General features: G+C 67.7%; 35 protein-coding genes and 1 pseudogene. 32 read left to right on the top strand and 4 right to left on the bottom strand.

All coding sequences use genetic code 11. The features are described from left to right. Positions 1-76 precede the first annotated feature (76 nt). Together PHA29_RS00180 and PHA29_RS00175 are read left to right on the top strand one after the other, a co-directional pair. Positions 77-676, top strand: a complete 600-nt coding sequence (locus PHA29_RS00180; RefSeq protein WP_270402982.1) for an FmdE family protein — start codon at positions 77-79, stop codon at positions 674-676. A 264-nt stretch (positions 677-940) separates the two neighbouring features. Beyond that, positions 941-2,482: a lipase family protein gene (locus PHA29_RS00175; protein WP_270847390.1), complete on the top strand. Its 1,542-nt coding sequence runs from the start codon at positions 941-943 to the stop codon at positions 2,480-2,482. Between the two features lie 128 nt (positions 2,483-2,610). Here the strand turns inward: PHA29_RS00175 and rlmD are convergent, their stop codons facing one another. After that, positions 2,611-3,909, bottom strand: coding sequence for a 23S rRNA (uracil(1939)-C(5))-methyltransferase RlmD (rlmD, locus tag PHA29_RS00170; protein ID WP_270402979.1), 1,299 nt, complete (start codon positions 3,907-3,909; stop codon positions 2,611-2,613). A 703-nt stretch (positions 3,910-4,612) separates the two neighbouring features. Here rlmD and PHA29_RS10595 point away from each other — a divergent pair. From PHA29_RS10595 to PHA29_RS00050, 24 genes and pseudogenes are all read left to right on the top strand, one after another. After that, a pseudogene (locus PHA29_RS10595) lies at positions 4,613-5,704 on the top strand (hypothetical protein); the annotation flags it as partial. A 1,179-nt stretch (positions 5,705-6,883) separates the two neighbouring features. Then, complete coding sequence (locus PHA29_RS00160) at positions 6,884-13,072, top strand: Spy0128 family protein (RefSeq protein WP_270847386.1); 6,189 nt, start codon at positions 6,884-6,886, stop codon at positions 13,070-13,072. A gap of 186 nt (positions 13,073-13,258) precedes the next feature. Further along, positions 13,259-13,774: an HTH domain-containing protein gene (locus PHA29_RS00155; protein WP_270847384.1), complete on the top strand. Its 516-nt coding sequence runs from the start codon at positions 13,259-13,261 to the stop codon at positions 13,772-13,774. 371 nt (positions 13,775-14,145) lie between these two features. Next, a complete protein-coding gene (locus PHA29_RS00150; RefSeq protein WP_270847382.1) occupies positions 14,146-16,821 on the top strand; it encodes an ABC transporter ATP-binding protein/permease in 2,676 nt (891 codons plus the stop codon). 583 nt (positions 16,822-17,404) lie between these two features. Continuing rightward, entirely contained in the window at positions 17,405-17,635 is a 231-nt protein-coding gene (acpP, locus tag PHA29_RS00145) for an acyl carrier protein (protein WP_270402973.1), read from the top strand. A gap of 122 nt (positions 17,636-17,757) precedes the next feature. Continuing rightward, positions 17,758-18,246, top strand: a complete 489-nt coding sequence (gene accB, locus PHA29_RS00140) for an acetyl-CoA carboxylase biotin carboxyl carrier protein (protein WP_270402971.1) — start codon at positions 17,758-17,760, stop codon at positions 18,244-18,246. A gap of 17 nt (positions 18,247-18,263) precedes the next feature. Then, positions 18,264-19,640, top strand: coding sequence for an acetyl-CoA carboxylase biotin carboxylase subunit (gene accC / locus PHA29_RS00135; protein WP_270847381.1), 1,377 nt, complete (start codon positions 18,264-18,266; stop codon positions 19,638-19,640). A 3-nt stretch (positions 19,641-19,643) separates the two neighbouring features. Beyond that, positions 19,644-20,510 carry an acetyl-CoA carboxylase, carboxyltransferase subunit beta gene (gene accD / locus PHA29_RS00130; protein ID WP_333491371.1) on the top strand — a complete coding sequence of 289 codons (867 nt, stop codon included), beginning with the start codon at positions 19,644-19,646 and terminating at the stop codon, positions 20,508-20,510. Continuing rightward, positions 20,500-21,447, top strand: a complete 948-nt coding sequence (locus tag PHA29_RS00125; protein WP_270573809.1) for an acetyl-CoA carboxylase carboxyltransferase subunit alpha — start codon at positions 20,500-20,502, stop codon at positions 21,445-21,447. Before accD ends, PHA29_RS00125 begins: the two co-directional genes overlap by 11 nt. Continuing rightward, positions 21,444-22,400 (top strand): beta-ketoacyl-ACP synthase III, encoded by a 957-nt coding sequence (locus tag PHA29_RS00120; protein WP_270402966.1) that lies wholly within the window; start codon positions 21,444-21,446, stop codon positions 22,398-22,400. Before PHA29_RS00125 ends, PHA29_RS00120 begins: the two co-directional genes overlap by 4 nt. A 146-nt stretch (positions 22,401-22,546) precedes the next feature. Beyond that, on the top strand, positions 22,547-23,476 hold the full coding sequence (locus tag PHA29_RS00115) for a DUF561 domain-containing protein (protein WP_270847379.1): 930 nt from the start codon (positions 22,547-22,549) through the stop codon (positions 23,474-23,476). 5 nt (positions 23,477-23,481) lie between these two features. Further along, the gene (gene fabD / locus PHA29_RS00110; RefSeq protein WP_270847378.1) at positions 23,482-24,417 is read left to right on the top strand and encodes an ACP S-malonyltransferase; all 936 of its coding nucleotides are present in this window, start codon (positions 23,482-23,484) and stop codon (positions 24,415-24,417) included. Positions 24,418-24,526: 109 nt separating this feature from the next. Further along, positions 24,527-25,270, top strand: a complete 744-nt coding sequence (gene fabG / locus PHA29_RS00105) for a 3-oxoacyl-[acyl-carrier-protein] reductase (protein WP_270402962.1) — start codon at positions 24,527-24,529, stop codon at positions 25,268-25,270. 240 nt (positions 25,271-25,510) lie between these two features. Continuing rightward, entirely contained in the window at positions 25,511-26,755 is a 1,245-nt protein-coding gene (gene fabF, locus PHA29_RS00100; protein WP_270847377.1) for a beta-ketoacyl-ACP synthase II, read from the top strand. Between the two features lie 9 nt (positions 26,756-26,764). Beyond that, the gene (fabZ, locus tag PHA29_RS00095; RefSeq protein ID WP_270402959.1) at positions 26,765-27,211 is read left to right on the top strand and encodes a 3-hydroxyacyl-ACP dehydratase FabZ; all 447 of its coding nucleotides are present in this window, start codon (positions 26,765-26,767) and stop codon (positions 27,209-27,211) included. A 20-nt stretch (positions 27,212-27,231) separates the two neighbouring features. Continuing rightward, the gene (locus PHA29_RS00090; RefSeq protein WP_270847376.1) at positions 27,232-27,714 is read left to right on the top strand and encodes a MarR family winged helix-turn-helix transcriptional regulator; all 483 of its coding nucleotides are present in this window, start codon (positions 27,232-27,234) and stop codon (positions 27,712-27,714) included. Between the two features lie 959 nt (positions 27,715-28,673). Further along, complete coding sequence (locus tag PHA29_RS00085; RefSeq protein WP_270847374.1) at positions 28,674-30,737, top strand: elongation factor G; 2,064 nt, start codon at positions 28,674-28,676, stop codon at positions 30,735-30,737. 498 nt (positions 30,738-31,235) lie between these two features. Beyond that, on the top strand, positions 31,236-31,724 hold the full coding sequence (locus tag PHA29_RS00080) for a helix-turn-helix domain-containing protein (protein ID WP_270847373.1): 489 nt from the start codon (positions 31,236-31,238) through the stop codon (positions 31,722-31,724). 346 nt (positions 31,725-32,070) lie between these two features. Then, a complete protein-coding gene (locus PHA29_RS00075) occupies positions 32,071-33,255 on the top strand; it encodes an FprA family A-type flavoprotein (protein ID WP_270847372.1) in 1,185 nt (394 codons plus the stop codon). A gap of 291 nt (positions 33,256-33,546) precedes the next feature. Then, the gene (locus PHA29_RS00070; RefSeq protein WP_270847370.1) at positions 33,547-36,420 is read left to right on the top strand and encodes a proton-conducting transporter transmembrane domain-containing protein; all 2,874 of its coding nucleotides are present in this window, start codon (positions 33,547-33,549) and stop codon (positions 36,418-36,420) included. A gap of 12 nt (positions 36,421-36,432) precedes the next feature. Continuing rightward, positions 36,433-36,942 carry an NADH-quinone oxidoreductase subunit B family protein gene (locus PHA29_RS00065; RefSeq protein ID WP_270402949.1) on the top strand — a complete coding sequence of 170 codons (510 nt, stop codon included), beginning with the start codon at positions 36,433-36,435 and terminating at the stop codon, positions 36,940-36,942. Then, complete coding sequence (locus PHA29_RS00060) at positions 36,943-37,623, top strand: NADH-quinone oxidoreductase subunit C (RefSeq protein ID WP_270847368.1); 681 nt, start codon at positions 36,943-36,945, stop codon at positions 37,621-37,623. A gap of 3 nt (positions 37,624-37,626) precedes the next feature. Beyond that, positions 37,627-38,718, top strand: a complete 1,092-nt coding sequence (locus tag PHA29_RS00055; RefSeq protein WP_270847367.1) for a hydrogenase large subunit — start codon at positions 37,627-37,629, stop codon at positions 38,716-38,718. A 10-nt stretch (positions 38,719-38,728) separates the two neighbouring features. Beyond that, on the top strand, positions 38,729-39,298 hold the full coding sequence (locus tag PHA29_RS00050) for a 4Fe-4S binding protein (protein WP_270847365.1): 570 nt from the start codon (positions 38,729-38,731) through the stop codon (positions 39,296-39,298). A 279-nt stretch (positions 39,299-39,577) separates the two neighbouring features. Here the strand turns inward: PHA29_RS00050 and PHA29_RS00045 are convergent, their stop codons facing one another. After that, the gene (locus tag PHA29_RS00045) at positions 39,578-41,596 is read right to left on the bottom strand and encodes an ABC transporter substrate-binding protein/permease (protein ID WP_270847363.1); all 2,019 of its coding nucleotides are present in this window, start codon (positions 41,594-41,596) and stop codon (positions 39,578-39,580) included. Between the two features lie 483 nt (positions 41,597-42,079). On the opposite strand from PHA29_RS00045, the gene PHA29_RS00040 reads away from it, so the two are divergent. Then, positions 42,080-43,591, top strand: a complete 1,512-nt coding sequence (locus PHA29_RS00040; protein WP_270847362.1) for a Mur ligase family protein — start codon at positions 42,080-42,082, stop codon at positions 43,589-43,591. Positions 43,592-43,654: 63 nt separating this feature from the next. Here PHA29_RS00040 and PHA29_RS00035 read toward each other — a convergent pair whose 3' ends face one another. Beyond that, the gene (locus PHA29_RS00035) at positions 43,655-44,446 is read right to left on the bottom strand and encodes a helix-turn-helix transcriptional regulator (protein WP_270847361.1); all 792 of its coding nucleotides are present in this window, start codon (positions 44,444-44,446) and stop codon (positions 43,655-43,657) included. A 224-nt stretch (positions 44,447-44,670) separates the two neighbouring features. On the opposite strand from PHA29_RS00035, the gene PHA29_RS00030 reads away from it, so the two are divergent. The 3 genes from PHA29_RS00030 to PHA29_RS00020 are packed head-to-tail and all read left to right on the top strand — an operon-like array spanning position 44,671 to position 48,037. Beyond that, on the top strand, positions 44,671-45,606 hold the full coding sequence (locus PHA29_RS00030) for an ABC transporter ATP-binding protein (RefSeq protein ID WP_270402940.1): 936 nt from the start codon (positions 44,671-44,673) through the stop codon (positions 45,604-45,606). A gap of 9 nt (positions 45,607-45,615) precedes the next feature. Further along, positions 45,616-46,869, top strand: a complete 1,254-nt coding sequence (locus PHA29_RS00025; RefSeq protein ID WP_270847360.1) for an ABC transporter permease — start codon at positions 45,616-45,618, stop codon at positions 46,867-46,869. Beyond that, positions 46,856-48,037, top strand: a complete 1,182-nt coding sequence (locus PHA29_RS00020) for an ABC transporter permease (protein ID WP_270847359.1) — start codon at positions 46,856-46,858, stop codon at positions 48,035-48,037. The genes PHA29_RS00025 and PHA29_RS00020 overlap by 14 nt, the downstream gene beginning before the upstream one ends. Positions 48,038-48,899: 862 nt before the next feature. On the opposite strand, the gene PHA29_RS00015 is transcribed toward PHA29_RS00020, so the two are convergent. Further along, entirely contained in the window at positions 48,900-52,274 is a 3,375-nt protein-coding gene (locus tag PHA29_RS00015) for a LamG-like jellyroll fold domain-containing protein (RefSeq protein ID WP_270847358.1), read from the bottom strand. Between the two features lie 395 nt (positions 52,275-52,669). On the opposite strand from PHA29_RS00015, the gene PHA29_RS00010 reads away from it, so the two are divergent. Then, on the top strand, positions 52,670-53,875 hold the full coding sequence (locus tag PHA29_RS00010) for a DUF362 domain-containing protein (RefSeq protein WP_270847356.1): 1,206 nt from the start codon (positions 52,670-52,672) through the stop codon (positions 53,873-53,875). 360 nt (positions 53,876-54,235) lie between these two features. Next, on the top strand, positions 54,236-57,671 hold a 3,436-nt coding region (locus PHA29_RS00005), incomplete at its 3' end, for a S8 family serine peptidase (RefSeq protein ID WP_270847355.1).

Below are 57,671 nucleotides of genomic sequence, written 5' to 3'. Positions count from 1 at the left end.
CGCGGCAAGACCGCGACGCAGCCGCCGACGCAAGCGTCCGCCGATCCACTGTCCCGCATCCGAACCGAGGAGACCGATGCTGAAGAGAACGTTCGACGAGGACCTGCAGCGCGCCATCGCGTTCCACGGCCACATGTGCGCCGGCCAGGTCATCGGCTGCCGTATGGCACGCCTCGCCATGGAGTTCTTCCATATCGAGGACCCTGACACCTACCGCGACCTCATCGCCTTCGTCGAGTGCGACCGCTGCCTCGCCGACGCGGTGATCTCGGTCGCCAACTGCCATCTAGGGCGCCGCCGTCTCAAGTGGTACGACTACGGGATCATGGCGGCGAGCTTCTACGACATCGCGAGCGGCCGGGCGATCCGGATCACCCAGCGCCCCGGCGTTCCGAAGGCCCCGCACGACAAGCAGGAGATGCTGGCGTTCTTCGCCGGCTTGTCCGATGACGACCTCTTCTGCGTGAACGAGGTCAAGCTGACCGATTTCATGGAGTACGACCTCCCCGGGCGCCCGCGCAAGACGCAGGTATGCGAGGTGTGCGGCGAGCGGGTGCACGACGGGCGCGGGGTCGAGCGGGACGGCCATGTGTACTGCCGCCGCTGCGCCGGCGAGCCCGTGTACTACAAGCTGGGGCGCGAGCTGACGGCAGGGGAGCGCGCGGCGGGCGCGTAACCGGGGTTTCAGCCGGGTCGCGCACTCGCGCAGAACATGAACCCGGATGCAGGCATGGTCGCCGTCTCCGCGTCGCGCGCGTTCATCCGGAGCATGAACCGGAGGGCGAACGCGATCGCCGGCGGGGCCGTTCGCCGTACGCGCTATCTCGGCTTATGTAAAACCTAAACCTTTGAACACCCCGTATGCACGGCGGGCGGGTATGCTCGAATCAGCATCGGGGAAGCGTCGGTCGGTCGCTTCGGGACGGGGAGGTGGCTGCGCATGCATAAGGTGGTTCGCACCGTCGGGTTCGCGGCGAGCCGCATCTCCGTCGCGGCCGCGGTGGTCGTCATGGTCATCGTGCTGGTCGGCGCGGTGATCCTGTATACCCGCTACCATGAGCGCCGTCTCAACGAGGGGGCGGTTGACGCTCCCGCTGCCCCGTCGGTCGCATGGGGCGAGGAGGCTCCCCCTCGGACCGGGCGTTTCGAGGCATCGCTCTCCTTCACCGACCTTGCCGTGTCCCACGAGCTCGTCCAGGACATCGTCTGGGACGACGGCTGGTTCTTCCAGGATTCCGAGACGTACGACCCCGAGCTGGCGCGCGCCTGCTCCGTCATCGCGGCGCTCGCGTACTCCGAATCGGGGTACTACCAGCAGGGGTCGAGCCAGCCCGCCTACATGGAGCAGGCGCTGGCCGAGCTGGGGTTCACGGACGTCTCGACGGATTCGTACCAGTACCGCAGCGAGGTGGTGGACGAGGCGCTCTCGCTCGTCACGGATGAATCGGATGGAGCGGCCTATGCGGTCGCGACCAAGCGCATAGAGCCGGACTCGGGTTCCGCGCAGGTCGGGGCGGCCGCCGCGGCGGGCTCGGACGGCGCCGGCGCCGAGAGCGCTTCCGGCGATTCTACCGCCTCCCTCTCCGGTGCCGCCTCCTCCTCCGAAGCCGCCGCAGAGGGATCCGTCGCGGAGACTCGTGCGAAGACGATCGTGCTCGTATCGATCAGGGGGAGCTACGGTTCCGAATGGCTGAGCAACCTCGCGGTGCTCGGGGAAGACGGTTCGCGGAGCGCGTCCGATTCCGCGGCATCGGGCGCGTCATCGTCCTCGGTCGACACGGCGCCGTCGGATGACGGCCATCCGGGCTACACCGAGGCCGCGCGCGAGGTCCGCGAGGCGGTCGACGCGCGCATCCGGTCGGCGCACGCGGCGGGCGACGACGTCGAGGTCCTGCTGGTCGGGCACAGCCGCGGGGGAGCCATCGCGAACCTCGTGGCGGCGTCCGCCCTCGACGACCTGGCGGCGGTGCGGGACGGGTCCGCCCCGCAATCCCTGCCGTCCCTGCGCGCAGGCGACCGCGTCCGCGCCTACACCTTCGCCTCGCCGGGAACGACGACGGCCCCGGATGCCGGGGACGCGCGGTACGGAAGCATCTTCAACATCGTGAACCCGGCCGACATCATGGTGAGCCTGCCGCCTTCGAGCTGGGGGTACACGCGGTACGGCAGGGATATTGAGCTGCCGTCGGTGCACGACGCGGACTTCGGGGCGCGATTCGACGCGATGGACGCGGCATTCGAGTCCATGATGGGCATCCCCTGCATCTACAACCCCGACAACGAGCTCTCGATAGACGCCGCATTGGGCGACCTCTCCGGGCAGGTGGGATCCGCTGAGGAGCTCAAGACCCCCGCCGGCGTGATCGCGCTGCTTTCCGCATGCATGGCGCGGATCGACCCCGTCGCGGTGCTGCAGGGGCACTACCCAAGCGTCTATATCGCGTGGATGACCTCGCTGGAGGCCGAGACCGCCTGGGCGTGACCGGGCTCCGGCGCCATATGGGCGACGGGACCCAGCCGATTCCGCCGGCTGCCACCTTGCAGCCGGACGACGACTCACCGGCTCGTCACGAGCGTCCCCGCCGCCGATGCAGCCGTGAAACGGCGGCGCTACCGCTCCAGGACCGCGACCGTCTCGACATGCGAGGTGTGCGGGAACATGTCCACCGGGCACAGCCGCGTCATGCGGTATCCGCGCTGCGCGAGCTGCTCGATGTCGCGCACCTGCGTCTCCGGGTTGCAGCTCACGTAGACGATGCGGCGCGGCGCGAGGGCGCAGGCGGCGCGCAGGAACTGCGGGGTCGACCCCGCGCGCGGCGGGTCGATGCACAGCACGTCCACGCGCTCGCCGCGCTCGGCGGCGCGCTCTATATAGAGCGTCGCGTCCTCGGCGACGAACTGTGCGCGGTTCTCGAGCCCGTTGATCTGGGCGTTGCGCCGTGCGTCGGCGATGCCGGCGGCGTTGCGTTCCACGCCGATCAGGGAGATGCGCCGCCCGGTCTCGGCCGCGTCCTTGGCGGCGCACAGGCCGATGGTCCCGCTGCCGCAGTACGCGTCCATCAGGACGTCGCCGTCGTGCAGGTCCATCCCCTCGATGGCGAGACGGTAGAGGACCTCCGTTTGCTCCGGGTTGGTTTGGTAGAACGCGGTGGGCGAGATCTCGAACGTGCAGCTCAGGAGGTCGTCGCGCATGCGATCGGGACCCTGGAGCACGGTGGTCGAATGACCCAGGATCGCGTTGGTGACGCGGTCGTTGAGGTTCTGGGCGATGACGGTCACGCAGGGGTCGATGTGCTGCAGCTCATCTAGGAAGCTGCGGAAATGCGGGATGTTGCGGCGGGCGGTGACGAGCGTGAGGATAGCCTCGTCGCGGCGCCATCCCATGCGCAGGACGGCGTAGCGCAGGATGCCGCGCCGCGCGTCCTCGTCGTATGCGGGGACGCCGCAGGCCTCGGCGGCGCGCGCGACCTCGTTCAAGATACGCCGCGCACCGGGCGCCTCGACGATGCAGTCGGGGACGTGGACGATCTCGTGGGTGCCGCGCGCGTAGAACCCGCAGCGCACCTGGCCGTGCGGGCCGGGGGCGAACGGCGTGACCGCCTTATGGCGGAACCCGCGCGGCGCGGGCAGGGCGTCCTCGCCGGCGCGGCCACCCATGCCGAAGACGGTCTCCACCTGCATATCCCAGCCGAAGCGGGCGATGAGCGGGGCGAAGAGTTCCTCCATGGCGGCCTGCTTGCGCGCGAGCTGCTTGCGGTAGGGGAGGTTCAGCCATGCGCAGCCGCCGCAGCGGTGCATGACCGGGCACGGACCGTCGGAGGGGCGGTCGCGCCGCGGCGTGCCGGGTCCGGAGAGGCGGGATGCCTTTCGCCCGGAGTTGCGGTGCCTGCTGCGGGGTGAGGGATGCATGGGTCTCCTTGAAGGTTCGGGTGGCATCCAGTATAGCCGGCGCTCGAGGAGGAGGCATGAGGGGCCGTCCTGCCAATCAGCTTGAGCGTCGCCTCGATCTGGCGGTGTCCCCCTGAGGGGCGGCCGCCATCTGGAGACCCGTCGATGCGGCGCAAGTTGGCCGTTTTGACCGTATAGATTGAAAGTTAAGTAATCCGTTCACCTGTCTCCACATAATCACCATAAATATATGCTCATAGGGGGTCCTTCTATCGAGGAAAAGTGTCGGGCGATGAGCGATAGGGGATTCCTGCGGAAATCCGGCGCGCGCATAAGGTGGGTCATTAGATGTGGAATCAGGCCCCCTTGATACAGAAAAATGCAGATAGAAGGCTGAATATAGCGAAAAACCCACCGGGGGTCTTATAGCTAGAATTAACGCGACTCTCGCTGTTCAGAGTTCTACCTCATGTTGAAGGTTGACGTTCGGGATCGGGCGACGACTTCTCGGCTGGCATGAGAGAGAACTCTGGTGGGTGGGGAAACGTAGCTGAAACGTTGCGAGAAGAGGAGAAAAGGTAACGATGCAAGTGCCAAGGAAACGCCCCGACGTGGGCACTTCCCGTAAAAAGCTCACGGGGGGGGGTCGCTCCAAAACGGAGTAACCCCGAAGAAGGCGCGTAAGCTTCGCGCCGGTCTGCTCGCGCTCGTCGTGGCGCTGGCGATGGTCGTCGCGATCCCTGGCTTCGCGCAGGGGATCGTGGACGGCGTGCGCGCCGCGTTCGGCGTGGAGACCCTTGCCGAAGGGGGGCAGTGGGCTTCCGACCCCGATACGCACGACGACTGGTATAGCGGTGAGAACGGCGTTTCATCCGGCGACAATGCCGGAGACTCCACCCGGAACACCGGTCGTATCTGGACGGACAAGTCGGTCTACACGAGTGATGTGCAACTGACCAGCCAGAGTGGGGAGACGACCTTTGAGATTAAGAATGACGAGGGGACTGCCCTTGTCGGTCTCTCTGCGCTTTCCTCCGCGGCCAACATCTCCGGTCAGACGACCATCAACCAGCCGCTTGACATCGTCCTTGTGCTCGACGTTTCCGGTTCGATGGATAATGATCTTAGTTCGGGTTGGGTGTACAGCGCGACATACAACATTAATGAGAACAGCTGGACTACCTATTTCGTTCAGAACGAGGATGGCTCATATTCCGAAGTTGATCGGATTACTACAGGTGGTTGGATTCCCCAGTTCTCTCACTGGGAAGTTGATGGTCGAGAAGTGACCCCCATGACAAGCGCAGATGATACGTCTTCTGGGCATGTCCAGTTTTATACGCGCCGGTGGGAAACCATGTCCAAGATGGACGCGCTGAAGAATGCAGTCAACAGCTTTATTTCGGCAACTGGTGCTGAGAACGCTCAAATTACCAATCCGAACAATCAGCATCGTATTGCACTGGTAAAGTTTGCCGGTGATCAAATGCGTTATAGCATCGGTGATGATACATATAGAGATGGCGGTTACAACTACAATTACACCCAAGTTGTCTCCGACTTCTTGACCGATACCACCGCTCTGACCAATGATGTCGAAGGGCTTCATGCAGCTGGTGCAACTGCGGCTGATTATGGATTCACTCTTGCTGACGGCGTGATGGAGGGTGGACGACACGGCAGCGCTACATATACCGGAGCGCGTGATAACGCGCAGAAGGTCGTCATCTTCTTTACCGATGGCGAGCCGAACCATGACAACGGTTTCAACGGAGGCGTTGCTGCGAGTGCCGTCAATACAGCGTATCGGCTTAAGCAGAACAATGTGAGTGTGTACTCCATCGGCGTTATGACCGGAGCTGACCCGTCCGATACGTCCGGCGATTTCAATAAATATATGAACGCGGTGTCGAGTAAGTATCCCGACGCGCAGGTTAACGACGGATGGAATCGTTTCAGTCTTAGTGATCCAATCGGAGATACGGAGTACTACTATGCTGCCGACAGCTCGGAATCGCTGAATGCTATCTTCGAGGCCATTCGCGACAGCTTCGGTTCCAGTGCAACGTCGCCGATTGAGTCGAATGACAACATCGGCGGGGAGCCCGTTGGCTATCTGACCTTCACCGACACGCTTGGCGACTACACTGAGGTCAAGAATTTCAAGAGCATCGTGTTCGCCGGCGAGGAATTCACTCAGGTTTCCGCTAACACTTCTGATGATGGATCTATCACGACCTACGTGTTCCAGGGGTCTGTTGACAACGGCAATGATGAAGGGGTTGTCTATCCCGGCAGCCACAATCTGAGCGACATCGAGATTACCGTCACCCATGGGACTACCATGCAGCAGGGCGATACGGTAGAGGTGCAGATTCCCTCCACAATGCTCCCCATGCGTCTCTATACCGCTGAGTCCAACACCGTTGACGGCGAGACCACCACGACGACAGACGTGCTCCCGGCATACCCGATTCGTGTGTACTACACTGTCGGTCTCAAGAACGATCTTGTCGATGCTGAAGGAAACCTCGATGCATCGCAGATTGACGGTGGCTATATCGAGTCTCATACCGATGCGGAGACTGGTAACGTCTACTTCTACTCGAATGATTATGACGGGAACAACGTCGGCACTACTACGGCGTCCTTTACCCCGGCGACCACCAACAGCTTCTATTACTTCACCGTGGATACTCCGCTTTATACGAGTAAGAGCACGGACAATCCCGCACGTGATTACCGTCCCGGAAACACCTACTATTATCAGCGTACGTATTATGCCAATGACACGATGCAGACCGAGTGGGTTTCCATCGTAGCGGCTGAGAACCAGCTCGACAGCTACGTCAAGGCGGCTGATGACGGTACCTACTATATCGAGCAGGGTTCTCCTCGTCTGACCCGTGCCACCGAGTTTGAGGCGGCTAAGGATGAGAACACCACGGGGACTGCAACCAATTCCATCAGCCCTGCCTGGAACGGCGACCAGGTTGTGGTGACCCTCGGTAACAACGGCAAGATCGCCTACCCGGTTTCCGGCGACCTGCAGATTGCCAAGAGGGTCGACTGGGGTACTACGGGTGCCGAGCACAACGACAAGGAGTTCACCTACACGGTCGATCTCGGTAACACAAACAACGGCGGTGCCGCGGACATTCAGGGTAACTTCGACTACATCAAGTACAACGCCCAGGGCCAGCCGGTCGATGTGGACGGTAATCCGCAGCAGGTGACCGAAGGCGCCGAGCCCGCTGCTACCGGCCAGATTACCGATGGCGGTACTCTCACGCTTAAGAACAACGAGCGCGTGGTTATCAAGGGTCTGCCCTCTGACACCGCCTTCACGGTGACCGAGAATGCCGAGGCTGGTTACACCGCAGCCAACACGGTTGAAGGTACCGTGAGTGAGAACGGAGCCGTCGCCGCTGGCACTATCGCTTCCAGCGACACGATCGAGGTCGCATACACCAACACCTACAACGTGACCTCGACGAGCCTCGCCGACGGCAGCCTCCACGGCACCAAGGTGCTGACGGGCCGCGACTGGAAGGATGGCGAGAGCTTCACCTTCACGCTGAGCGCCGCCACTCCTCCCGCGCCGATGCCTGATGAACCTTCCGTGACGCTGACCAATACGGACCAGACCAACTACACGGAGAATGAGGAAGTCACGTTCAGCTTCGGCGAGATCAAGTACTCCTCTGTGGGGAAGTACGTGTATCTCATTCGGGAGACCGAGGGGGCCGAGTCCGGTCTTACCTACTCCGGCGCCATCTATCGCGTGACTGTTAATGTGACCGATAACGGTGAAGGCAACCTGGCCGCTTCCATCGAGTCGATGTACCGCACCTTCAACGATGACTCCACTTCTACTGGTCAGGATGAGGCCCTGTGGCCCTCTATTGACGACCGTAATGCCGCCTTCACTAACAACTTCCTGGGCGACGATGTGGCTACTGCCAACATCACCGGCACCAAGTCGTTTACGGACCACACGTCTGGGACCACGCTCGATATCAACGACTTCCAGTTCACTATCGCGGCTGTGACCCAGGGTGCCCCCATGCCCGCGCAGACCAAGGTTGGCAACAACGGTGTGGGTGGCATCACCTTTGGCAACATCCAGTTCGGCATCGATGACATCGGCAAGACCTACGTGTACGAGGTTCGCGAGGTTATCCCCGAGGGTGCCACCGACAACGGTGACGGTACCTCTACGCTGAAAGGCATGACGTATGACAACACGGCCAAGCGCGTGAGCATCGCCGTGACGCAGGACCAGAGCTCCGGTAATGTTGTCGCTACGGTAACCGGGAACGGCTTCAAGTTCACCAACAGCTATCGCGCCTCCTCTGTCACCACTGAGGGCGCGGCCGACGGCCTGCAGATCACCAAGCAGCTCGATGGTGCGGCCGGTGCCGAGGGCCAGTTCGAGTTCACGATGGTTGCCGCCAATAACGAGACGCGTGACGCCATCACGAACGGCTCGGTGACGGGCATCGACGCGGACGGCAACGTGAAGACCTCGCCCGCCATCGCCAAGGACGGGTCTGCGAACATCCTCTTCGACAACCTGACCTTCACGCGCCCGGGTACCTACACCTTCAACGTGACGGAGACCCAGGACGCTCCCAACGGTGCGTGGACGTATGACGGACACACCTATCAGGTTGCTTTCGAAGTGACCGACGAGAACGGCCAGCTGGTCATCGCTGACCCGGTTACCACCTCCGGCTCCGCAACCTTTGTGAACCGCTACGCAGCCTCGATGAACTACGACAACGAGGCCGGTGGCGTCATCTTCAGCAAGACGCTGAACGGTCATGCGCTTGAGGCGAACCAGTTCAACTTCACCGTGACCGCGCCTGATGGTGACACGGCTTCTGCCGACAAACTTGCTGAGGCCACCACGACGCTCGCCAACCGCTACGGTGCTGCAAACGGTGTTGCCGCCCTGTGGCGCGGCATCGCCGGCCTGACCTTCGACCAGGATGACGCCGGTCAGACCTTCAGCTTCGTCGTGAGCGAGGTCAATGGCGGCGCCAAGGGCTACACCTATGACGCGCAGCCGGTGACTGTCGAGATCGCGGTCTCCGATGATGGCGACGGTACGCTGAGCACGGTCACCACGGTGACCAAGGGCGATAGCTCGACTGAGTACAAGAGCGCTGATTTTGACCGCGGTGACGCTGCGACCTATCCCACCGCTGCGTTCGTGAACACGTACACGTACACCCCGGCGACGCTTGTGAAGGATGCCGAGTCCGGCATCGGCGTGCAGAAGACCGTGACGGGCGCTCCCAACAGCGAGGACTTCATCTTCACGGCCGCCTTCAACACAGATGATTCCAAGGGTACTGCGACTGATATCGATGGCTTGGTTGACGGCAAGCTGACCGCCACCATCTCCGAGGACTTCGCTGCCGGCGACACCAAGGCTGCCGATTTCGGTACGGTCACCTTCAAGGAGCCCGGTACCTATGTCTTCGATGTGAGCGAGGACAACACGACGACGGCCTCCGGCTGGACCTACGACGACAACACTCGCCAGATCGTCGTGACGGTCACCGATAACAACGAGGGAGCCCTTGTCGCGAGCGCGGACGGCAACGACCCGCTGTTCACCAACGCGTACGTCCCGAACGGCGTGACCGTCGGTGATGATGAGGCCGATCTGCAGGTGACCAAGGATGTCACCGGTGCTGCCGCGGTCTCCGAGTTCGACTTCACCCTCCAGCTCACGTCTGATAACGCCGGGAACGTCCAGGGTCTCGGTGAGAACAACTCCATCACCAAGTCCACCACCGGCCTGACCGGTAAGGAGGACTCCGAGACCGTCGATTTCGGTGACCTGACCTTCACCGCCGTGGGTGACTACACCTTCACGGTGACCGAGACCACCCAGGCGCCGGAGAACACCAGCTGGACGTACGACAACAGCCCGAAGACCATCACGATCCATGTGACCGATGACGGCAATGACGGGCAGCTTGATGCCGCGTTCGACGAGACGAACGGAAACAACCCGACGATCGTCAACAGCTACAAGGCCACGGGCGACCTGCCCGGCGACGCCGAGGGCGTCAAGGACCTCACGGTTTCCAAGGAAATCGATGGCCGCGCTTGGCAGGAGGGTGATTCCTTCACCTTCAAGCTCGAGCAGAGCGAGAACAATCCGGGCGGCGTGACGCTGCCGGAGAACGCCAGCGGCTTGGTCATCGCGTATGATGAGAACGCTGAGGACCAGAACGCCGCCTACAGCGACTCGTTCGGGAACATCACCTTCACCCTTCCGGGCACGTACACCTTCACCGTGTCCGAGGTGCAGCCCGCTGCTGATACCGATACCGAAGGCGTGACCTACGATACGACGGTCTACACCGTGAACGTCGAGGTCACCGATGCCGGCGAGGGTGTCCTGAACGCTGAGATCACCTCGATCGACGATCAGGATGGCAACTCTTCCGAGGCCCTCAACTTCACCAACACCTATGAGCCCAGCGGTTCCACCGATCTTCCCGATGAGGGGCAGGGCAGCATCCAGCTGAGGAAGGTGCTCCAGGGGAAGGCCTGGGACGGCGATGCGTTCACCTTCGAGATCGCTGCCGCCGATGAGGCCTCTTCGAAGTACATGCCCGCGGAGACCCAGGTCACCGTGGACGCCAAGACCGATACCGATGAGAACGGCAACGATTTCGCGGACTTCGGATTCGGCACGATTACCTATGACCAGATCGGTGTCTACACCTACACGGTGACGGAGGTCACCGGTGACAACGCCGGTATCACCTATGACTCCCATACCGCAGAGGTTACCGTTCAGGTTTCCGACAACCTGCACGGCGGTCTCACCGCTGCCGTCACGAACATCGAGAACGGCGTCTTCACCAACATCTACAACTCCGGTGAGGTCAACTACGACGCGCTCGGCGGCCTGCAGATCCAGAAGAACCTGACGGGTCATGACATCGCTGCCGGCCAGTTCGAGTTCACGGTCGACCCGGAGAACGAGAACGCTCTGGAGAAGCTCGGCGACGCGAAGGTGGTTCAGTCCACCGCCGCACAGCTCGTCGGCAACACCGCGACTGAGACGCTCCCGGTTGTCACCGACATGACCTTCACCAAGGACGACGCCGGTAAGGACTTCGAGTTCACGGTTGCTGAGACCAAGGGCGGTGCCGAGGGCTACAAGAACGACGATCACGTTTACAACGTTGTCATCTCCGTGTCCGACAGCGGATCCGGTACGCTGACCGTGGAGACGCGTGTCGACGGCCTGCTCGTCGCGACCTACACGGCCTCCGCTGCGCAGACCCTCGACGTCCAGCCTGTCACCCTGACCTTCAACAACTCCTATGACGCCGGTTCGACCACGGTCGGCGGCGAGAGCGATGTGCGCTTCGATGCCACCAAGACCCTGACCGGTCGCGACATGGTTGCGGATGAGTTCGACTTCATCGTGACCGATGTCAAGGGCAACGAGGTCGCCACGGGTTCCAACGGCGCGGCTGCCGACGGTCAGGCCGGTACGGTGACGTTCAGCCCGATCGAGTACACCACCCAATCGCTGAACGAGGCTGTCGCGAACGGTATCGCCCAGATCCATCGCAACGATGACGGCACCGTCACCTACGAGTTTGCCTACACCGTCTCCGAGGACACCGCTCAGAACGATAAGGGCGTCACCGCGGTGAACGACAGCTTCCACGTCACCGTCAACGTGGTCGACGACGGCAAGGGCAGCCTGACCGCCACGGTCAATGACGACGCCGCGCTCGCGTTCACCAACACCTACGGTGCGGACGCCAAGGCGGAGGTCGCGCTCAGCGGCAACAAGGTCATCGCTCTTGATGACAACACGCTTGAGGGGCCGAGCCTCGCCGATATCGAGGGCGCGTTCACCTTCACGCTGACCGGGTCCGAGGGCGCTCCGATGCCCGAAGCCGCCAGCGTCAAGAACGATGCCCAGGGCAACGTCAGCTTCGGAACCATCGTGTACACGATGGAGAACGTCTTCGGCGGCGAGCCCACCGATGACACCGAGGGCGTCGATGCTCAGAGCGCTCAGCGCCAGAAGACCTTCACCTACACCGTTGCCGAGTCCGGCGACTATGCCGGCATCACCAACGACACCGGCACCAAGACCGTTACGGTCACCGTGACCGACAACGGCGACGGAACGATCTCTGTCGCCAAGACCTCCGATGAGGGCGCGGTCGCCGGCGACTTCACCTTCACCAACACCTACGGCACCGATCCGGTCCCGTCGACTCCGACCGATCCGACCCACGGTGGCGTCTCGATCAAGAAGTCGCTCACCGGTCGCAACCTCAATGAGGGCGAGTTCACCTTCATGCTGCGTGGTGCCAGCGCTCCCGGTGTCGCCGATCCGAAGGGCATCGTCTTCACCGCGAGCAATGCCGCCGACGGCAGCGTGAACTTCCCGGAGGTCACCTTTACCCAGCCCGGTGAGTACCTGTTCGTGATCACCGAGGTCAACGGCGGCCTGGGCGGTGTCACCTACGATGGCAGCGTGTACAACGCTCTGGCTACGGTCACCGACAACCAGGACGGCACCCTGTCCGTCGCATGGAAGATCACCGATGCCGATGGCAACGAGGTGGAGAGCATCACCTTCGAGAACGGTTACGAGATCGTCAACCCCGGCTCCATCGTCTTCGGCGCCAGCAAGAAGCTTGACGGTCGCGAGCTCGCTGACGGTGAGTTCACCTTCGAGCTCAAGGATGCGGACGGCAACGTCCTGCAGACCGCGACCAACGCCGCCGACGGTTCGGTTGTCTTCGATGACCCGGTGATGTACGCCGAGGCCGGAGAGTACACCTACACAGTGTCCGAGAAGCTGCCTGAGGACGACGACCCGTCGACCGACGGCATCCAGAAGGACAACGTGACCTACGACGAGACGGTGTATACCGCCACGGTCACGGTCACGGATAACGGCGACGGTTCGACGTCGGCCTCCGTCAGCTACGGCAACGACGGCAAGCTCCCGAGCTTCACCAATACCTACGTGAAGCCCGCCGAGCCGGCTCCCGAGGAGCCGAACGACGCCATGCCGAAGACCGGCGACATGTCCAATGTCGCGGTCATCGGCCTCGGCCTGGCCGCCATGGCCCTCGTGGCCGGCGGTGTGGTCCTGCGCCGTCGCACCAACCGCTAACGCGGATGTGACGTAAGCGGCCGGGGCATCGCGGAGCGCGGTGCCCCGGCCGTCTTTCATATCAAGGCATCGGGTCCCCGGGAAGGACGATGCTTCGCGGGCTAGGGGAGCCCGCGCCGGGACAGACGGTCCCAGGCAGTTCGATCGGGGATGCGGAAACGGCCGGAATCTCAGGGGGAGGGATCGATGGCCAGACGTCCGTTTACGGAAGAGGAACGCGCGTACCTGCTGTCGTTGCCAGCGGTCGCGTCGATCGAGGGCGATACGATCAAGTACGCCCGCTCGTTCAGGAACGAGTGCATGCGCCGGTACTACGCAAGGGAGTCTCCCACGGAGATCTTCCGCTCCGCCGGGCTCGACCCGCAGGTGCTGGGTCGCAAGCGCATCGAAGGGGCGATCTCGCGCTGGAGCCAGGCGCGGACGGACGGCGAGGGCGCCCAGGAGCGCGCGGCCGTCACCGCGGCCGAGCAGCGCGACCTGCATCAGCAGATCAGGGCGCTCACCAGCGAGATCGAGGTGCTTCGGGGCGTCGTCGCCCTGAGCGGGGCCCTCGACCGGGGCGGCGTGCGCAAGACGCGGCGCTTCGAGCTGATCGAGGAGCTTCGGCAGAAGGACCCCGACCTGGTCGTGAGCGTCGCCTGCGAGGCGCTCGGCGTCTCTTTGAGCGGGTACTACCGCTGGCGCGCCAGCGCCGTGGCATAAAGAGGGCGGAGCCGTGCGGCCCCGTTTTCGTATGGGGCGCCTGTCCTGGGAGGCTGCGGTCGTGCCCCGGGAAGCGGGGCACCTGCCCCGGGAGAGCACAAAACAGGCCGTATCAGCCAATCTAGGCGTTCCCGGGGCAGGCGGGTGCCTTCCCGGGGCGCGCAGGCGACGCGCCGCCGCGGCTCCGCCACAGCCCCGCCCTTCGACAAACACCCCGCCCGGACAAGGAAATATGACTTGCGCACGCTCGAGCGGGTAGGATAAACCCATTCGAATCGACCGCGCCGGCGGCCGGCGACCGACCCCTCGCATCGACGGGGCGCAGCCGCCCACCCGCCCGATGCGCACCCATGCGGCTAGAAGAGGTTCACGTGCTCGAACTCAAAGGCATCACCAAGGACTACCCCGCCGGCGACTCCGTCGTCCGCGCCCTCAAGGGCATCTCCGTGACCTTCCGCGACCAGGAGTTCGTGAGCATCCTCGGCCAGTCCGGCTGCGGCAAGACCACGCTGCTCAACATCATCGGCGGACTGGACCAGTACACCCGCGGGGACCTGGTCATCAACGGGCGCTCGACCAAGAGCTACCTTGACCGCGACTGGGACACCTACCGCAACCACTCGGTCGGATTCGTCTTCCAAAGCTACAACCTCATCCCGCACCAGAGCGTCATCGCCAACGTCGAGATGGCCCTGCTGCTCTCGGGCGTCTCCAAGTCCGAGCGCCGCCAGCGCGCCGAGCGCGCGCTCACCCAGGTCGGCCTGGCCGAGCACATGCACAAGCGCCCCAACCAGCTCTCCGGCGGCCAGATGCAGCGCGTCGCCATCGCCCGCGCCATCGTCAACGACCCGGAGATCATCCTCGCCGACGAGCCGACCGGCGCGCTCGACACGGACACCTCCGTCGAGGTCATGGAGATCTTGAAGCAGCTCTCACGCGACCGGCTGGTCATCATGGTCACCCACAACCCCCAGCTCGCCGAGGAGTACTCCGACCGCATCGTCCGCATCAAGGACGGCCTGCTCACCGACGACACGCGCCCGGTCGACCCGGACCGCGAGCGCCTCACCGAGCAGCAGATCCAGGACCACGCCGTGGCCGACGCGCGCAAGGGCAAGCGCGGGATGAGCTACGCGAGCGCCATCGCCCTGTCGTTCACCAACCTCATGACCAAGAAAGGCCGCACCTTCCTCACCGCGTTCGCCGGGTCCATCGGCATCATCGGCATCGCGCTGATCCTCTCGCTCTCCGACGGCACGCAGAACTACATCGCCCAGACGGAAGAGGACACGATGGGCAGCTACCCGCTGACCATCCGGCAGACCTCGATCGACCTGGCGAGCATGATGACCTCGATGATGGGTACGGCGAGCGAGAGCGCGCAGGAGAACACCTCGGGCGAGGTGGAGTCCAAGGACCTCGTGACGGATATGGTGACGAGCCTCTCGGCCGGCGCCAACGAGAACGACATGGTGGCCGTCAAGGAGTGGCTGGACTCCAACCCCGGGGACATCGACAGCTACGTCACCTCCATCCAGTATACCTACGACACCCCGCTGAACGTCTACAAGTCCGACACCACGGACGGGGCGGTGCAGGTGAACCCCGCGACGGTCCTCGATGCGCTGGGCATCTCGACCTCCGGCGCCACGCAGTCCGAGATGATGAGCTCCATGTCCGCGACGGGCGGCTCGAGCTACGACGTCTGGACCGCGCTGCTGCCCAACCGGGAGCTGTGGGAGCGCGATTACGACGTCGTCGCCGGCCGGCTGCCCGAGGAGTGGAACGAGGTCGTGATCTACGTCGACCGCAACGACCGTATCTCGGATTACACCCTCTACGCGCTGGGGCTCCTCGACCAAAGCGAGCTGCGCGGCATGATGAGCAAGGTCATCGCCGGCAAGGAGGTGGAGAGCGCGGAGCAGACCTCGTACACCTACGACGACCTGATGAGCCTCACCTTCAAGCTGCTGCCCGAGAGCTCCAAGTACGCCGAGCAGGCGGACGGGACCTGGGCCGACATGTCCGAGGACGACGCGTTCATGACCGACGCGGTGAACGCCGCCGAGGAGGTCGAGGTCGTCGGGATCGTGCGGCCGTCCGAGGAGAACGACTCGGGGAGCAACTGGGGCGCGGTGCTCTACACCCCCGAGCTCATGGAGCATCTCGTGGGCGAGGTGAACGCGAGCGCCGCGGTGGCCGCGCAGGAGGCGGATCCCGGCACGGACATCTTCACCGGCCTCCCGTTCTCCGACACGGCGACGCCCGACCTCACCATGGAGGACATCGAGGCGATGATCGGACAGATGTCGTCCGCCCAGGCGAGCCAGATCCAGGGGTACATCGACGGCATGCGCGAGGAGGGCATGAGCGACGAGGACATCGCCGCCGCGTTCTCCGAGCAGATGGCCGAGCAGACAGATAACGCCACCTACGACGGCAACCTCGAGACCCTCGGCGTGGCGAGCATGGACGACCCGTACGCGATCAACATCTACCCCGTGGACTTCGAGGCCAAGGAGTACATCGACGGGCTGATCGAGGAGTACAACGACGACGTGGTGGCGTCGGGCGAGGGGACCGAGATCCAGTACACGGACATCGTCGGCACGCTCATGTCGAGCGTGACCGACATCGTGAACGCGCTGACCTACATCCTCATCGCGTTCGTGGGCATCTCGCTGGTCGTGAGCTCGATCATGATCGGCATCATCACCTACATCTCGGTGCTCGAGCGGACCAAGGAGATCGGCATCCTGCGCGCGATCGGCGCGAGCAAGCGCGACGTGAGCCGCATCTTCACGGCGGAGACCTTCATCATCGGCCTGGTGTCCGGCGTCTTGGGCATCGTGGTGACGGTGCTGCTGGATATTCCGGTCAACATGATCATCGAGCAGGTGGCGGGCGTCGAGAACCTCGCCGCGGTGCCGCCGGTGGCCGGCGCGGTGCTCGTGCTGATCTCGGTCGCGCTGTCGCTCGTGGCGGGTCTTGCGCCGAGCCGCATGGCGGCCAAGAAGGACCCGGTCACCGCCCTGCGCACCGAGTAGGGCGCCGGCGGGCTGCGGGCGGGCTGTGGCGCCGCGGATGGGCTGCGGGCGGACCGCGGGTTGCGGGCGTGCTGTGGCGGAATCTCAGTCGCGCTGCGGGTGGACTGCGGCGATATCGCGTTCTAGTTGAGGCGGTGAGCTGTGGAGCCGCGGATGGGCTGCGCCGCCGTTGCGAGCAATTCAGTGAAACAATGGCGTGCATGCACACAGATGTCTCGCTGAAGCGGATCGTCAGTGAAACAAAGGCGTGCATGCACGCGAATGTTTCGCTGCGAGCGATCCGGTGAAACAAAGGTGACCATGCACGCGAATGTTTCGCTGAGGACGCCTGCCAGCGAGACAAAGGTGACCATGCACGCCATTGTTTCACCCTGCGTCGTCCACCCGGTACCCCTTCGACCGCCCTGCCCCGCGCGGCAGGGGTGGGTCACAATGTGCAGTTCCTGCGTAGAGATGTTGCGTCGTTAACATCTCAAAATATTTAACTAAAATGCTTTAGCTAGTTTCAGAAAGCAAGAGGCGCGCGAGGGGCGCGTTTCGGATTCGGGCGGCGGCGATGCGGTCCGCTCGGGAAGGAGCTGTCATGGATTTCGAGAAGATGCGCGAGGTCATCTCCGAGACCGTCGGTTGCGACCTTGAGAAGGTCACCCGCGAGGCCAAGCTCGAGGAGGACCTGGGCGCCGACTCCCTGGCCGCCATGGAGCTGGTCATGGCCCTCGAGGAGGCCTTCGACTGCGAGATCGACGACGCCGAGCTCGATCAGTTCAAGACCGTGGGCGACCTGGCCGACTACCTGGAGAGCAAGGCTGAGTAGAGCCGCATGAGCATCGGGCAGGGCGTCGCGTCCTGCCCGCTTCCGTTGTAGGTGAATACGGGGCCGGCCCAGCTCGACCGGGCCGGCCCCGTATCGCGTCTCGGCAAAGGAGGTTCATGGTCATGGCCATGAAGAATCAGGACATCATCGACCTCATGGGTCGCTTCGACGCGAGCGGCATCGCCCGCCTGCGCCTCACCATCGGCGACACCACGCTCGAGCTCGAGAAGCCCGGCGCGGCCCCCGCCGGCCCGGTCGCCCCCGCTGCGCCCGTCGCCCCCGCTGCCCCGGCCGCCCCTGCAGCCCAGCCCGCCGCGGCCCCCGCTCCCGCTGCGGCGGCCGAGCCCGCCCCCGAGGCCGCGCAGCCCGATGCCCCGTGCATCACCGCCCCGCTCGTGGGCACCTTCTACGTCGCCCCCTCGCCTGACAAGGACCCCTACGTCCAGCCCGGCGACCGCGTCAAGAAGGGCGACACCGTCTGTCTGCTCGAGGCCATGAAGATGATGAGCGAGGTCACCGCCCCCTGCGACTGCGTGATCGAGCAGGTCCTCGCGACCGACGGCGAGCTCGTCTCCTTCGGCGCCCCGCTGATCAGCTACCGCGAGGCCTAAAGGGAAGCGTGGGCACCATGTTCAAGCGTATCCTCATTGCCAACCGCGGCGAGATCGCCGTGCGCGTGTTCCGCGCCTGCCGCGAGCTGGATATCGAGCCGGTGGTGGTCTACTCCGAGGCCGACCGCGAGGCGCTGCACGTGCAGCTCGCCGAGCACGCCTACTGCATCGGTCCGGCGCCGTCGGCCAAGAGTTACCTCGATGTGAACGCGATCCTCACCGTGGCCAAGGCGGCGCACTGCGACGCCATCCACCCCGGCTACGGCTTCCTGTCCGAGAACGCGGACTTCGCCCAGCGCTGCGCCGACGAGGGCATCGCCTTCATCGGGCCCTCCGCCCAGGTGATCTCCACCATGGGCAACAAGGCCGCCGCGCGCGAGCTCATGAAGTCCGCCGGCGTCCCGGTGGTCCCGGGATCCGACGGCTCGGTGGCCGACGTCGCCGAGGCGCACCGCATCGCCGACGAGATCGGCTACCCGGTCCTCATCAAGGCGGCCGCCGGCGGCGGCGGGCGCGGCATGCGCAAGGTCTTCGACCCCGCGCAGTTCGACGACCTCTTCGAGGAGGCCCGCGCCGAGGCCCGCGCCTGCTTCAACGACGACGAGATGTACCTCGAGAAGCTCGTCCTGAACCCGCACCACATCGAGTTCCAGATCATGGCGGACTCCCAGGGCAACGTGGTCCAGCTGGGCGAGCGCGACTGCTCCATCCAGCGCCGCGGCCAGAAGATGATCGAGGAGACCCCGGCCCGCGTGCTCACGCCCGAGCTGCGCGAGCGCATGGGGGCCGCCGCGGTCGCCGCCGCGCGCGCCGCGGGCTACCAGAACGCCGGCACCATCGAGTTCGTGCTCGACCCCTCCGGCGAGTTCTACTTCATCGAGATGAACACCCGCATCCAGGTCGAGCACCCCATCACCGAGTGCGTGACCGGCATCGACCTGGTGCGCGAGCAGATCCGCGTGGCGAGCGGCCTCACGCTCTCCTTCACCCAGGACGACATCAACCTGCGCGGCCACGCCATCGAGTGCCGCATCAACGCCGAGGACCCCGCGCACGGCTTCATGCCCTCGCCCGGCCTCGTCGACTTCGTCCACCTGCCCGGCGGCTACGGCGTGCGCGTCGACACCGGGCTGTACGCCGGCTGCGAGCTGCCGCCCTACTACGACTCGCTGGCAGCCAAGCTCATCGTGTGGGCGCCCACGCGCCTCGAGGCCATCCGCCGCATGCGCCGCTGCCTCGAGGAGTTCGTGATCGACGGGCCGTCCACCAATATCGACGTGCTGCATCAGATCATGTTCCACCCGCAGTTCATCCGCGCCGCGTACGACACCTCGTTCATCGACGGGAACCTGGATACGCTCCTGGCGTGGAGCACCACCCCCGAGGAGGCCTAACGCATGGCCGGAATCCTAGCGCAGCGCCGCAACAAGCTGCTGGCGCTCAAGAAGATGCGCGAGCAGGGGACGGCCCCCGAGGTCGAGGCCCGCGTCTGCCCCGCGTGCGGCCGCGCCCTGTCCGACGACGAGCTCGCCGGCAACCAGAGCGTGTGCCCCTACTGCGGGCACCACTTCCCGCTGCCCGCGCGCGAGCGCATCAAGATGATCGTCGACGACGGCCAGTTCCGCGAGCTCGACGCCTCGCTCGTCTCGACCGACCCGCTCGACTTCCCGGGCTACCCCGAGAAGCTCGCCGGCCTGCACGCCAAGACGCGCCAGGGCGATGCCATCGTCACGGGCCTCGCCAAGATCGGCGGGGTGCGCGTGGCGATCGCCGCCATGGACACCCGCTTCCTCATGGCGAGCATGGGCGCGGTGGTGGGCGAGCGCCTGGCGCGCCTCATCGAGCGCGCCTCCCGCTCGCATCTGCCGCTGATCGTCTTCTCCGCCTCCGGCGGCGCGCGCATGCAGGAGGGCATCGTCTCCCTCATGCAGATGGCCAAGACCTCCGCGGCCATCCGCCGCTTCTCCGACAAGGGCGGCCTCTACATCTCCGTGCTCACCCATCCCACCACGGGCGGCGTGACCGCGAGCTTCGCCAGCCTGGGCGACATCATGCTCGCCGAGCCGGGCGCGCTGATCGGCTTCGCCGGCCCGCGCGTGATCGAGCAGACTATCGGCGAGAAGCTGCCCGAGGGCTTCCAGAGCGCCGAGTTCCAGCTCGAGCACGGGTTCCTCGACGCGGTGGTGCCGCGCGCCCGCATGCGCTCCATGCTCATCCGCGTCCTCGCGCTCCATGGAAAGGGAGGTGTGAACCGTGACCGATAGCAAGACCGACGAGTCGCGCGCCGAGCGCGCCGCCCGCGTCGCCGCGGCGGCCGGCATGACGGCGACCGACGGGGCCGGTGACGCCGACGCCCCGCGCTCCGCGGACGTCATGGCGGCGACCGACGTGCTCACCGCGGCCCAGCGCGTGGCCCTGGCGCGCAAGCCGGGGCGCCCGGGCGTCGCGGAGTTCGTGCACGCGCTGTTCGGCGACTTCTTCGAGCAACGCGGCGACCGGTCCCAGACCGACGACCCGAGCATCATGGGCGGCATCGCCCGGTTCCACGGCCGGCCCGTCACGGTGATCGGCAACCGCAAGGGCTCCACGATCGAGGAGCGCATCGCCTGCAACTTCGGCATGGCGAGCCCTGAGGGCTACCGTAAGGCCCAGCGCATCATGCGCGCGGCCGAGAAGTTCGGCCGGCCCATCATCACCTTCGTGGACACCTCCGGCGCCTACCCCGGCCTCGAGGCCGAGGCGCACGGGCAGGGCGAGGCCATCGCGCGCTCCATCGAGCTCATGAGCTCGCTCACCGTCCCGGTGGTGTCCGTCATCACGGGCGAGGGCGGCAGCGGCGGCGCGCTCGCGCTCGCCGTGGGCAACCGCGTCCTCATGCTCGAGAACGCGGTGTACTCGGTGCTGTCCCCCGAGGGGTTCGCGAGCATCCTGTGGAAGGACGCGAGCCGCGCCGACGAGGCCTGCGAGGTCATGAAGCTCACGGCCGACGACCTGCTCGAGCTCGGCGTCGTCGACGGGATCGTCCCGGAGCCCGCCGGCGGTGCAGACGAGAACCCGGCGGCCCTCTACCAGGTGCTCGACACCGCGATCACCCACGAGCTCGCCGAGCTGGAGAAGATGAGCCGCTCCGCGCTGCTCGAGGACCGGTATCGGAAGTTCCGCGCCATGGGCGCGAACGCGGTGAAGCGGGGGCGCGTATGAGTGGAGTGAAGATCGTCGGGACCGGCTCGGCGCTGCCCGGGCGCGTGGTCACCAACGACGACATGGCCAAGATCGTGGAGACCTCGGACGAGTGGATCTCCTCGCGCACCGGCATCCGCTCGCGCCGCTACTGCGACGCGCAGGCCGGCGAGAGCCACCGCACCCTCGTGCGCGATGCGGCGACGCGGGCGCTCGAGGCCGCGGGCATCGAGCCCGCCCAGGTGGGCGTCTGCCTGGTCGCCACCTTCACGGCGGACACCTGCACCCCCTCCGCGGCCTGCCTGCTCCAGGCGGACCTGGGGATGCCCGAGGACACCCTGTGCCTGGACCTCAACGCGGCGTGCGCGGGGTTCGTCTACGGGCTGCACGTGGCCGAGTGCCTGCTGCCCGGGGCCAAGCGCCCCTATGCGCTCGTGGTGGGCGCCGACACCCTCTCGCGCGTCATGGACTTCTCCGATCGCACGACCTGCGTGCTGTTCGGCGACGGCGCGGGCGCCGCGGTGCTCGAGTGCCGCGAGGGCTACCCGTGCCTGCACGCGGTCTGGGGCTCGCGCGGTGACGACGCGTCGCTGTACGCCCCCGGCGTGGGCTGCGAGGAGCCCTCGTACCTGCACATGGACGGGCGCGCGGTGTTCCGTTTCGCCACGGACGTGATGCCGCTGGCCACCACGCAGGTGCTCGAGGCCGCGGGCATGCGCGCCGACGAGGTCGACCGGTTCGTGTTCCATCAGGCGAACAAGCGCATCGTCGACTTCGCGGTGAGGAAGCTCGGACTGGACCCCGCCAAGTGCGAGGGCAACATCGACCACACCGGCAACACCTCCGCAGGTAGCGTGCCGATCCTGCTCGACGAGCTCGTGCGGGCCGGCGAGCTGGGGTCCGGGGACCGCGTGCTGCTGGCCGGCTTCGGTGCGGGCCTCACCTGGGCGGGCGCCCTGGCGGAGCTCGCCTAGGCCCTGCGGGAAATTAGGGACAGGCACTATTTTCCCGGCGCCTCCGAGGGCCTGTCTCCGACGGCCTGCCGCGGGAAAAAAGTGCCTGTCCCTATTTTCCCGCGACGGCGCGCTCCTCGATCGTGAACGAACCGAAAGGAAGAGATATGAAGAAGCTCAACGAGATCCTGGGGACCGAGTTCCCCATCATCCAGGGCGGCATGGCCAACATCGCCACGGGCGCCTTCGCCGCGGCGTGCTCCAACGCCGGCGCGCTCGGCCTCGTGGCCGGCGGCGGCCTGGACGGCGAGAGCCTGCGCGAGCAGATCCGCATCGCCAAGGCGAACACGGACAATCCGTTCGGCGTGAACCTCATGCTCATGAACCCGCACATCGACGACTGCGCGCGCGTGGTCGTCGAGGAGGGCGTGAAGGTCGTCACCACGGGCGCCGGCAACCCCGCCAAGTACGTGTCCGCATGGAAGGAGGCCGGCATCCGCATCTTCCCGGTGGTCGCCGCCCCGATCCTCGCCAAGCGCCTCGCGCGCCTGGACATCGATGGCATCATCGCCGAGGGCACCGAGTCCGGCGGCCATGTGGGCGAGGCCACCACGATGGCGCTCGTCCCGGCCGTGGTCGACGCGGTCGACCTGCCTGTGATCGCCGCCGGCGGCATCGCCGACGGCCGCGGGATGGCGGCCGCCTTCGCCCTGGGCGCCTGCGGCGTGCAGGTGGGCACCTGCCTGCTCGCGAGCGAGGAGTGCCCCATCCACGCCAACTACAAGGAGAAGGTCGTCAAGGCCGGCGTGAACGACACCGTCGTGACCGGCCGCCCCGCGGGTGCCCCCGTGCGCTGCCTCAAGAACAAGATGACCAAGAAGTACCTGGAGCTCGAGCAGCAGAACACCAAGCGCGACGAGCTCGAGGCCCTCACGCTCGGCTCCCTGCGCCGCGCCGTGCTCGACGGCGACGTGGACGCCGGCAGCTTCATGTGCGGCCAGGTGGCCGGCATGGTGCACGAGGTGCGCCCGGTCCGCGCCATCTTCGAGGACATGATGGCCGGCTGCGCGTCCGTGATCGACGGTTTGGAGGCGTAGGCGCGATGACCACCGCATTCCTGTACGCCGGCCAGGGCTCGCAGCACGCGGGCATGGGCCGCGACCTCTACGAGGCATACCCCGCGTTCGCCGCCGTGATCGACGCCGCGGACGCCGCCGTCGACTTCGACCTCAAGACCCTCATGTTCGAGGGCCCCGACGAGACGCTGAGCCTCACCGAGTACACCCAACCCTGCATGGTCGCCTTCGCCTGCGGCGTGACGGCGGTCCTGCGCGAGCACGGCATCGAGCCCGACTACGCCGCCGGCCTGTCGCTGGGCGAGTACTCCGCCCTGGCCGCCGCGGGCGTGTTCGAGCCGGTCGAGGCCGTGAGGCTCGCGGCCTTCCGCGGTGCCGCCATGGCGAGCGCCGCCGCCGGGCGCGATACCGCCATGATCTCGATCCTGGGGCTGGACCGCGAGGCCGTCGAGTCCGTCGTGGCCGCTGCCGCCGCGGACGCCGCCGACGGCCTGACCGTCGAGGTCTCCAACTACAACTGCCCTGGCCAGATCGTGATCGCGGGCGACCGCGAGCCGGTCGAGGCCGCCGCTGCCGCCGCCAAGGAGGCCGGCGCCCGCCGGTGCATCCCGCTCAAGGTGAGCGGCCCGTTCCACACCTCGCTGCTCAAGCCGGCCGGCGACGCCCTGCGCGAGCGCCTCTCCGGCCTCGAGCTGGGGGAGATGCGCGTGCCCGTCCTGTTCAACACCCTCGGCCGCGAGATGGGTGCGGACGACACCATCCCGGCGCTGCTGGAGCGCCAGGTGCAGTCGTCCGTGCGCATGGAGGACACCATCCGCCGCCTGGCGGAGCTGGGCGTCGACCGCGTGATCGAGGTCGGTCCCGGCAAGGTGCTGTCCGGTCTGGTGCGCAAGACCGCCAAGGAGCTCGCGTGCACCCCGGTGGAGACCGCCGGCGACCTGGCCGCGCTGATCGCCGAGTAGGCGCCGGGGCCGGTCCGGGCCGGGCGCCCGTCCGCCGCGCGCGGACCCTCGCCGACGGGTCCCGCCCCGCCGCATCCTTCCGTTTCGCCACCTCAAGGAGGAAGTACCCATGGATCTGACCGGAAAGACCGCCATCGTCACCGGCGGCAGCCGCGGCATCGGCCGCGCCATCTGCCTCGAGCTCGCCCGCCGCGGCGCCAACGTCGTGTTCTCCTACGCGGGCAACAAGGCCGCTGCCGACGAGACCCTGTCCGAGCTCGAGGCCGCCGGGGCCCAGGCGCGCGCCGTCCAGGGCGACGTGACCTCCGCCGACGCCGCCAAGGAGCTCGTGGACACCGCCAAATCCGCGTTCGGCGGGGTCGACATCCTCGTCAACAACGCGGGCATCACGCGCGACAAGCTCGCCGCCCGCATGAGCGAGGAGGACTTCGACGCGGTCATCGCCACCAACCTCAAGGGCGCGTTCCTCATGACGAAGGCCGTGCTCCGCCCGATGATGCGCGCCAAGAGCGGCGCCATCGTGAACATGGCGAGCGTCGTGGGCATCATGGGCAACGCGGGCCAGGCCAACTACGCCGCGAGCAAGGCCGGCCTCATCGGCATGAGCAAGTCGGTCGCCCGCGAGGTCGCCGCCGCGGGCATCCGCGTGAACGCGGTCGCCCCCGGCTACATCGAGACCGACATGACCGCCGCCATGCCCGAGGCCGCCCAGCAGGCCATGTGCTCCATGATCCCGGCCGCCCGCCCCGGTTCGCCCGAGGACGTGGCGCGCGCCGTGGCCTTCCTGGTGTCCGACGACGCCTCCTACATCACCGGGCAGGTGCTCGCCGTCGACGGCGGCATGGCGATGTAGCCGGTCGCTCCAGGCACGTCACCTTGCCGTTCAGCTTCGTCGGCATGGCTCTAAGGGCTATGCCTCCTCGCTTCGCGGCAATCTGGAGCACCTGGAGCGCCCGCTCGTAATGTGCCGCCGCTACGCGGACACCTGGTTGATGCCTGGGAAAAAAGTGCCTGTCACTTTTTTCCCACCGAGAAAAAAGTGCCTGTCCCTTTTTTCCCAAACCCCTCAAACCTTCCTCGAAAGGAGCCTCCCATGTCCAAACGCAGGGTTGTCATCACGGGCCTCGGCGCCGTGACGCCCATCGGCAACACCGCGGCCGAGAGCTGGGACGCCGCGCGCGCCGGCAAGCTCGGTATCGCGCCCATCACGCAGTTCGACGCGAGCGGCCAGAAGGTCCACCTCGCGGCCGAGGTCAAGGGCTTCGACCCCAAGGAGCACTTCACCGCTCCCGAGGCCAAGCACAAGTCCCGCTTCACCCAGCTCGCCATCGTCTCTGCCCGCGAGGCCGTCGCGCAGTCGGGCCTGGACCTCGACGCCGAGGACCTCACCCGCGCCGGCGTGATCGTGTCCTCCGGCATCGGCGGCGTGCGCGAGACCGAGACCCAGCAGACCAACTGCCTGAAGCGCGGGTTCGACCGCTGCTCGCCGTTCTACATCCCCATGGGCATCTCCAACATGGCCGCCGGCGAGGTCGCCATCGAGTTCGGCTTCAAGGGCATGTGCACCTGCCCGGTCACCGCGTGCGCCGGCGGCTCCAACGCCGTGGGCGACGCGTTCCGCCACATCCGCGACGGGTACGCTGACATCATGCTGACCGGCGGCACCGAGGCGGCGATCACCCCGCTGTCCATCGGCGGCTTCACCACCATGCGCGCCCTGCACGTGGGCGACGACCCCGCGGCGGCCTCCGTGCCCTTCGACGCCCGCCGCAGCGGATTCGTGATGGGCGAGGGCGCCGGCATGCTCGTGCTCGAGGAGCTCGAGCATGCGCAGGCCCGCGGCGCGAACATCATCGCCGAGGTCGTCGGCTACGGCGTGACCTGCGATGCGTACCACATCACCGCCCCGGCCCCCAACGGCGAGGGCGGCGCCCGCGCCATGGCCCAGGCGCTGGCCGACGCCGGCGGCGTGGCGCCCGAGGAGGTCGGCTACATCAACGCGCACGGCACCTCCACCCCGCTCAACGACAAGGGCGAGACCGCGGCGATCAAGACCGTGTTCGGCGATCATGCATACAAGATGGCCGTGAGCTCCACCAAGTCCATGACCGGCCACATACTGGGTGCCGCCGGCGCCGTGGAGGCGATCTTCACCGCGCTGTCCCTGCACGACTCCTTCCTGCCGCCCACGATCGGCTACGTGGAATCCGACCCCGAGTGCGACCTCGACTACGTGCCCAACGAGGGCCGCGAGGTCGAGGTCGGGTACGCGCTGTCCAACTCGCTCGGATTCGGCGGGCACAACGCGTGCGTGCTTTTCAAGAAGTGGAACGGGTAGGTGACCGATATGTCGTTGCAGCTTGATTCCAACCAGATCGCCCAGATCCTCCCGCATCGCTACCCCTTCGCGCTCGTCGACCGCATCACCGACGGCGAGGAGGGCTCCTGGGCGCGCGGCCGCCTGTGCGTGAGCGGCATGAGCCCCGTCTTCTGCGGGCACTTCCCGCAGTACCACGTGCTCCCCGGCGTGCTGATCGTCGAGGCGCTCGCCCAGGTGGCGGCCGTCGCCATGCTGTCCCTGCCCGAGAACCGCGGCAAGCTCGGCTTCTTCGCCGCGATCAAGGACGCCAAGTTCCGCACCCAGGTCCGTCCCGGCGACGTGCTCGAGCTCGAGAGCCGCATCACGCGGGTCCGCGGGTCGTTCGCGTTCGTGGAGGCCGAGGCGCGCGTCGACGGCAAGGTCGCGTGCAGCGCCACGCTGACCCTGGCGCTCGGTGCGGTCGAGGAAGCGTAAGGGCGGAAAGAGGCGTCGACATGGCAGCCGTCGAGGAGCAGCAGAAGTTGGAAGAGATGTTCGAGGGCGTATACAACAAGTTCAAGCTCCATTTCTACCAGGAGACGTTCTCGCGGTTCCAGAACCGCGAGGCGAGCCTCACCACGGTGGAGGCGTTCGCCATGGAGGCCATCAACGCGCTCGGGTCACCGACCGTGCACGAGTTCGCGCAGTTCATGCGCATCTCGTCGTCGAACGCGGCGTACAAGATCGGGAGCCTGATCCGCAAGGGCTATATCGAGAAGGTCCAGTCGGAGAGCGACGGCCGCGAGTACCATCTGCGGCCCACCAAGAAGTACCTGGACTACTACAACATCAGCTCCTCGTACGTGCACGACGTGATGGAGCGCATCCGCCACCGGTTCTCCCCCGAGGACCTGGCGAAGCTCGAGGAGATGCTGTCGGTGATGGGCGACGAGCTCATGCCGGAGGTCTCGTTCCCCGCGAGCGCCGAGGCGCGCTGAGGTTCCGGTGCCCGGCGGGCAGGTCCCGCCGGGCACCGGCTCATCTGCGCCATCGACATCGGGTGGCCGCCGGGACGGGCGGGTCCGCGCATGCGGGCCCGCCCGTCTTGCGCTGGGCCTCGCGGTCGCACGGGCGCGTTGCCGGCGCTGCGTTCGATGGAGGCCCAGGGCGGCGCCGGAGCCGGCGGCCTGAGCCCCACGTCCGCACGGACGCGGGGCTGTTGACCCCACCATCGCGACCGCATCTTCGTGGATATCGGAACCGGGTGCCGGTTGCGTCCCACCCCGCGTCCACACCCTCGCCGGCGGCGCGTTCGGGCCGTGCATAGCTGGTAAACAATTTTACTGTAACGTTAAAAACGGCCCGCCAGAGTAGACGGTTGTGAACGCGATGTTCTGACCAGCGGGTTTTCTAGTCATGGTATCCCCGGCTACTCGAAGCCGCTGAATTTAACGTTACAGTAAAATTGTTTACCAACCCGGCGGAGGCGTCGGGAGCCCTCCGCACGCCTGCCGGTGCCCCTTTCTATGCAATTCGGATGCCTGTTTATGCATCAAGAGAGGGGAGGGGCGTCGCCCGCCCGTGGCTTGCGAGGAGGGCGTGGGATATTTCATCAGACGAGGGGCCAGACCGCCTCGAATTCCCGTCCCCGCCGCATCGTACCGCCGGTCCCCGCGGTCCGTCCCCGCCTCATCGCCCCGAGAACCGGGCCGGCCGGCAGCCGCCCTTTACCGCAGGGCAGCGCGCGCCTGGCGAAAGGCTGTTATGTCCATCTCGCCCCAGGGGTAGGCTCGCATCATACGGCTGAAATCGCGGACGCGCGGAGCGAGCGGCTTCCTCGGTGCGCGACGGCAGCGGCGGCGCCCCATCGCGGCAGCCGCCCTTCCAGCGCAGCGGCCCGGCCTCCGAGCGCTCGCAGTCATGCGGCGCCCTCGGCGCTGCGGAAAGGAAGGTCACCATGGGCGCTCCCAAAACCGACAACGTGAGGAACGTGGTGCTCGTAGGCCAAGGCGGGGTGGGCAAGACCTCGCTCGCGGAGGCCATGCTCCACCTTTCCGGCAAGACCGCCCGCCTGGGCGGCCACGCGGGCACCAAGCCCACGCTCGATTACGACGCCGAGGAGGTCAAGCGCGAGTTCTCGATCTCGACCTCCATCGCCCCGATCGACTGGAAGGGCACCCGCATCAACGTGCTCGACGCCCCGTGCTACCCCGATTTCATCGGCGACGCCTACGCGGCGATGAGCGTCTGCGAGACCGCGCTGTTCGTGGTCGACGCCGCCGAGGGCCCGCAGCCCACCACCGTCAAGCTGTGGTATGCGGCCGAGGACCTGCGTCTGGCCCGAGCGGTGTTCATCAACCGCATCGACAAGGAGAACGCCGATTACGACACCTGCCTCGAGCAGCTGCGCGAGCGCTTCGGCATGCGCCTGGGCGCCGTCACCCTGCCGTGGGGCACGGGCGACGCGTTCGAGGGCGTCATCGACATCGTCCGCATGAAGGCGCGCCACTGCGAGGGCGCCACGCAGACCGAGCTCGACATCCCCGAGGAGTACCGCGCCGCCGCCGAGGCCGCCCGCGAGCAGCTGTGCGAGGCGGTCGCCGAGGCCGACGACGAGCTCATGATGAAGTACCTCGACGGCGAGCCCCTGGATCAGGAGGAGATCGAGAGCCTGCTCTCGAAGGCCATCGCCAAGCGCCTGTTCGTGCCCGTGTTCGTCGGCTCGTGCACGCGCGAGCTGGGCGTCCACTCCGTCATGGACGACATCGCCACCTACTTCCCGACGCCCACCGACTACGGCGAGATGCCGCTCATCGACGGCACCGAGCTCAAGATCTCCTCGGATGACGACCGTCCCGTCGCCTTCGTCTTCAAGACCCTGAACGACGCCCAGCAGGGCCGCATCAGCTTCATCAAGGTGCTGACCGGCACGCTCACCCCGGGCATCGAGCTCGTCAACGCGCGCACGCGCAAAAGCGAGCGCCTGGCCCACCTCTACGTCATGTGCGGCCGCGAGATGACCGAGGTCGGCAAGGCCGAGGCGGGCGACATCATCGTCACCACCAAGATCTCCGCCGACACGGGCGACACGCTGTCGGTCTCCGGCAAGGTCGAGGCCGCGGCCTTCCAGTTCCCCAACAGCCAGTACCGTATCGCCATCGAGGCCGTGAACCGCAGCGACGAGGACAAGCTGTTCACCTTCATCGACCGCGCCTGCGAGGCGGACCCGACCATGAAGATCGAGCGCGACGAGGAGACCGGCCAGACCATCATCTCCGCGGTGGGCGAGGCCCAGGTCTCCGTGCTGCTCAACCGCCTGGAGGAGCGCACCAAGGTCGAGGCGCACATCGTGCCGATCCGCATCCCGTACCGCGAGACCATCCGCCGCGTGGCCTCCGCCCAGGGGCGCCACAAGAAGCAGACCGGCGGCGCCGGCCAGTTCGGCGACTGCTACCTGCGCGTCGAGCCGCTCGCCGAGGGCGAGTACGAGTTCGTCGACGAGGTCGTGGGCGGCCGCATCCCGCGTGCGCTGATCCCCGCCGTGGACAAGGGCGTCCAGGAGACGATGAAGGAGGGCGTGATCGCCGGGTACCCGCTCACGGGCATCCGCGTGGCCTGCTACGACGGCTCCTACCACCCGGTCGATTCCAACGAGATGGCGTTCCGCGCCGCCGCGCGCATCGCGCTCAAGAAGGCGTGCGCCGACGCCGAGCCCGTGGTGCTCGAGCCCATGGAGAACATCACGGTGACGATCCCCGAGAGCTACGCCGGCTCCGTGATGGGCGACGTGTCCGCGAGCCGCGGCCGCGTGACCGGCATGGATACCGATGACCGCGGCAACACCGTGGTCACGGCGACCGTCCCCTACGCCGAGCTCGTGGACTACGCGACCCGTCTGCGCTCGCTCACGCGCGGCACGGGCGACTTCACGATGGAGCCTGCCGGATACGAGCAGGTTCCCTACGACGTCCAGAAGCACCTGGTCGAGTTCTACGAGGAGGCCCGCGCGCAGGGCAGGTAGCGCGATCCGGGCGCGCGCCGCGTGAGGCGGCCGCCCTTGCACCGACGGGCCGCCGCCCCTGTCACGGCGGCCCGGACGGTCGGTAGCGGGCTGGGACCCGGGCACGTCGGATTCGGCGGCTCGGGTCCCTTTGCGTTTCAGGGGGCGAGGGGCGGGCGGGATGGCATGCCCAGAGGGTCTATCGGGCGCGCCCGCGCAGCGGAACGGACGGCATGACGACAGGCCGTCCCATCCATTTCGATATGCAGTATATGAGTTGCACAACACAAGGTAGCGAAAGTGTTGCTTTGTATATAACATCTAACCTATCTGATAGATTATAAATTGTGTCGGTCACGTGAAGACCGTCTCAACACGCTGCCAACGGGGCAGGAACAACATCGTTGCGCGCCCAATAACCAGCATATGCTATAGGGTGAAGTCACTTTCGTAGTATCATTCAATGTGCTGATTCGCGAGCAATTTCTACGGGCCTCCGGTCGATATTCAGGATTTGCCATGATGAAGAACAAGGTGACGAACACATACGATCTGAAGACGCGCCGCCGTGCCGTCAAGATCCTCTCGACCGGCGTGGGGCACCGCACCCTCGCCCTCGAGCTCGGTATCCCCGAGGCGACCGCGCGTCAGTGGTCGCGCTCCTACGCCGTGGGCGGGTCCGATGCGCTCATGAACGCCGGGGCCACCCATAAGGTCTATTCCTACGACCTCAAGCTCGCCGTCGTCCAGGACCGCCTGGAGCATGGCATGTCGGTCCGCGAGGTCATGGTCAAGCACGGGGTCCCGGGCGAGTCCTCGGTCAAGACCTGGTGCCGCCTGTACCGCAAGGAGGGCAGCGGCGCCCTGGTGACCAAGCCGCGCGGGCGCAAGCGCCGCGACGATGCCGGTCAGGGTGTCGGGCTGCGCGATGTGGACCTCGGCATGCCGACGATCACGGACTTCCCTCCCGACGACCTGCCTCCCGCGGAGTTCCCGTCCGCCGAGTAACCCCGTGCCCTGAGCGGGCGGGCGCTGTCGACGGCGCCCGCCCGCTCGGTTCTCGATGCGTCCGCCGCGCAAGGGGAGGGCCGAGGTCACATCAGGCCGCAAGGGGTCGCCCCGCCCGGGCTGCAAGGCCTTGCTTCGTCCGTCCCCGTGATTCTCTCGTCCGGCGCGCGAGGGACGCCCGAGGCCCCGCACGAGCCTCCTTCGCTCCATATATGCTACAAGTCGTGCATCATATAAGAAGCCACCAAGAGGGCACGGCGCCCGGGTGTCCGCGTGCTATCATGTAGCCGGTTTCGGACGCGCGGGCACCCTGCGGTACCTGCGCAAATCAGCAGAAGGGATCCGCATGCTCAACGCTATCGAGATTTCGCCCAAGGTCTGGTGGGTCGGCGGCATCGACTGGAACGAGCGCTCGTTCCACGGCTACACCACCGAGAAGGGCATCACCTACAACGCCTATCTCATCCTCGACGAGAAGGTCACGCTCATCGATACCGCCAAGGCGACCTTCACCGACGAGTTCCTGCAGCGCATCTCCCAGGTCGTCGATCCCTCCAAGATCGACGTCGTGATCACCAACCACGTCGAGATGGACCACTCCGGCTCGCTGCCGGCCATCCACCGCGTCGCCCCCAACGCCACGATCTACGCGTCGGCCGGCGCCGGCGTCAACGAGGTCCGCGCCCACTTCGGGATCGAGGCCACGCCGGTCAAGTCCGGTGAGACCCTCTGCATCGGCGAGCGCACCCTCACCTTCGTGACCACGCCGATGGTCCACTGGCCCGACAACATGGTCACCTACTCCGACGTCGACAAGATCCTGTTCTCCAACGACGCCTTCGGCCAGCACTTCGCCTCGACCAAGCGCTTCGATGACGAGAACGACCTCTGCGAGGTCTACAAGCAGGCCAAGAAGTACTACGCCAACATCGTGTGGCCCTACGGCATGCAGGCGAAGAAGGCCCTCGACGTGGTCCGCACCCTCGACCTCAAGATGATCGCCCCGAGCCACGGCGTGATCTGGCGCTCCCACATCGCCGACATCCTCGACAAGTACGAGGCCTGGACCACCTACCAGACCGTCGACAAGGCCGTCGTGGTGTTCGACTCCATGTGGCACTCCACCGAGTCCATGGCGCGCGAGATCACCGACGCCTTCATCAAGGAGGGCATCACCGCCGAGCTCATCGACGTCAAGCACACCCATATCTCCGACATCATGCTCGAGATGTGCGACGCCAAGTACGTCGCGGTGGGCTCGCCGACCCTGAACTCCAACATGCTGCCCACCGTGGCGAGCTTCCTCACCTACATGCGCGGCCTGTCGCCCAACAACTCCCAGCGCATCGGCCTCGCGTTCGGTTCCTACGGCTGGGCGCCCCTCGGCCCCAAGCAGGTCTACGCCGAGCTCGAGAACGCGAAGTTCCAGCTGCCCGTGCCCGTGGTGACGCAGCAGTGGATCCCGAGCGCCGAGAACCTCGCCGAGCTGCAGGAGACCGTCTGCAAGATGATCGAGGCCGCCCAGGCCTAAGACCCGTCGCCCCCTTCGGGACCTCGTCACGCCATGCGAAGCCTCCCGTCTCCGGACCATGGTCGGTCCGGGGGCGGGAGGTTTTCCATGCGAAGCGGGCGACGGCCCGCACCGGAAAGGCCGAGCCGCGGCCGTCATGCGGGGCGCTCCGGCCCTCCCGATGATTCCATGCGTAGCGGGAATCGCACCCGGGCCGTCTTGGCCGCATGCCAGATGGGTTATGGCGGGAACGTGGAGATAGCGCTAGCATTAAAGGGATTGTGAGGGCTTCACGCACAAAGAGGGGTGCCTATGGCTTTACTGGGCTTTCTGATCGCGTTCCCGCTGCTCGTGGCCATCGCGTTGATGGCGTTTCGCAAGGACAGCGTCCGCGATCCTCTGGTCATCGGCTCCGCCGCCGTCATCGGTGTCGCCAGCGTCGCCTGCGCGGTGACGTTCATGGGCAACCCGTCGACGTTCGCGATGACGCCCGAGATGTCGCTCGCGGGCAACTACGTCGCCGTCGCCGTCGACCTGTTCCTGTGCGGTCTGGTGTTCGCGCTGTCCATCGCCTACCGCAACGGCGTCATGTTCGCCATGTCGTTCGTCCAGCTGCTCGTCTCCATCTGGTGCGGCTCGTTCGCCCTGCATCCCGAGGACGCCATGGCCGAGCCCATGTACATCGACAACCTGTCGGTCATCATGGTGCTCATCGTCGGCCTCGTGGGCAGCGCGATCTGCATCTACGCCCTGGGTTACATGAAGGACTTCCAGCACCATGAGGACGAGGCGGCCCGTCGCGCGGGCACCGCGGCGGCCGATCGCCGGCACCAGTTCATCGCCCTCATGTTCCTGTTCCTCTCCGCGATGTTCATCATCGTGACCTCGGACAACATGGACTGGCTGGTGGCCGGCTGGGAGATCACCACGGTATGCTCCTTCCTTATGATCGGCTACACCCGCACGCCCGAGGCCCGCAAGAGCGCCATCCTGCAGATCAACCTCAACATGATCGGCGGACTCGCCTTCCACATCGCCCTGGTCTACATGCACGTGGTGGGCGTCCCGCTGTCCATCAACGGCATGGTCGAGGTGGCGGGCGGCGCCCAGTCCGCCCAGCTGGTCATTCCGCTCATGCTGCTGTCCATCGCCGGCCTCACCAAGGCCGCGCAGATGCCCTTCCATCGCTGGCTGCTCGGCGCCATGGTCGCCCCGACGCCCACCAGCGCCCTGCTGCACTCGTCCACCATGGTCAAGGCGGGCGTCTTCCTGCTCGTGAAGATGGCGCCGCTGTACCTGCTGTACCCCGTCGCGTCCGCGATGGTGGTCGGCATCGGCGGCATCACCTTCGTGCTGTGCTCCTTCATGGCCATCTCCCAGAGCAACGCCAAGCGCGTGCTCGCCTACTCCACGATCGCCAACCTGGGCCTCATCTCGGCCTGCGCGGGCGTGGGGACCTCCGAGGCCGTCTGGGCCGCCATCTTCCTGATCATCTTCCACACCGTGTCCAAGTCGGTGCTGTTCCTGTGCGTGGGCACGGTCGAGCACCGGATCGGAAGCCGCAACATCGAGGATATGGACGGCCTGTTCAGCCGCCTGCCGCGCCTCACCCGCTTCATGATGCTCGGCATCATGGGCATGTTCGTGGCCCCCTTCGGCATGCTGATCTCCAAGTGGGCGACGCTCGTCTCCTTCGCCGAGACCGGCAACGTGGTGTTCCTCATCCTCCTGGCGTTCGGCTCCGCGGCCACCTTCTTCTTCTGGGCCAAGTGGCTCGGCAAGCTCGCCGGCGTCTCCCAGAAGGCCGAGAACGTCGAGGGCGGCGTGCACCGGACCGAGTGGACCGCCATCGGCTTCATCTCCGCCCTGCTCATCGGCTGCTGCGTGCTGCTCCCCGTGATCTCCCAGCTCGTGATCGGGCCGTACCTCGAGGTCACCTACCACAAGGTCCCGCGCCTGATCGACGTCGACAACATGATCATCATGGTCGCCATCGTGCTGTTCATCGCCATCGTGCTGCTGACGCCGTGGGGCCGTTCGAGCAAGGCCCGCCAGCACGTCTACCTCTCCGGCAGCTGCATCGACGCCGACTCCCGCTCGTATCTGGGGTCGATGGGCCGCACCATGCGCTCCACCAAGCGCAACTGGTACCTCGACGACGTCTTCCCGGAGGCGGCGCTCACCCGCGTGGGCCTCATCGTCTGCACCTCCGTGGTGCTCATGGCCTTCGCCGCGTGCTTCATCTTCAACCCCGAGCTTCTGACCGGCGGCGCGTTCTTCGTCGAGCGCGAGGTCCTGCTCGTCGGCCCCGGCCTTCCGGGCATCGCCCTGGGCGTGGTGGCCTTCGGTGTCGCCGCGCCGGTGCTCGGCTGCCTGCTCGACAGCCTCGACCGCAAGGTCTCCGCGCGCATGCAGGGCCGTGTGGGCCCGCGCCTGCTGCAGCCCTACTGGGACGTGCGCAAGCTGCTCGGCAAGCAGCAGACAAGCGTGAACGCCATCGACGAGGCCTACGTCACCTGCGCGCTCGTGTTCTGCATCCTGGCGGGCGGCATGTTCGTCTCCGGCTCCAACCTGCTCATGTGCGTGTTCCTGGTGACGCTCGCGACCCTGTTCGTCATCATCGCCGCGTACTCCTCGCGCTCCCCGTGGGCCGATTCCGGCGCCGACCGAGAGTGCCTGCAGGTCATGTCCTACGAGCCCATGCTGCTCATCATGACCGTCGGCTTCTTCACGGCCACGCAGTCCTTCGACATCGCCCGGCTGTTCAGCCTCGAGGAGCCCATCGTCTTGAGCCTCGTGCCCATCTTCCTCGGCCTGCTGTTCATCCTCACCATCAAGCTGCGCAAGTCTCCGTTCGACCTGTCGTACAGCCATCATGCGCACCAGGAGCTGCTGAAGGGCATCACGACGGAGATGACCGGCCGCACGCTCGCCAAGATCGAGGTCATGCACTGGTGCGAGAGCGTGCTGTTCCTCATGTGGGTGGGCATGTTCTTCATCTGGGACTCGCCGGCGTCCATCCCCGTGGCGATCGCGGTGGTCGCCGTCACCTGGCTGTTCGAGGTCGCCATCGACAACAACTTCGCGCGCACCAAGTGGCAGAACTGCCTCAAGTACGCGTGGCTCGTGGCGCTCGTCGTGGGCGTGGTCAACCTGTTCTACGTGCTCATCACGCCGTTTATCTAAGGAGCGAGTGGTATGGCATATTCATCCAAATCGCCGTGGCTCATCCACTATGACGGGTCGAGCTGCAACGGCTGCGACATCGAGGTGCTCGACTCGCTCACGCCCCTGTACGATATCGAGCGGTTCGGCATCATCAACACGGGCAACCCCAAGCACGCCGACATCTTCCTGGTGACCGGCTCCATCAACGCGCAGAACATCCGCGTGGTGCGCCACATCTACAGCCAGATGCTCGAGCCCAAGGTCGTCGTGGCCTGCGGCATCTGCGCGTGCACCGGCGGCGTGTTCCGCGACTGCTACAACGTCATCGGCGGCGTGGACAAGGCGATCCCGGTGGACGTCTACGCGCCGGGTTGCGCCGTGCGCCCCGAGACCATCATCGACGCCGTGCTCAAGGGCGTGGAGATCCTGGACGAGAAGGCGCGCCGCATCGAGGCGGGCGAGGTGCTGACCGATCCGGAGGACCTGCTCGACGACGACGCGGTGAACGCGCGGCTCAAGGCCATGGAGGAGAGGGAGTAGATGTACACGACCGAATTCGTCGACGTGCCCTTGGGCGACCTGCTCACCCGCGTGCAGACCCTGAAGCACGAGGGCATGCGATTCATCCAGCTGTGCGCCGAGTTCCCCGAGGGCGGGATCGACCTGGTGTACACCTTCTACGACGAGACGCGGGACAACGCGCTCAACCTGTGCGTGAGCCTGCCCGAGAACGCCGAGGTGCCCTCCATCCAGGGGCTGTACTTCGCGGCCTTCTCGTACGAGAACGAGGCGCACGACCTGTTCGGCGTGAACTTCATCAACATGAAGCTCGACTTCGGCGGGCACTTCTTCAACCTGGCCGAGACCTCTCCCATGACGGTCATCACCCCGGAGATGAAGGCCGAGCGCGAGAAGGCGGCGAAGCTGCGCGCGGCGAAGGCGGCCAAGGAGGCCAAGGCGGCGCGCGAGGCCGCCGAGGCCGCGAGCGCCGAGCGCGCCCTCACCGAGGACCGCGCGGCGGCCGATGCGAAGGCGGTCGCGGCGGTGGACGCCATGGCCCCGAAGGCGGCGTCGGATGCGTCCGAGGGCGCCCCGGCGCCCAAGCCCACGGCGGCCGAGCGCGCCGCCAAGATGGAGGCCAAGCTCGCCGCCATGGATCCGGAGAAGGCCGCGAAGGTCCGCGCCGCCCTCGAGGCGCGCGCCAAGAAGGAGGGGGAGTAGCGCATGGCGACCCGTACCGTCATCCCGTTCGGCCCGCAGCACCCCGTGCTGCCCGAGCCGGTCCACCTCGACCTCGTGGTCGAGGACGAGCACGTGGTCGAGGCCATCCCTCAGATCGGCTTCGTGCACCGCGGCCTGGAGAAGCTCGTCCAGAAGCGCGATTACAACCAGTTCGTCTACGTCGCGGAGCGCGTCTGCGGCATCTGCAGCTTCGGCCACGGCTACGGGTACGCCGCCGCGACCGAGAAGCTGCTCGGGATCGAGGTGCCGCGCCGCGTCGACTACCTGCGCGCCATCCTCGAGGAGCTCTCGCGCATCCACTCGCACCTGCTGTGGCTCGGCCTGCTCGCCGACGGCTTCGGGTTCGAGAGCCTCTTCAACCACTGCTGGCGCCTGCGCGAGACCATCCTCGACATCTTCCAGAGGACCTGCGGCGGGCGCATCATCCTGTCCATCGTGATCGTGGGCGGCATGGCGCACGATATCGACGACGCGATGCTGCGCGATGTCTGCGAGGAGCTCGACGGCCTGCGCCGCGAGTACAAGATCATCGTCGACACGATGCTGAACGACGATTCGGTGCGCAGCCGCCTGTGCGGGGTGGGCTACATCTCGTTCGAGGACGCCCTCGAGCTTTCCATGGTCGGGCCGTTCGCCAAGGGCTCGGGCATCGAGCACGACATGCGCTCGACCGGGTTCGGGGCCTACGGCGACCTCGAGCACTTCGAGCCGATTATCTCCACGGAGTGCGACTGCTATGCCCGCTGCAAGGTCCGCTGCGAGGAGGTCTACCAGGCGATCGACATCATCAAGGAGCTCGTGGCCAAGATCCCGCACGACGGCATCGGCGGGAAGCCCGGCCCCAAGGTGGTGCCGCCGGAGGGCCGCGCCCACGTGCTGATCGAGCAGCCGCGCGGCGAGGCGTTCTACTACGTGCGCGGCAACGGCACCAAGTACCTGGACCGCTTCCGTCTGCGCACGCCCACCTCGCAGAACCTCGCGGGCATGGTGCGTGCCCTGCAGGGCGTGGACCTGGCCGACGTGCCCATGATCATCTTGACGATCGACCCGTGCATCAGCTGCACGGAGCGCTAGGGGAGGACGCATGGGATCTTTCAAGCTCGCGAAGATGACGATGCGCTCGCTGTTCTCCAAGCCGGCGACGGTGCGCTACCCGTATGAGAAGCGCGATATCGAGCGCCTGTTCCCCGCCATGCGCGGGCATGTGGTGAACGACGTCGAGGCGTGCATCATGTGCGGCATGTGTCAGCGCGTCTGCCCGGTGGGCGCCATCGCGGTCGATCGCAAGGAGGGCAACTGGACCATCGACCCGTACCGTTGCATCCAGTGCGCGTCGTGCGTGCACGACTGCCCGAAGCACTGCCTGTCGATGGACGTCCACTGCACGCCCGCCGCGACCGAGCTCACCACGACCACGATGCATCGCGACATGCCCGCCAAGCCGGCCAAGCCGGCAGCCGGGAAGGCCGCTGCCGGGAAGGCCGCCGCAGCGGGCAAGGGCGATGCGGGGGCCGGCGCCGCCGCGAAGCCCAAGCGGGAGCTCACGCCGGAGCAGCAGGCGCGCGTCGCCGCCGCGATGGCCAAGAAGGCCGCTGCCAAGAAGGCCGCCGAGCAGGCGTCTGATCAGGCGGCCGGGCAGGCGACCGAGGAGTAAGCCGGCAAGCCGACGGGAACCGGTCGGGGCCTCGGGGACGGCGCCCCGGTTCCGCTCCCGTTTCCAGATGAAAGCAGAGATATCGGTGCCGTGACGCCTTCCGTGTCACGGCACTGCGCGTTTTGAGGGCCGCGCCCTTCGGGCCGGGCTTCGGGCCAGACCGTTGCTGCCCTGGGGGCCGGGTTCCGGAACGCCGGCCCGCGACCTGCGGCGATGGGTCGCGCCCTGCGCCTGCTTTGGGCTCTGTGGTCGCTCCCGCTCTGCGGGCCGCGCCCCGGCCTACACCATGCGCTTCTCGACCTTCGTCACCACGTGGATCAGCGGGACCGTGACGACCAGGTAGTACAGGGCGGCGACGATGTAGGGCGTGATGTTGCCCGTCGTGGTGGTCAGGTTGCGCGAGAACATCATGAGCTCCATGACGCCGACGCTGGACAGCAGCGAGGTGTCCTTGTAGAGCATGACGAACTCGCTCGTCATGGTGGGGATGACGCGGCGGACGGTCTGCGGCAGGATGATGAGCGCCATGGTCTGGCCCCAGGTCATGCCGAGCGAGCGCGCCGCCTCGTACTGCCCCTTGGGGATGGACTCGATGCCCGCGCGGAAGATCTCGGCGAGGTAGGCCGAGCAGTTGATGGCGAGCACGCCGATGCCCAGCGGGATGGTCGGCGGGTTGAAGCCGAGCATGGGGAAGCCGAAGAACGCGATGTAGATCTGCAGGAACAGCGGGGTGCCGCGCAGCAGGTTGATGTAGGTGACGGCGATGCCGCGCAGGTAGCGGCGACGGCTGATCTTCATGAAGGCGAAGAGCAGGGCGATGGGGACGGCGAGCGGGAAGCCGATCGCCGTGACGAGCAGCGCGGTGCCCCAGCCCTGGAACAGTGAGGCGAGCGAGGTCACGATGTACTGGGGGCGCAGGAACATCCCGAGGAAGGGGTTGGCGTTCCAGGCGTCGACCCATGGCTGCCCGTCGAGCCACTGGACCGCCGCCTGCACGAAGGTGCTCTCGGAGACGGCGATGGTGGGGCTCTCGGGCAGGTCGAGCTCGGCCCCGTCGGATGTCGTGTAGGTTCCGGTGACCGTGTAGGCGCCGGCGGCGCTCGGGAACACGACGCCCTCGACCTCGACGCTCAGCTGCGTCCCGCCCGGGACCGGCTCGGAGAACTCGATGAGGAGCGAGGAGTCGACGATGCTCGCCTCGACGTCGAGCTCGGTGCGGGTGAGGTCCTCGACGGCGACGACGGTCGCCTGGGAGTCCTGGAAGCTCCCGCCCTCGGGGAGGGTGAGGCGGATCGAGCTCACCTGCTCGGTCGTCCCGGTCGTCGCCTCCCAGGTCAGCCGGGTGGCGATGCCGCCGAGGACCGACGTGCCGCCGTCCTCGTTCGACTTCGCGGATGCGCTGGTGACGACGAGGGACTCGCCCGTGTCGGTCGATGCGCTGCCGTCGCCGCCCTGCCCGGCCCCGCCCGTATCGGAGCTCGGCGCCACGCCGAACCACTCCTCGTACAGGGCGTCGTAGCGGCCGTCGGCGCGGATGTCGGCGAGCGCCTCGTTGATCGACTCGGTGAGGCCCGGGTTGTCCTTGCTCACGGCGATGCCGAACTGCTCGCCGGTGGGGATCTCCTCGATGATCTGCATGCCGGTGAAGGAGTTGGAGACCATCCACTGCTCGACGGGCAGGTCGCAGACGACGCCCTCGCACTGGCCGCTCATGACGGCGGTGAAGGCGGCGGTCCAGTCGCTGAAGGTGACCGTCTCGGCGTTGGGGAGGTGCTCGATCGCCCACTGCTCGGAGGTGGTGCCCGCCTGCACGGCGATGCGCACCCCCGCGACGTTCAGGCTGTCGACGGTGTCGTAGCCGCCCCCCGTGACGGTGGCGACGCCCTGGTTGGAGTCCATGTAGGGGTCGGCGAAATCGACCTCCTGCAGGCGCTCGTCGGTGATGGTGATGTTGCACGCGCCCACGTCGGTGGTGACGCCCTGGCGGGTCATGGGGATGATGGTGTCGAACTGCTGCGCCGGGAGGTAGTTGAGTTCGAGCCCCATCTCCTCGGCGATCATGCCCATCAGCTCGACGGTGAACCCCTGCGGGGTTCCGTCCGACTCGGTGTACTCGAACGGCGGGGTGGCGAGGTCGCTCGCCACGGTGAGCTTGCCGTCCTCGACGAGCGTGTAGGAGGCGCCGTCGTCGCCGGATGCGGTGCAACCGCTTGCAAGCGCGACGAACGCGAGGAGCGCCGCGATGAGAAGCGATCCCAGCGCCCTGCGGGAGCCGGTTGCGGGATGTGGAGAAGGCATGGGAGGCCCTTCGTCGGTTCGCGAACGTCCGGGGAGCGCCGGTCAGCTCCGCAGCCGGTGCCCCGTGACGGGCGCATATGCGCTCGGGCCGCATCGGCGCAGGTCGGCCGTACCGTCCTCGCCCTCGCCCGCATCCGCCTCGCCGGGCGCGCAGGGCGCGGGAGCGATTGATCGGTGGTTCCCTCGAGGACAGGATAGCATGACCGCCCGGCTCCTCGCCCCCGCCCGCCCGCAGGCGATGAAGGGTTAGGGTTGCGCGGGCGCGGTGCCCGGCTGCGACGGCCGTCGGCGGCCCGCGGCTCGCTGCGACGGCCGGTGGCGGTCCGCGGTCCTCCCATCGCCTGGCCGCCTCCTCGACCCGCGGCCCGCAAACTGCGGAGTCTTTCTCGAGAACCGTACCCTGCCGGCGAATCCGGCTACGATGTGACCGATGCCCGCCCGCGCCGCGCGGCGGGCGCACCCGATTCGTGAGGAGCACCGCATATGGCCGCTGCCGTCCAGAACACCTACCCGCTCGACCGCTACATCGCCGCGCTCTCCGAAGCGGGGGTCCTCGCGTCGCGCCCCGATGGCTGCGGCGACCTGGAGGTCTCCTTCGCGACCGACGACTCGCGCGAGGCCCGTCCGGGAACGCTGTTCGCCTGCAAGGGAGCGGCCTTCAAGCGCGAGTACCTGCTGTCCGCCCTCGAGGCCGGCGCCGTGGCCTACCTGTCGGAGACCGACTACGGGGTCGAGGCGCCCTGCCTGCTCGTGTCCGACATCCGCCGTGCGCTCGGCGTCGCGGCCGACCTCGCGTACGGCCACCCCTCCGGGCGCGTGAAGGTGTGCGCGTTCACGGGCACCAAGGGGAAGACCACGAGCGCCTACTATCTGAAGAGCGTGCTCGACGAGCATGCGCGCCGCGCCGGGCGCCACGCGGCCGGGCTGTTCTCCAGCATCGAGTTCGACGACGGCGTGGACGCGGGGATCTCGAAGCTCACGACGCCTGAGGCGTTCCAGCTGGAGCGCCAGCTCGCCAACGCCGCGGCGAGCGGTATCGAGCACGTGGTGATGGAGGCCTCGAGCCAGGCGCTCAAGTACGACCGCACCGCCTGCGTCGAGTTCGCCGTGGGCGCCTTCACCAACATCGGCGAGGACCACATCTCGCCCATCGAGCATCCGAGCTTCGAGGATTACTTCTCAAGCAAGCTCAAGCTGTTCGCCCAGAGCCGCATCGCGGTGGTGAACCTCGACATGGACCATGTCGAGCGCGTCCTCGAGGCGGCCGCGCCCTGCGAGCGGGTGATCACCTATTCCATGGTAGATCCTTCCGCGGACGTGTTCGCCGACGGGCTCGTGCACACGGAGCGCGGCATCGTCGCCCGGGTGCGCACGCCGCGGTTCACCGATGAGATGCTCATCGCGACCCCGGTCAAGTTCAACGTCTCCAACGCGCTGGGCGCCGTCGCCTGCGCGGAGGCCCTGGGCATCGAGCGCGAGGCGGTCGTCCACGGGTTCGAGCGGCTGCGCGTCCCGGGCCGCATGGAGCTCTACCCGAGCGCATCCGGCCTCATCATCGGCGTCGTCGACTTCGCCCACAACGGCATGAGCCTGGAGACCATGCTCACCGACCTGCGCGAGAACTACCCCGACCGCGAGATCGCCGTCGTCTTCGGCGCGACGGGCGGCAAAGGCGTCGACCGCCGCGAGACCATGGGGGTCGCGGCGGGCAAGTACGCCGACCGCATCGTGATCACCGAGGACGACCCTGGCCCCGAGGACCCGGCCGACATCTGCGCCACCATCGCGCGCGTGGTGAGCGAGCAGGGGAACGACAACTGGCAGATCGAGCTCGACCGCGAGCGCGCCATCCGCACCTGCGTGCGCGAGACGACGCGCCCCGCAGTGGTCGTGGTGACGGGCAAGGGCCACGAGACCCGCATGCTGCGCAAGAACGGCCCCGAGCCCTGCCGCGCCGACGGCGAGGTGCTGCAGGAGGCCCTCGCGCAGTTGTAGCGCGCGCGGCGCGGCGCCCGGTGCAGGCCGGGCCGCCGCGAAACGGCGTCCCCGGCCGCGCAGCTAACCGCGCCAGAACGCGATGGCGATCTGCGTTCGGTTCTTGAGCTGGAGCTTCGTCAGGATCGAGCTGATGTGGTTGCGCACGGTCCCCTCGCTCAGATACGCCGCCGCGGCGATCTCGCGGTTGTCGAGACCCTCGGCGATGAGCCGGGCCACCTCGAACTCGCGGTCGCTGAGGCATGAGAAGCCCGCGGGGCGCGCGGGTATCTCCTCATCCGCCGGGGAACCGTCTCCTGCGCCGCCCGGACCGCCCCCGTCGGCGCGGACCAGGCGCTCCTCGAGGTCGCGGTTGCGGTCGAGCAGGTCCCAGGTCCGCACCGTCATGTCGTCCCGCAGCCGGTGCAGGGTGTCCAGGCGGGCGAGCAGACGGTTGGTGCGCGCCGAGAGCAGCGCCCCCGCGGCGCAGGATGCCGCGGTGAGCGCCGCCGCCGCGACGCTCGGCGACCAGAGGGCGAGCGATGCGGCGAGCGCAGCGCCGGGTGCCGCGGCGACGGCGTGCCCGAAGCCGCCGCGGTGCAGCTCGCGCATGGCGTCGTAGCAGGCGAGCGGCAGGAAGGCCGCCCCGCAGGGGGAGACCAGCGCCGTCGCGCACAGAAGGACCGGCGCCGCCGGCCGGATGCGGTCGGGGAGGGCTTCGGCGAGCGCGCCGGCGCATACGGCGACGAGTGCGGTCGAGACGCAGGCGGCCCCCGCCGTCCCCTCGGACAGGGGGACGGTCCCGCCCCATCCGCCCAGGGCGAGCCCGGCGAGGCAGATGGCGAAGACGATGAGCTTGTCGATCGTGCGTTCCATGCGACCCATGGTATCAGACCGCGTCGGCGCCCGGTCCGTGCGGGAATCGTCCGACAGGCGTCCTATCTGCGGAAATGAAAATCATGACATTTGTCACTGGCGTTTCCGCCTCCGATATCCCAGCATAGTGCCAGCGTCCGTCCGGTGCGGCGCGCGCCCGTCCTCCCTGACGGGGCGCGCTCGCCGGCGCCCATCCAGGAGAGGGGCGCCCGAAGGGAGGAACCATGGACATCATCGCGGTCGAGGGGCTCGTGAAGCGCTACGGCGACCTCATCGCGCTCGACCACTTCGACCTGAACATCGCCCCCGGCGAGATCTTCGGGCTGCTGGGTCCGAACGGCAGCGGGAAGACCACCGCCATCAACTGCATGCTGCAGCTGCTCTCCTATGACCGCGGCTCCATCCGCCTGTTCGGCGAGGACATGACGCCCGTGCGCTACGACCTGAAGCGCCGCATCGGGATCGTGCCGCAGCAGGTGGCGGTGGTCGAGGAGCTCACGGTTCGCGGGAACATCGACCTCTTCTGCTCCCTGTACGTGCCCGAATCCCGCCGCCGGCGCGCGCTCGTCGACGAGGCGATCGAGTTCGTCGGCCTCGAGGAGTTCGCCTCGTTCCGACCCAAGAAGCTCTCGGGCGGCCTGCTCCGCCGCCTGAACATCGCCTGCGGCATCGCGCACAAACCCGAGCTCATCTTCTTCGACGAGCCGACCGTCGCGGTGGACCCGCAGAGCCGCAACGCGATCCTCGACGGGATCGCGGGGCTGCGCGATGAGGGGGCGACCGTGGTGTATACCAGTCATTACATGGAGGAGGTCGAGCGGATCTGCACCCGCATCATGATCATGGACGGGGGCCGGGTGCTCGCCCAGGGCACCAACGACGAGCTCAAGCGCATGGTCAAGACGGGCGAGCGCATAGAGATCGAGGTGGCCGAGGTGCCGCAGCAGGTCATCGCGCGCCTGCGCGCCCTGCCGCACGTACTCGAGGCGGGGCACGCGGGGCAGATCCTCACCGTCCGCTGCGAGGCGAGCCCGCACAACCTGACCGACGTGCTCGGCGTGCTGGGGGCTGCCCGCCTGACCCTGGGGCGCGTGTACGCGGAGCCGCCGACGCTGAACGACGTCTTCCTTGAGCTCACCGGCCGTGAGCTGCGCGATTAGGAGGCAGTCGTGGGCAGTACCTTCAAAGCGACGCTCGTCGCGCTCCTGCGGACGCCGGCGGCGCTCATCTGGACCCTCGCGTTCCCCGTGCTCATGGCGACGCTGTTCGTATTCATGTTCTCGAGCATGCGCAGCGACGGCTCGATCGATGCGGTCCCCGTCGCCGTGGTGGCGGACGAGGCGTGGGACGCATCCCCCTTCGCGCAGGTGGTCGACGCGCTCGCCGGCGCGGAGGGTGCCGGCGACGGCTCGGTGTCCGACGGCTCCGCCGCTGCGGACCCTGACGACGGGTTCGCCCTGCTCTCGGTCGTCCGCGCCGACGACCGGCAGCAGGCCGAGGAGCTGTTCGAGTCCGGCGAGGTCGACGGCGTGTTCTCCGTGGACGCATCCGGTGAGGTCTCGCTGACCGTGGCTTCCAGGTCGTCGGCCGCCCGTCAGCGCGACCGAGGGGGAGCCTACGGCGTGAACCGCTCTATCCTCGAGTCGATCGCGAGCTCGTACGCGCAGTCCCGCGCGCTGATCGAGCGGATCGCCGAGGAGGATCCCGCATCGCTGTCCGACCCTGCGGCGGTGGCGCGCGCCCTATCCCTCTCGGCGGACTCGGAGCGCATCTCGCCCACCCGCGGGACGCCCGACGACACCATCCGGTACTATTACGCGCTGCTCGGCATGGCGGTCATGTTCACCGCCCAGCTGTCTGTGATCGCCGTGGCGTCGCTGCAGCCCACGGTCTCCATGACCGCGGCGCGGCGGTGCGTGGCCGGTGTGAGCCGCATCCGCCAGCTCGCGGGCGCCCTGCTCGCCTCCTGGCTTTTGGCCTTCGCCTTCCTGACCGCGGCGTTCTTCTACATCCGCTTCGCGGCGGGGATCGACTTCCAGGGGCGCGAGGGGCTGTGCCTGCTGGGGGTCGCCGCGGGCTCCTGCCTGGCGAGCGGTCTGGGCGCCCTGATCGCCTCGCTGCCGTTGCGCGGCGGAGTGTCGACCGGGTCGGGCATCCTGACCGGTCTCACCTGCGTGCTCTCGGTGTTCGCGGGGCTCTACGGGAAACCGGTCATGGAGCTCGCCGACTCGATCGCCCGCGCGGTGCCCCTGTCCACCTGGGTGAATCCCGTACGGCTCGTCTGCGACCTGTTCTACAGCCTGTACTACTACGAGTCGCTCGCGCCCTTCGCCGCGCGCCTGCTCGCCTGCCTGGCGTTCGGTGCGCTGCTGTTCGGCCTCGCGGCCCCGCTGTTCCGGAGGCAACGCCATGCGCATCTTTAGGACCGCCCTCTCCATAGTGTTGAGGCATCCCATCTACCTCGGCGTCTACGTCCTGTTCCTCTCGGCGATCGGGTCGTTCATCACGGGAAGCGCCGTGTACGTCGACGAGGCCGCCGAAACCTACGAGCCCGCGCGGGCCAGTATCGCCGTGGTCGACCGGGACGACTCCGAGCTCTCCCGTGCGCTTCGCGATCACCTCGCCACCCAGAACGATGTGGTCGATGTGAGCGACGAGTCCTTCGCGCTGCAGGACGCCTTGGCGACGAGCCAGGCGAACGTGGCGGTCGTGGTGCCCGAGGGGTTCGGGGACGCGCTGCTCGACGCGGCGCGCACCGAGGGCGACCTGCCTTCGATCGAGGTGGCGTACGGCGGGTACACGCAGGCTGCGGCGCTGGCGGAGCAGCAGGCCCTGCGCTGGGTGTCCCTCGCGGGGGCCGCGGCGGCGCTCGAGCCGGACGCGGACATGGGTGCGGTCGTCGACCTGGTCGCCGATGCATCGGGAGTGCGTGCGGACATCCAGGTGGAGGCCGGCGAGGTCTCCTATGGAGCCGCCTATCCGTTCCAGTCCTATCTGAGCTTCACCACCTACACGCTCATGTGCTCGGTGATCGTGTGCGTGGGCCTGGTCTTCTCCAAGATGTCCGCGCCCGACCTGCGGAGCCGCATGCTCGGCTCGCCGGCGCGACCCCGCAGGGTGAGCATGCACGTCTTCTTGGCGTGCCTGGTGCTGACGGTGGCGGTGTGGGTCGTGGCGAGTGCGTTGGGCCTTCTGTCCGGGGGCTTGCGGATCGCCGTCGTGGCTCCGGCGCAGGTAGCGCTCGCGTTGGCGTCCATGCTCGTGTTCGCGCTCGTACCGCTGTCGCTGGCGTTCACGCTGGCGCAGCTGGGCGTCACGGAGGATGGCCTGAACGCGCTCGGCAACATCGGGGGCATGGTGATGTCGTTCCTGGGCGGGGCGTGGGTACCCCTCTCCCTCATGGGGTCCGAGGTGCAGGCCGCGGCGCGCTTCTCGCCGGCGTTCTGGACGAACGAGGCGGTGTCCGCCGCGCTCACGACGCCCGTCGTCACGGCTGACGTGCTGGCTCGCGTAGGGGGCGGGATGGGTGTGACCGCGCTGTTCGCCGCGGCGATCGCCTCGATCGGGCTTGCCGCCACCCGCAAGCGCTAGGCGGAGCCGTTCCGAGGACGGGGCGGTCCGCGCAGGGCCGGTCGGCGTCGTCGTCGGAGGTGCTGGTCCCGTCGGGTGGGGTGCCCGCGCGCGGGTCGGTCCGCTCCGTGGCGAACGGCGTGCTGTCCAAGTGCGAGGCCGCCGCCCTGCCCCGCCGGCTCGTGAGGCCCATCCCGTCCCGATTCGGCCGTTCGCGCCCGTCTCATAGGCAGGGCCGCCGCGCAACGGCGTGCCCGGGCGTCGATCGCGGGCCCCGTGCCCCCCCCTTTTTTCGTTCGTGTTCTGGTTCATGGCGCATTTTCGCCGTTTGGGGGAGGGTCGCCCCGCCCCGCCGGCGGTCGATGAGCCCGCGCCGCCCCCGCTGTGCGCTCGAACTCCCGTGCATGTCCGTTTACAACGGACCTGACGGTCAAGGCGGACGCGCTGGGTGGCTCTTGCGGCGCCACGCGAGGGCAGCGCCGACGGTCGGTCGGCTCTTCGGGCCCCGGGCGCGCTCGTCTGGGAGGATGACCCTCCCCCAAACGGCGTTCCGCTGCCATGAACCGGAAAACGAACGACGCGGCCCCGGTCCGTAGCCGCCGATGCGAGGAAATCGAGCGGCGCGGCCGGTGCGGGCGCGACAAAGCGGCGCCCCGCCGCGCGGACGGCGCGGCGGGGCACGTTGAGGAAGGGGATCTATCGAGGCCCGGTCCCCCGGATGGCGGGGTGTCTGCTGCAGCAGGCGGGATGCCGGGTGCAAAAGGCGGGGTGCCGGCTGCCACAGATGGGCTTCCGACTGCAGCGGGCGGAATACCGGCTGCAACGAGAGGGGTGTCTGCTGCAGCAGGCTGAATACCGGGTGCAAAAGGCGGGATGCCGGGTGCTACAGCTCCTCATCCTCGTCGATGGGCTCACCGGTTCCGGAGGCTGCCGCCTTGAGACGGGAGATGATGCCCGCGGCGCCCAGGGAGGCCGCTCCCAGCGCGGCGCTCAGGCCGCCGAGCAGGCCGGAGAGGTCGCCGGTCTGCGGGAGGGGCGAGCCGGAACCCTTGTCCTCGCCCGTGCCGGACCCGGAACCGTCGCCGTCACCAGTGCCCGAACCGGACCCGGACCCGGTCCCGCCGCCGGAGCCGGTCCCGTCGCCATCCGCCTCGAAGCTCCATGCGCCGGTCACGACCGTGTCCTCCTCGATGGCGAAGCCGTCCTCATGGTCCCAGCCGGTGAAGGTCCAGGTACCCGAGACGCCGTCGCGCTCGCCGGCGACCGTGGCGCCCGCGACGGGGGAAGCGGGCAGCGACACGGTGTCGCCCGCGGCGTACGCGGTGCCGTCGACCGGGAGCTCGACGCCGCTCGGCGCGTCGCCGGCCCACGCGTAGGTCACCGTGAAGGTCTCCTCCTCGGAACCCGGGGCCACCGGGAATCCCGCGGCGAGCTCGGCCACGCGCTCGCTCGAGGGCGCCTTGCTCCAGATGCGCGCCGAGGCGATCTTGGCCCCCTCGCGGATGAAGAGGTCGCCGCCGCCGTCGGGCGTGACGTCGGCGCCGACGTAGAACGCGCGGGCGCCCTCAGCGGGCACGACCATGCCGCCGCGCGCGTCGAGCTCCTCCTGCAGCTTGCCGTCCAGGTAGAAGCGCACGGTCCCGCAGCTGTAGACGCCCATCGCGTGGTGCCAGACGCCGGTGCTCACCGCTCCGGCGGGCTTGGGGGTGCCGGAGTCGACGGAGTTGAACCAGAACGCCATCTTGCCGCGCGTGTCGGCGTTGCCCGCGACCTCGAGGCCGTCGCCGGCGACCTGCTGGTTGGACAGGAAGCACTGGTCGGCCTGGTCGTCGGCGACCAGGAACACGCACTCGAGCGCATGCTCGTTGCCCAGGTAGGCGTAGTCGTCCTCGGTGAAGCGGAAGCCGAACGCGCTCGCGCCGTCGCCCTCGAAGACGGTCTTCCCGAGCGTCTCGTCGACCGCCAGCGCGGCGCCCGCGGCGAGGTCGGTGCGGACGGCCTCGTGCCCGGCGGCGTCGGCCACCGCGTCGGCGGAGCCGGCGACGGAGAAGTCGACGTCGAGCAGGCGCTCGGGCGCCGGGGCGAGCTGGGCGGCGGCGTAGGCCGTCGAGACCTGCGAGGTCGTCATGGCATAGGGGAACAGGCGGGCGAGGGCCACGCGGGTGCCCGCGGCGCAGCAGATCTCGGGCATGTTGGAGCTGCTCACGTCGGATCCCACGTAATAGCGCTTGGGGCTCGGCACGTTCAGGCGGCCCGCCGCCGCGCTGTCGGCCAGCTCGCCGTCGACGTAGAGCGCGACGGTCTCGCCGTCGTAGGTCGCCACGGCGTGCACCCAGCGGCCGGTCTCGACCGGCGTGCCCAGGATGACGCGTCCGCCCTCGCCGTTGTACCAGAACTCGAGGTTGCCGTTCTCCACCTCGAAGCCCGCGCCCGCGCTCTGCTGGTTGGAGAAGACGCACTGGTCGGTCTGGTTGTCCACCAGCTTGAACAGGCACTCATGCGTGGAGGCGCCGGCGAACTGCTCGTAGTCGTCGGCGTCCAGCAGGTAGCCCCAGCCGGTCTCGCCGTCGGCCTCGAGCGCCTGGTAGCCGAGCTCCTCGTCCTCCACGAGGCCCATGCCCTGCTCGCGGTTGGGCGTGTGGCCCATCGCGTCGACCGTCTCGCCGGAGCGGTAGTCGATGTCCAGGATCGCGCGCGGGCGCTCCGGCGCGCTGCCGGTGGTGAAGGCGGCGCTCACGATCGGTGCGGAGGTCGAGTTGGGCGCCGGCTCGGTCGCGTCGGCCCAGGTGCCGGAGCCCTCGCTGCCGGCCTCCTTGTTCCACGAGGTCTGGGCGAAGACGCTCATGGTGTAGGTGGTCTGCGCGGCAAGCCCCTTGACCAGCACGTTCCAGGTGTCGCGGATGTAGGCCGCCGGACGGTAGTAATCGGAGAAGACGCGCTTGACCACCTGCGCGCCGTCCTCCGCCTTGGCGACGAGCTTGTACTCGTGCACCAGGTCGAGGCCGCTGTCGCTGCCGGGCCGGGCGGACGGGAAGCTCACGGTCGCGGAGGTGTTCGTGACCTCGCCCACGGTCACCTGCGCGCCCTCGGGGAAGCTCGGCGCCGCGGTGGACTCGCGGGCCGAGGTGTAGCGCCAGGTCTCGGTGTCGGACAGGTTGCCCTGCGCGCGCACCATGCTGGGGATGTCGAGCACCCACGGGTCGTACAGGTAGACCGTGCCCTCGCCCTCGACGCGGCTGCGCACGAGCGAGACGCGGTACACGCGGACCGTGTCATCCTCCATGACGTCGACGATCACGCACTGCGAGGCCTCCTGGATGCTCTTGCCCTCGGTGTAGGCGTCGGAGGTCTGCGGCGGGACCGAGGCGCCGTCGCCGGAGTCGGGGTCGACCTTGCCGGTCTCGTTCTCGTAATAGGCGCCGATGGTGGAGTCCTGGATGGCCGTGAAGCCCAGGTCCTGGCTGATGGAGCGCTCGTCCTCGAGGGTGGCGTGGCTGTGGCCGGAGACCTGGATGAGGTTGGGGTAGCCGCCCATGAGCCGGGCGAAGTCCGTGTCGCTGCCCTGGCCGAAGTTGCCGTGCCACTCGGGAGAGGTGTAGGAGGTCCCCTGCATCTGATGGTGGGTGAGCACGAGGAACGGCTCGCTGCTCCCGCCGACCTCGTTCTCGAGCTGCTCGACGAACCAGTCGTAGTTGGGCCGGTAGTCGCCGTCGCTCGCCCCGCGCGGGCCCATGGTGATGACCTTGACGCCGTTGACGTCGACCACCTTGTTGGCCTGCTGGCCGGTGTAGGTGGCGAAGCGCTCGGGCGCGGCGGACACGCCGGGGTCGTAGGTCTCGTGGTTGCCCTGGCACAGGATCATCTGCGTGCGGCCCGCCCCGCCGTTGTAGCCGACGTTGTGCTCCGGGTCGTCGATGAGCTCCATGAGGTGCTCGTACTGCTCCGTGCGGCCGTTGTCGGTGATGTCGCCCACAAGGCAGAAGGCGTCGAGCTGCGGGTCGAGCGCGTAGATGGTGTCGAACGCGAACTGCAGCTTGAGGTCGGCGTCGCGGCCCTCGGTGCCGCCGATGCCGCTCTGGATGTGCAGGTCCGACCCGATGAGGAAGCGTGCGCGCACGCCCTCGCGGGAGAGGCCCGTGTCCTGCGCCCAGGCGATCGAGGGGCTGAGGGCGCCCTGCGCGGCGAGGCCGAGGCCCGCGGTCATGACGAGCTTGATGAACCCGCGGCGCGAGACGCCCGAGGTCTGCTGCTGTTCCATAGCTCTCCTTTCGTCATTGGATGAAGCGGGTGCCCGGGCCCCTCCCCGCAGCAGGGGAGGTCGGGGAGGGGTGCGGGCAACCCTGCTGTTTATCCCATGCGGCCGTCATAGGACGATGCCGCGGCGGTCATCGTTGCGTAAGCGCTCGGGTCCCGTATGTCATGAAACGGTGATGAGCCGAGGTGGGGCATGGCGGTCGGGTCGGGGCCCGCCGTCGGGGTCGGGCGCATCTGGCGTCCGCACCGCGGCGGTCGGGACCGCCGGCACCGCGGCGAGGCTGCCGCGGGCCCGTGGCGGAGCCGGCGCGGCGTCCCTCGGGCGATATCCGCTTGACGTGGAGCGAGCTCGAACCCCTACAATGCGGTACGCCTGTTCCCAAGAAGAAAGGACGCCACATGTCCGAGACCCCCGCATCCGCCGCGCCTGCCAAGGTCTACTTCGCCGACCTGCGCAGCCACGGCCGCGAGAGCCAGGTCGACAAGCTCAAGCGCCTCATCCGCCGCGCCGGCATCGACCAGATCGATTTCGACAACAAGTTCGTCGCCATCAAGATCCACTTCGGGGAGCTCGGCAACCTGAGCTTCCTGCGGCCCAACTGGGCGCGCGCCGTGGCCGACGTGGTCAAGGAGCTGGGCGGCAAGCCCTTCCTCACCGACTGCAACACGCTGTACGTGGGCAGCCGCAAGAACGCGCTCGAGCACATCGACTGCGCCTATCAGAACGGCTTCACGCCCTATGCCACCGGCTGCCATGTGATCATCGCCGACGGCCTCAAGGGCACCGACGAGGCGCTCGTGCCGGTGAAGAACGGCGAGTACGTGAAGGAGGCCAAGATCGGGCACGCCCTGATGGACGCCGACATCGTCATCAGCCTCACCCATTTCAAGGGCCATGAGCAGGCCGGGTTCGGCGGCTGCATGAAGAACCTCGGCATGGGCGGCGGCAGCCGCGCCGGGAAGATGGAGCAGCATGCGGCCGGCAAGCCGAGCGTCACCGCGGAGTCCTGCATCGGGTGCCGCTCCTGCGAGCGCATCTGCGCGCACGGGGCCGTCAGCTTCGAGGGGACGCGCGAGCGCGAGCTGGCGAGCGGCAAAGTCGTGACCGTGCCGGTGGCGAGCATCGACCACGACCGCTGCGTGGGCTGCGGCCGCTGCATCGGCGCCTGCAACCAGGACGCCATCGAGCCGGATTACAACCAGGCGGTCGACGTGCTCAACTACAAGATTGCCGAGTACACGCAGGCCGTGGTGCAGGACCGTCCGAGCTTCCACATCTCGCTGGCCATCGACATCTCGCCCAACTGCGACTGCCACGCGGAGAACGACACGCCGATCGTGCCCGACCTGGGCATGTTCGCGAGCTTCGACCCGGTCGCCATCGATCAGGCGTGCATCGACATGGCGCTCGCGGCTCCCGCCCTGCCCGACACCGAGCTCACCGACATGCGGGCGAAGCTCGAGGCCGCCGGCGGCGTGCCCGAGCGCTGCGAGCACGACCACTTCAACATGACGCATCCCGATACCAACTGGCGCTCGATGATCGAGCACGCCGAGAAGATCGGGCTGGGGACGAGCGATTACGAGCTCGTCGTGGTGAAATAGCCTGCGCGGAGCGGCCGTCTGGGGAGACTCGGGCGGCCGCTCGCCATCTGCCGGCGCGGACGGGCGCACCCGTCAGGCGGACCGGGCGGTCGAGCCGTCTGCCGGATGCACCGGCAGCCAGCCTAGCTGTCCGGGTCGTCTGCCGCGGGTCCCGTCCCCAAGAGCGGGCCCGTTCTCGGATGCGCCCGTCCCCGGCGGTGGGAGCCGCCCTCGACGGCAGGGCGCGTTCCGGCACGTGACGGCTGCGCCCCATGGATTCGAGGATAATATCACCCACTCCATCGGATATATTGGGTTCGTGCGTGCCGGCTGAGGTGCGCCGGGTCGGGTCTTCACTATGCGATGACGGGGGTGTTGCGTATGCGCGCAGTCCATAGGATGATAGGGGCCGTCGCCGCGCTGGCGCTTGCGGGCGCGGTTCCGGCGATCGGCTACGCCGCCGAGGAGGGGTTCCTGCCGCTCGGGTTCGGCGACGGGTCGATCGAGGCGGTCGAGGAGACGTCGTCGGAGGCGCAGGAGCCCCAGCCGATACCGGGGCGGGCGCTCGTGCTCTACCGCGTGGGCGAGGAGGCCTCGTCCGGCGCCCGCTTCCGCAGCGCGCCCGACGAGGCCGCCCCGCTTTCCGACGCCGGCTTCACGGTGGCGGAGACCTGGGACTTCTCCGTGGTCGACGAGCAGGTCGACGCCCGGACGCTCTCGCGCAGCCTCGGCGCCGACTCCTCCGACGCCGACGGCTCCGCGGTCCCCACGGGCGAGGACGTCCGCATCGCGCTCGTGGAGCGCGCGGGCGCGGACCCCTGGGACCTCGTCGCGGAGCTCGAGCAGGTCGACGGCGTGATCGCGGCCCAGCCCAGCTACGCCATGGGCGTCGCCTCGACCGGATCCACGGCCGACACGCTGACCGGCTGGCAGTACTCCCTCTATGACGACGACGCCGGCATCGACTTCGACGCGGTCCTCGAGCAGCAGGTGGACAGCGACCCCGACGAGCAGATCGTCGCGGTGGTGGACACCGGCGTGGACGCCGCCAACCCCGACCTCGCCGACCAGATGTGGCACAAGCCCGCGGGCCTCGACGCCCTCCCGGGCGAGACGGGGGCCATCGGCTACGATTTCGGCGAGATGGACGACGACCCCGCGCCCGGGCCCTCGATGGCCGACTCGCACGGCACGCATTGCGCGGGCATCATCTCCGCCACCGCGAACAACGGGCAGGGCATCGCCGGCGCGGCTGACACCAAGATCATGGCGCTCAAGATCTGCCCGGACGGCACCAACGGCGGGTTCTCGGACGTCGGCGTCATCAACGCCTTCCAGTACCTCGTCGCCGCGCGCCTCGCGGGGCTGAACGTCGTGGCCGCCAACTGCTCGTGGCATACGGGCGCCTACAACCCGGTGTTCGACTACCTCATCAACCAGGCCGGGCGCCTGGGCGTGGTCTCGCTCATCGCCGCGGGCAACAGCGCGCTCGACACCGCGGGCGATGCCTCCGTCGGCACGACGGTCGGCATCGAGAGCCCCTATGCGGTCGTCATCGCCGCGAGCAACGACCGAAACGAGCTCGCCACCTACTCCAACTGGAACGAGACGCAGGTGGACATCGCCTTCCCCGGCTCCAACATCATCTCCACGGTGAGCACCTCCGCGGCGAGGAGCTTCTTCAGCCCCCGCATCGCGCACGACCACGGCGAGGACCTGCTGTACTACCATGACTTCTCCGACCTCGAGACAGCGCCGCAGAACTACCGGGTCAGGCTGCTCGACCTCGTGAACGAGGAGGAGATATCCCCGGAGGGCATCGTGACGCTGGAGCCGAGCGAGGTCCACGGGGAGCCGGCGCTCCAGGTCACCGTCGACCCCTCCCGCCTGCCCGAGGGCACCGTGCTGAGCCAGTACCAGATCATCGTCGGGTGGCAGATGGAGAACCCGCTGAAGGGCTCCGACCTCACGGCCGAGGACCTCGGGCTCTCGGTCACCCCGTACGTCGTCTCCTCCACGGTGCCGCGCGACTTCGAAGCGGTGGTGTACCCGTCGGCCAACTCCTCGGAGCTCGGCTACCTTACGGATACGCGGGCGAACCTCATCTTGGCCAAGTACGACAACTATCAGATCTTCGATACGGCGATGTCGGCGGTCGACGCCGAATCCGACACGCTGACGGGGACCGTCGCCCTGCAGATGGGGGCGGGGGCCTTTCAGGAGCCGGTGGTCATGCGGATCTCCGGCTACGGTATCGGCAAGATCGCGGGCGAGGATTCCGATTACGCGCCGTACGCCCTCATGAGCGGCACCTCGATGGCGACGCCGCTCGCGACCGGGTCGTTCGCGCGCCTGGCCGACCTCTATCCGGACGAGTCCCCGCTCGAGCTGCGCGGCCGCCTCGTGGGGGCTGCGGAGGACATCGAGCCCACCTACGACGCGCAGGGCGGCGAGCGCCTCACGGCGACCGACGGCCGCTTCAGCTTCGAGACCGCGCTCGACGACGACGGCCTGAGCGCCAACACCTGGTCGATCGAGGTCGATCCGGCGACCGGCGCGGCCGAGCTGCACGGGCGCGCGCTCGACGACGCGGCGCTCACCGTGGACGGGGCCGAGGTCACGGCGGAGGCTTCGGAGGACGGCTCCGCGCTCTCGTTCACCCTCCCCGTGGACGCGCTCGACGGGTCCTCGCACCGCTTCGACGTGCGGGACGCCTCAACGGGCCGGACCCACCGCGCCTCCTATACGGTGCCGGCCGCCGAGGATGACCCCGCCGCGACCGCGCTCGTCCGCGAGCTCGACCTGCCCGCGGGCTTCTCGGGCGCGCCCCTCATCGCCGCCGGCCCGGACCGCCTGTTCCTGTCCGATCAGGCCGGCACCTGCCTGTACGCGCACCCCTGGCCCGCCAGCGAGGGCGACACCTGGACCGAGCTCCCCGCGCCGCCGACGTTCACCGGCAGGGGCGAGGCCGACGGCTGGGACACCCTCGACACGTACGCCTACTTCGACGGTGCCCTGTACGCGGTCCGCACGCTCGCCCTGGAGGCCGATCCCGCGAGCGGGGCGGGCACCGTGGGCGTGTTCGCGGCGCGCTACGACATCGCCGCGGGCGCATGGGGCCCGGTCGAGCGCGCGGGCACGCTGACGTCCGCCGTCGACGAGAGCACCGTCGGCATCCGGGCGGTCGCCCACGACGGCGCCCTGTACGTGCTCGCCTCGGCCCCGATCTCCGCGGAGGGCGCCGGGGAGGGCCTGGTATCCGGCCAGACCGTCGTGCGCATCGACGCGTCCGGCGCGATGACCGAGCTGCCGTGCGCCACCGATGCGGCGGGCGTCCTCAGCTGGCTCTCCCTCTCCGAGAGCGACGGGGAGCTCACGGCCCTGGTGTGCGAGCGCACGGGCGAGACCTTCCGCGTGCTCACCTGGGACGAGGGCTCGTCCTCCTGGCGCGATGCGGGCGCCGTCGCCGGGGCTCCCGACCTGACCGATGTCGAGGTCGACAACCTGCTGCGCTGCGTGCGCACGGCGACCGAGGACGGCTGGGTCCTCACGGGTCGCGCGTTCGGCGCGTCGGGCGACACGGCCCTGATCGCTCCCGACGAGGACGGGACCTGGACGTGGACCGGCTTGGGCACGCTCGGGACGAGCGCGTCGGAGGGCATCGCGGTCGCAAGCTCCGCGATGGCGGGCGGCGACGTCCTCTTCGCCGGCGCGGACGGAGCGTCGGACGGGGCCTCGGGCATCTGGAGCCTGCCCGACGACCTCGCCGCGCGGGCGGGCACCCTCGCGCGCACCGCGCGGGCGACGGCCGCGTCCG

It is taken from the genome of Candidatus Collinsella stercoripullorum, assembly GCF_027669965.1.
In the GTDB taxonomy this organism is placed as follows: domain Bacteria; phylum Actinomycetota; class Coriobacteriia; order Coriobacteriales; family Coriobacteriaceae; genus Collinsella; species Collinsella stercoripullorum.
The sequence above is the reverse complement of the archived record's forward strand: the minus strand, read 5'-3'. Positions and strand labels throughout refer to the sequence as shown.

Coding starts and splice junctions, on each gene's coding strand:
- PHA29_RS00180 (WP_270402982.1), top strand. CDS start 77: ATGCTGAAGAGAACGTTCGACGAGGACCTGCAGCGCGCCATCGCGTTC.
- PHA29_RS00175 (WP_270847390.1), top strand. CDS start 941: ATGCATAAGGTGGTTCGCACCGTCGGGTTCGCGGCGAGCCGCATCTCC.
- rlmD (WP_270402979.1), bottom strand. CDS start 3,909: ATGCATCCCTCACCCCGCAGCAGGCACCGCAACTCCGGGCGAAAGGCA.
- PHA29_RS00155 (WP_270847384.1), top strand. CDS start 13,259: ATGGCCAGACGTCCGTTTACGGAAGAGGAACGCGCGTACCTGCTGTCG.
- acpP (WP_270402973.1), top strand. CDS start 17,405: ATGGATTTCGAGAAGATGCGCGAGGTCATCTCCGAGACCGTCGGTTGC.
- accB (WP_270402971.1), top strand. CDS start 17,758: ATGGCCATGAAGAATCAGGACATCATCGACCTCATGGGTCGCTTCGAC.
- accC (WP_270847381.1), top strand. CDS start 18,264: ATGTTCAAGCGTATCCTCATTGCCAACCGCGGCGAGATCGCCGTGCGC.
- accD (WP_333491371.1), top strand. CDS start 19,644: ATGGCCGGAATCCTAGCGCAGCGCCGCAACAAGCTGCTGGCGCTCAAG.
- PHA29_RS00120 (WP_270402966.1), top strand. CDS start 21,444: ATGAGTGGAGTGAAGATCGTCGGGACCGGCTCGGCGCTGCCCGGGCGC.
- PHA29_RS00115 (WP_270847379.1), top strand. CDS start 22,547: ATGAAGAAGCTCAACGAGATCCTGGGGACCGAGTTCCCCATCATCCAG.
- fabD (WP_270847378.1), top strand. CDS start 23,482: ATGACCACCGCATTCCTGTACGCCGGCCAGGGCTCGCAGCACGCGGGC.
- fabG (WP_270402962.1), top strand. CDS start 24,527: ATGGATCTGACCGGAAAGACCGCCATCGTCACCGGCGGCAGCCGCGGC.
- fabF (WP_270847377.1), top strand. CDS start 25,511: ATGTCCAAACGCAGGGTTGTCATCACGGGCCTCGGCGCCGTGACGCCC.
- fabZ (WP_270402959.1), top strand. CDS start 26,765: ATGTCGTTGCAGCTTGATTCCAACCAGATCGCCCAGATCCTCCCGCAT.
- PHA29_RS00090 (WP_270847376.1), top strand. CDS start 27,232: ATGGCAGCCGTCGAGGAGCAGCAGAAGTTGGAAGAGATGTTCGAGGGC.
- PHA29_RS00085 (WP_270847374.1), top strand. CDS start 28,674: ATGGGCGCTCCCAAAACCGACAACGTGAGGAACGTGGTGCTCGTAGGC.
- PHA29_RS00080 (WP_270847373.1), top strand. CDS start 31,236: ATGATGAAGAACAAGGTGACGAACACATACGATCTGAAGACGCGCCGC.
- PHA29_RS00075 (WP_270847372.1), top strand. CDS start 32,071: ATGCTCAACGCTATCGAGATTTCGCCCAAGGTCTGGTGGGTCGGCGGC.
- PHA29_RS00070 (WP_270847370.1), top strand. CDS start 33,547: ATGGCTTTACTGGGCTTTCTGATCGCGTTCCCGCTGCTCGTGGCCATC.
- PHA29_RS00065 (WP_270402949.1), top strand. CDS start 36,433: ATGGCATATTCATCCAAATCGCCGTGGCTCATCCACTATGACGGGTCG.
- PHA29_RS00060 (WP_270847368.1), top strand. CDS start 36,943: ATGTACACGACCGAATTCGTCGACGTGCCCTTGGGCGACCTGCTCACC.
- PHA29_RS00055 (WP_270847367.1), top strand. CDS start 37,627: ATGGCGACCCGTACCGTCATCCCGTTCGGCCCGCAGCACCCCGTGCTG.
- PHA29_RS00050 (WP_270847365.1), top strand. CDS start 38,729: ATGGGATCTTTCAAGCTCGCGAAGATGACGATGCGCTCGCTGTTCTCC.
- PHA29_RS00045 (WP_270847363.1), bottom strand. CDS start 41,596: ATGCCTTCTCCACATCCCGCAACCGGCTCCCGCAGGGCGCTGGGATCG.
- PHA29_RS00040 (WP_270847362.1), top strand. CDS start 42,080: ATGGCCGCTGCCGTCCAGAACACCTACCCGCTCGACCGCTACATCGCC.
- PHA29_RS00035 (WP_270847361.1), bottom strand. CDS start 44,446: ATGGAACGCACGATCGACAAGCTCATCGTCTTCGCCATCTGCCTCGCC.
- PHA29_RS00030 (WP_270402940.1), top strand. CDS start 44,671: ATGGACATCATCGCGGTCGAGGGGCTCGTGAAGCGCTACGGCGACCTC.
- PHA29_RS00020 (WP_270847359.1), top strand. CDS start 46,856: ATGCGCATCTTTAGGACCGCCCTCTCCATAGTGTTGAGGCATCCCATC.
- PHA29_RS00015 (WP_270847358.1), bottom strand. CDS start 52,274: ATGGAACAGCAGCAGACCTCGGGCGTCTCGCGCCGCGGGTTCATCAAG.
- PHA29_RS00010 (WP_270847356.1), top strand. CDS start 52,670: ATGTCCGAGACCCCCGCATCCGCCGCGCCTGCCAAGGTCTACTTCGCC.